The sequence below is a fragment of the Azovibrio restrictus DSM 23866 genome (assembly GCF_000429665.1).
GTDB classification, from domain to species: Bacteria; Pseudomonadota; Gammaproteobacteria; order Burkholderiales; family Rhodocyclaceae; genus Azovibrio; species Azovibrio restrictus.
Genome location: NZ_AUCH01000020.1, coordinates 1 through 56133 on the forward strand (window position 1 = coordinate 1; position 56133 = coordinate 56133).

Below are 56133 nucleotides of genomic sequence, written 5' to 3' on the forward strand. Positions count from 1 at the left end.
GACAGTTAATTTCTTAACTGTGTGTTTGCTCTAAAACAGGTCTTTCGACCCACCTCAAAGCACCCACACTTATCGATTGTCCAAGTTTTTAAAGATCATCGAAGCGCTTCGCTTCGTTTGTTTCGCTTACCGCACCGCGTTCAGCGAAGGTGCGCATTCTACAGCACCGTTTCTTGTTGTCAAGCATTTTTTGAAATTTCTTCAAAACCACTCAACAACCAGAAAATCACCTCCAAACACCCCAGAAAAAGCGCTAACCCATTGATTAATCACTTTTTTCCAGAACCGCTCAGCGGCAACGAGCTGCGCATTCTACAGCATCTAAATCCACTGTCAACTACTTCTCGCAACTTTCTGGTGCCCCCGGTCGGAATCGAACCAACGCCTGATGATTACAAGTCAACTGCACGACCTTCATGCTACGGGGGCCCCTGGAGAGGCGCGGATTATAGCCCTGACACTCCCCTAATTGATAGACATACGCCTACAATGGTCAGTCCCTACTTTTAGCCTGTGCTTCATGACAGCCCCGAGCAATCCCACCGAAATCGCCCGTGAAGCTTTTCGCCAGTTGGCCGCTCGCCGGGTCCCTCCGACACCGGACAACTACAGGGTTATATATAGTGAAGTAGCTGGACAGCCCTTTTCCTCCGAGGAGTTCCCGGAAAAGCAGCTGAAGCAGTTAGCCCATGAAGTGGCCCGCATCGCTCCGGAACAGGCTCGCCTGGGCAGGGAGCTGGATGAAGCCATCAAGTACAAGGACTGGGGGCGCTTCCGCAAGGTGCTGACGGATCATGTGGCAACACTGACCGAGGTTCAGCGGCTCGCCTGGGCGGAATTGATTGGGGATCTGTTCCGGCAGTGGGAGGCAAAATCCGGCAGTCTCACCCAGGGAAAGAAGCGCGAATCCCTGGAACATGTTTTGAACAGTTCCAGCGCCAACAGCCGCCTGCTGTTCGGGAGGCTGGAAAACCTGCAGCGGGCCTGGTCTCAAGGCAGCACCTCCGACGGGGACGAGATATCCCTGAGCGACGCAGTACCTGTACCGGACGACGCGCCTGGCGTGCCGACCAAGCCTTCCGACCTGCTGCCGGAGTTTCGTGAGCTATTTGCCTACGCACTGGAATCCTGCATTGCGCCCCTGCTGGCTGAGCAGCCCAAGCTGGCCCAGGAAACGGAGCAACTGGCCCAGAACATCCGCGCCGCCCTTTCACTCAAGCAGATGCAGGACATCCAGGGAGCGCTCAAACGTTTTGCCTTCAAACTGGAACTGCAGGTCGAGGACCAGGTGGAACTGCGGGCCAGCCTGCTCAAGCTCCTGCGCCTGGTGGTGGAGAACATCAGCGAGCTGGTGCTGGACGACCAGTGGATGCACGGGCAGATCGAAGTCATCCGGGGAATCGTGGAAAAACCGCTTTCCCAGCGCGCCATCGATGATGCCGAACAGCGTCTCAAGGAAGTCATCTTCAAGCAGGGGCAGCTAAAGCTCAGCCTGCAGGAAGCCCAGGACGCCCTGAAGAGCATGCTGGCCGGTTTCGTGGACCATCTGGCTGACTTTGCCGGCGCCACCTCCGACTATCACAACAAGATCGAGAAATGCGCAGCCAAGATAGGTGCTGCCGACAACATCAACGACCTGGAGTCGGTGCTGACAGAAGTCATGCAGGAAACCCGCAACATCCAGATCAACGCCCTGCGCTCCCATGACGAGTTGCAGCAAACCCGGCAGCGGGTCCAGGAAGCAGAAAACCAGATCAAGGCCCTGGAAAAGGAACTGGCGGAGACCAGCCACCTGATCCGCCATGATCAGCTGACAGGAGTGCTGAACCGCCGCGGCCTGGAAGAAATCTACGAAAAGGAAACGGCCCGGGCCCAGCGCCATGAGACCCCCATCTGCCTGGCGCTGCTGGATATCGACAACTTCAAGAAGCTCAACGACAGCCTGGGCCACAGTGCCGGAGACGATGCCCTGGTACACCTGGCCACCGTCATCCGGGAAACACTCCGCCCCCAGGACACGGTAGCCCGGTTTGGCGGCGAAGAGTTCATCATCATCTTCCCGGACACGACCCTGGCCCAGGCCAGTACGGCCATGGTCCGGGTACAGCGGGAGCTGACGCGGCGCATCTTCATGCATGAACACCACAAGGTGCTGATCACCTTCAGCGCCGGGGTAACGGCCCTGCAACCCGACGACAACCTGGGCACGGTCACCCGGCGAGCGGACGAAGCCATGTACCAGGCCAAGCAATCGGGCAAGAACAAGGTCATCACCACCTGAGGCCGCCCTCACCCCCTGACTGCTCCATGCCCAGACACCCCGCCCCACCCCGGAAAGAGGCCATCATCCTATTGAGCCCGCAGCGAAACCCTGACACCATCCGGACTTCCCTGCAGGCTGGCGGCTACGCCCCTGGCCATCCTCCCGAACTCACTGGAGCACATCCAAGCACATGAAAGCCGTCATACTTGCCGGTGGCCTCGGAACCCGCATCAGCGAGGAATCCCACCTGAAGCCCAAGCCCATGATCGAAATCGGCGGCAAGCCGATCATCTGGCACATCCTGAAGATCTATTCCGCCCACGGCATCAACGATTTCATCATCTGCCTGGGCTACAAAGGCTACGTGGTCAAGGAGTACTTTGCTAACTACTTCCTGCACACCTCAGACGTGACCTTCGACATGCAGAACAACCGCATGGAAGTCCATGAGCGGCATGCGGAGCCCTGGCGGGTGACCCTGGTGGATACGGGCGAACACACCCAGACCGGTGGCCGGCTCAAGCGGGTCAGCCCCTTTCTCAATCCGGATGAGCCCTTCTGCTTCACCTACGGGGACGGCCTCGCGGACATCGATATCGGTGCCAGCATCGCGTTTCACAAAGCCCACCAGGCCTCCGCCACCATTTCGGCCGTAACCCCCCCGGGGCGCTTTGGCGCCCTGCGGGTAAACAATGACCACGTCCAGGCTTTCGAGGAAAAGCCGGCAGGTGACGGAGGCATGATCAACGGGGGCTTCTTCGTCCTGAATCCGGAAGTGATCGACCTCATCGACGGAGACCACACGGTCTGGGAAAAATACCCGCTGGAAACCCTGGCCAGCCAGGGCCGGCTGGTTGCCTGGAGCCACCAGGGGTTCTGGCAGCCCATGGATACCCTGCGGGACAAGAACCATCTGGAAGAACTCTGGCGCACCGGCAGGGCGCCGTGGAAAATATGGGAATGAGCACGGAAAGCCACCGCATGGAAAACCCAATACTCGCCGACGATCTGGCACGCATCCATCACAACCTGGGACCGGCAGCGACCAAGCTGGCCGGCAGCACCATCCTCATCACCGGGGCAGCCGGTTTCCTGGGCTACTACTTCGTCAATTACCTGGTGCGCTATGGTGCAACCCTGGGTGTCGCCAAGGTCATCGCCCTGGACACCTTCGTCGTCGGCAGCCCCGCATGGCTGGAGGAGCTGGCCCGGGAACATCCCCAACGCCTGGAGGTCCGTCGCTTCGACATTTCCCGGGACCGGCTGGATGACATTCCCGCAGCTGCGGCCTGCAATTTCGTGATTCACGCCGCCTCCATTGCCTCACCCACCTTCTACCGCAAATATCCCCTGGAAACGGTGGACGGAAACATCTGGGGGCTGCGCCACATCCTCGACTACTACCGGGACAGTTCCCTCCAGGGACTGCTGTTCTTCTCGTCCAGCGAAATTTACGGCGACCCGGATCCCGCGGCCATCCCCACGCCGGAAACCTATCGGGGCAACGTATCCTGCCACGGCCCACGGGCCTGCTATGACGAATCCAAGCGTTTCGGGGAAACCCTGTGCTGGATCTACGGCACCCAGTTCGGAATGCCCGTGACGGTGGCGCGCCCCTTCAACAATTACGGCCCCGGCATGCGCCTGGATGACCGCCGCCTGCCGGCTGACCTGGCCCGCTGCGTCCTCGAAGGAGAGGACATCATCCTGCTTTCCGACGGCACGCCCACCCGCACCTTCTGCTACATCACCGACGCCATCACCGGCTACTTCCTGTGCCTGCTGCATGGCCGCTACGATTTCTTCAATATCGGCATGGACCGCCCCGAAGTCAGCGTCCGCCGGGTGGCGGAAATCTACGTGGAAACGGCCCGGGAACTGCTGGGCTACCAGGGCAGGATCGAGTTCCGCGCCAGCGAGGACCCGGCCTACCTGACCGACAACCCCAACCGGCGCAGCCCCGACATCACCAAGGCCCGCCAGGTTCTGGGCTACGCCCCCGCCATCGGCATCGAAGAAGGCATTTCCCGCTATCTGCGCTTCCTGGCAGCGGAAGGACAACGGGCATGAAGATCACCGTCATCGGGACCGGCTACGTGGGCCTCGTATCCGGCGTCTGCCTGGCGAGCCGCGGACACCGGGTCGTATGCATAGACCTGAAACCCGAGATCATCGCGTCCCTCAATGCCGGCAGACCGACCATCTTCGAGCGCGGACTCGAAAGCCTGCTCACGGAAGTCCGCGCCAAGGGCCTGTTCGCAGCGTCCGACGACCTGCACGCCCACCTGGCCGACAGTGATGTGGCCATGATCGCCGTCGGCACTCCGTCCGTAGACGGCGCCATCGACCTCTCGCAAGTGCTGGGCGCAGCGACCACCATCGGCAGCTTCCTCCGGCACTCAGCCCAGCCGCTCTCCGTCATCGTCAAGAGCACGGTGCTGCCCGGCACCACCGACGGCCCCGTGCGCAGCGCCATCGAACAGAGCTCCGGCAAGCCCCTGGGGCAGCAATGGGGCCTGGGCATGAACCCCGAATTCCTGCGCGAAGGGGAAGCCATCGATGACTTCATCCTCCCTGACCGCATCGTGCTGGGCGCGGAGGACGAAGCCACGCGGCAACGGCTGCGTGAGATGTACGCCTCCTGGGACACGGTAGAGAAAATCGAAACGAACACCCGCACGGCAGAACTCATCAAGTACGCCAACAATGCGCTGCTCGCCACGCAGATCTCGGCCATCAACGAAATCGCCAATCTCGCCTCGCGCCTGGGAGGCATAGATTTCGACGAAGTCGTCCATGGCGTCACCGCCGACAAGCGCTGGAGTCCCCTGACGCCGGCCGGGCGGGTACGCCCGGGCATTGTCGATTACCTGGTACCGGGCTGCGGCTTCGGAGGCTCCTGTTTTCCCAAGGATGTCCAGGCCCTGCGCACCCAGGGACGCACCCTGAACCAGCCGATGCAGATCCTCGAAGCCGTGCTCGAGGTAAATGCGCAACAGCCCGGCGAAATCATCCGGCTGCTGCGGCAGGCCCTTCCCGTTCTGGAAGGGCGCCCCGTGACCGTCCTCGGCCTGGCCTTCAAGCCCGGCACCGATGACGTGAGGGAATCCGCCTCTGCGGGCATGATCCACGATCTGCTGGCAGCCGGCGCCCGGGTTACGGCCCACGATCCGATCGCCGGAGAACACTTCCTCCGGGCCAACCCTGGTCTGGCAGAACAGATCCGGCTGGAGGACGACTGGCAACAGGCCATCAGCGGCGCCGAGGCCATCATCGTCGCCACGCGCTGGCCCCAATACGCTGACCTGCCCGCTCACACCCAGCCAGGGCAGATCATCGTAGACCCGAGGCACATGTTCGCAGCGGCGGACTTCAAACCTGCCCGCTATCTCACGGTCGGCAGCACCTGAGATACCGACACACTCAAGACTGCGGCGTTGCTGCCGTAGTCTTGGGCAACTTTTGTGGAAAACCCTTCTATGCAGCCCACCCCGGAAATCGGCGGTATCTACGCCATCCATGCCAGCGAACGGCCTTCCTCCACCGCCATTGCCCTGTCCAGCCTTGCCCATGGCGGCGCCCGTTTCGTATTCCTCAGCGAAAAAGGGGAGGCCACCGGAGGACTCCCTCTCTCGGCCGGGGATCTGGCCGCAGGCGGCCCGGCAAATGCCCTGGTGCTGACCGATACGGCCAGCCATCTGCCCGCCGCCGCCATCGGCGAAAAACTCGGCCAGCTCACCCCCGCCGCTCTGGACAGCATCGCCCGGGCCTGTATCCGGCGCAGCGTGCTCGACTACGCCGACCAGAAATTTGCCCCGCGGCCCTTCGTCCCGGGAGAAACCCCGGCCCCGGCCACAGGCAAGCTCATCGACGCCGCCGAAATCACGCACATGGTGGATGCTGCCCTGGACGGCTGGCTGACCACCGGCCGTTTCAATGAACAGTTCGAAACACAACTGGCCGCCCATCTGGGGGTCAGACACGTCCTGACGGTAAATTCCGGCTCCTCGGCCAACCTCATCGCCTTCATGACCCTGACCTCACCACGCCTCGGCGCACGGGCCATTCAACCCGGAGACGAGGTGATCGGCGTGGCGGCAGCCTTTCCCACCACGGTGAACCCCATCCTGCAGTTCGGTGCCGTCCCCGTGTTCGTGGACGTGAACCCGCACACTTACAACATCGACCCGGACCAGATCGAAGCCGCCATCACCGCAAAGACCAAAGCGGTCATGCTGGCCCACACTCTGGGCAACCCTTTCGATCTTGAAGCCGTCACCCGCCTGTGCAAAAAACACGGACTGTGGCTGATCGAGGATTGCTGTGATGCCCTGGGTTCCACCTATGGCGGCAAGCCCGTAGGCACCTTCGGGGATCTGGCCAGCATCTCCTTCTACCCGGCCCACCACATCACCATGGGCGAAGGCGGCGCGCTGTTCACCAATAACAGCGAGCTCAAGCAGATCGCCGAGAGTTTCCGGGACTGGGGCCGCGACTGCTTCTGCCAGCCCGGCCGGGACAACACCTGCGGCAAGCGCTTCTGCCAGCAGCTGGGCGACCTGCCTTACGGCTACGACCACAAATACATCTACAGCCACCTGGGCTACAACCTGAAGATCACCGACATGCAGGCCGCCTGCGGCCTGGCCCAGCTCGGCAAGCTGCCCCGGTTCGTGGAGCAACGCAAGGCAAACTTCCGCTTTCTCCGGGAGCGCCTGGAAAGCGTTGCCGATTTCCTGTTGCTGCCCGAAGCCACCCCCGGCAGCGACCCCGCCTGGTTCGGCTTCCCCCTCACCCTCAAGGAAGAGGCCAACACACCGCGGGTGGACCTGCTGCGCTACCTGGACCAGTACAAGATCGGTACCCGCCTGCTGTTCGCCGGCAACATCACCCGCCAGCCCTACATGCAGGATCGGACCTTCCGCTGCGCCGGGACCCTGCCCAACACCGACAAGGTCATGCGCGACACTTTCTGCATTGGCGTTCAGCCCGCCCTGGAACCGGCAGCCCTGGAATTCATCGCTGAAAAGCTGGAAACCTTCTTCAATTTCTGACACCGCTGCCCCCGACACCCACTCATGGTTCGCCCTCCCCTGCCCGCCGCCGACCTGGCTCACGTCCTCACCCACACCGCCAGCCTGTGGCCGGCCCTGGCCGGGGAACGCCTGTTCATCACCGGCGGCACGGGGTTTTTCGGGACCTGGCTGCTCGAATCCATCGTGCACGCCCGGCAGCAACTGCAACTGGACATCCGCGCCACGGTGCTCTCCCGGACTCCAGAGCGCTTCCTGGCACAGCACCCCCATCTGGCCGGACAAGAGGCCCTGGACTGGTGGCGCGGTGACATCAGGGATTTTGACTTTCCCGGGCAGACTCACCGCCACATCATCCACGCCGCCACGGAAACCTACGTCCGCGAGCAGCCGGAAGCCCCGCTGACCAGCTTCGACGCCATCGTCCAGGGCACCCGCCGGGTCCTGGACTTTGCGCTCCATACCGGCGCACGGCAGGTGTTGCTGACCAGTTCGGGCGCCATCTATGGCCCCCAACCCCTGGACCGCATCCACGTCCCGGAGCAGCATCCCGGCGCCCCCGACTGCGCCGACCCGACCGCCGTGTATGGTGAGGGCAAGCGTACCGCCGAACTGCTGTGCGCCCTTTACCATCAACAGCACGGCCTGGACGTGAAAATCGCCCGCTGCTTTGCCTTTGTCGGTCCGCAGCTGCCCCTGGACAAGCACTTTGCCATCGGCAACTTCATGAATGACGTGCTCCAGGGCCGCGACATCGCCATCCAGGGGGATGGCACCCCCCTGCGTTCCTATCTGCATGCCGCCGACCTGGTGATCTGGCTGCTGACCATCCTGCTCCGGGGCGCCCCCCTGCGCCCCTACAACGTGGGTTCGGACCAGGCCCTGAGCATTGCGGACCTGGCCCGGCAGGTGGCCACCAGCCTACCGGGCCGGAAACGCCAGGTTTCCATCGCCCGGACACCGGAACCTGGCAAGCCCCCGGCACGCTACGTCCCCGATGTCACCCGTGCCCGCAGCGAACTGGGGCTGGAAGTGCGCATCCCCCTGGCAGACGCCATCCAGCGCACCCTGGCCTGGCATCTACGGGAAGGCCCTGCTGTACCCCCCTGCGGGAAGGACCAATAGCGTGCCGCAGACCCGCAGCCACCTCCAACACAAGGCGCCACAGATCCCCAAGGGGGACAGCCGCCAGCCGATTCCATCCACCTGTCCCCCGCTGACAGGCTTTCCTGCCCGCCACCACCATGACTAAATGGCTCAAAAAGCTGCTGACCCGATTCAGCTTCAACTTTCTCAGGTCCCAGCCCAACCGGTACCACCGGCAGGCCCCCGAGATCGTCCATACCCACGTCCTGCCCTATTCCAGTTATTCCCCATGGATCAATGACCTGGAGTTCCAGGCGGCCTACGGGATGGTGAAAACCCATACCCTGGTCGATATCTATCGACTCTACGAGCTCTGGTCCCTGGCCCGGCAACTCGACGACCTGAGCGGTGACTTCCTCGAAGTGGGCGTCTGGCGGGGAGGCTCCGGGTGCCTGCTGGCACTGGCGGGGAAGAACCACTCCCGCCGCACCTTCCTTGCCGACACCTTTGCCGGCGTGGTCAAAACCGGGGCACGGGATACCGCCTATGTGGGAGGGGAACACGCCGACACGGGGGAAGAAGTGGTGCACGAGCTCCTGCGCCGCTGTGGCGTGGAGGCGCAGGTGGAAGTGCTCAAAGGCATCTTTCCCGAACAGAACGCCGAACGGCTCGGCCAAAGAAAACTGGCTCTGGTCCACATCGACGTGGATGCCTATGAATCCGCCAAGGATGTGTTGAACTGGTCCCTGCCCCGGCTGCAGCGGGGCGGTGTCGTCGTGTTCGACGACTACGGATTCTTCGGCTGCGAAGGGGTGACCCGGCTGGTCAACGAATTTGTCGCCGAGCAGCGGGGCTTCCGCTTCCTGCACAACCTGAACGGCCATGCCGTTCTGATCAAACTGGAGGAAAGCGATGCATGCTCCGCAACCTGACCCCCTGCTGATCTATGGCGCCGGGCTCGCCGGACGCCGCATACGCCGCGCCCTTGCCAAACGGGGCCATGCCGTGCAGGGGTTTCTCGACCGGGACGCAACCCTGCACGAGGCGGACGGCCTGCCCGTGAGCAGCGCCGGGGCATGGGCCCGGGACAACGATCCGGCCCGGGCCTGCGTGATCCTGGGGCTGTTCAATCCCCAGGTGGACACCGGGGCCGTCCTGCGGGAACTGCAGGCCCTGGGCTACGGCAAAGTCGTCAACATGGTCGAACTCATGCGCGACTATCTGGACGGCGAGATATTCCACTACTGGCTGGTGGACCCGCGCTTCCATGCCCGCCACGGCGACCGGATCACAGCCCTGCGCGCCGGCCTTGCCGATAGCGCCAGCCAGGCACTGCTGGACCGCATTGTCGAATTCCGTACCAACGGTGACGCCAGCGTGCTTCCCCCTCCGGACCCGCAGCAATATTTCCCCGAGGATCTGCCCCGATGGCCGGAAGCGCTGCGTTTCATCGACTGCGGCGGTTACACGGGAGACACGGTCCTGGCCCTGGAAGCAGCGGGCTACCGCTTCGAGGCGCTGGCCACTTTCGAGCCCAATCTGGCCCAGTACGCGATGCTGACCAGCAACCTGAGGCACATTGCCGGCGCCGCCCACTTTCCCTGCGGGGTCTCCGATTCAAACCGCCTGGCCGGCTTCGACCCCAGCCTGGGCGCTGGCGGGCACCTGCTCGAGGCGGAAGGCGAGCCGGTCGTCTGCCTGCGCCTGGATGACGCCCTGCCGGGCTTCGCGCCAAATCTCATCAAGATGGACATCGAAGGCGAGGAGCCAGCCGCCCTGCGTGGAGCCGGGACGCTGATCCAGCAGTTCCGCCCCCACCTGGCCATCAGCGTCTATCACCGTCCCGAGCATCTGTGGGAGCTCTACGAGCAGATTCAGGCCCTGGAACTGGGATACCGCTTTCATCTGCGTTGCCACGCCCGGAACACCTTCGATACGATCCTCTATGCCATTGCAGAATGACTGCCCCCATGGCGTCACGCCTCCGCCGGCCGGAGGAAGGAACAGCGCCCCCGCCATCCCGGAAGGAATCCCATGTTCGGACTGAACCTGTTCATCGCCGGCATCGAAAAATGCGGCACCACCTCGCTGGCAGACTGGTTTGTCAGCAACCGGCTCGCCCAGTACCGGGTACCCGGCATCAAGGAGCCCTACTCCTATGCCGTCGGCGACGTCTCGGTGAATCACGGTCTGGCCCCCCCGGGCGTGTTGCTCGACGCCTCGGTGGGCTATTCCTTCAACCCCAGAGCCATCGCACGGATGCCGGAACACAACACCAAGGTGATCCTGTGCCTGCGCAACCATTTCGAACGCTGTTTCAGCGCCTACAGCTTCTACAGGACCATCGCCCGACGGGACAAGGCATCTGCCACCCTGCTGGGGACCACCCCCGCCATTGCCGAGTTCAGCGGCCGGGATGAAGACGACCCGGAGTTGCTCTTCGAAATCCTCTTTCACATTTTCAAACTGCATTCCCCTGCCAAATCGGAAGGGGTCCTGCGCGGCTACTTCCTGGAGCAGGCTGACAACATTTCCCGCCAGTCCTTCCGGGAACGGATCGACTACGAAACCGGCTTCTTCCTCAGCCGCCGTTCGTTTCCCTTCTTCAGCATTCTCGGCAGCGGTTTCTTCACTTACCCCCTGAGAAATCTCCTGACCCGCTACAAGGCCAGCGATATCTGCCTGCTGACCCTGGACCGGCTGGATACGGAAGAGGCGCGCAGCGAGTTCGTCCGGGATCTGCTGGGCCCCGGCGCGCCGGGCGACAAGCTGCCGCCGGTACCCAGCCTGAACGCCACAGGGGAAATCGCGAACGGGGAAGAAAGACCCGACTTCCACAGCCGCGAATGGGATTTCCTGCGGGATTACTTCCGCCGGGATCTGGCCGATTTCCGCGCCATTGCCGGGAGTGCCGGTGTTTCCCTGAAATACGTAAACCCGGACAAACTCGACAAGTACCTGGCCGATGGCAACAGCCAGCCCAACTCGCAACGGCAAAATCCATGAAACCACTGATCCAGGCGGTATCCCACCGATTGAGCAGCGCCGACCGGCAGCGCCACTATGGCCACGCCGGCGCGGTGATCTGGCTGACGGGACTCTCGGCGGCAGGCAAGTCCACCCTGGCCATGGCCCTGGAGCAAAAGCTCATGGAACTGGGCTATTCCTGCTATGTGCTCGACGGTGACAATGTCCGACACGGCCTGAACTCGGACCTGGGCTTTTCGCCCGAAGCGCGCACCGAAAACATCCGGCGCGTGGGCGAGGTGGCAGCCCTCTTTGCCGATGCGGGACTCTTGTGCATCTGCGCCTTCATTTCCCCCTACAAGGCGGACCGCCAGAAAGCCAGACAGGCCTGCCGGCATGCCTTCCACGAAGTACACGTGGATGCCGACCTGGCCACCTGCACCGCCCGCGACCCCAAGGGGCTGTATCAAAAGGCCAATGCAGGGGTCCTGAACAACATGACCGGTCTTTCCGCCCCCTATGAACCACCGGAAACCTGCGAGCTGACGATAGACACCCGGCAGGACTCCGTCTCCCAGAGCCTGACCAAGCTGCTTGATTATGTTCTGCACAACATCCCGTTAATGCCGAGAGCCTGAGCCCCATGCAAGGAATCTCCCCGACGGAAGCCGCCATGCCCCTCACGCCAGAACCGCGCGACCTGATCGCCCGCCGCTGCATCTGCTGCAACAGCCAGAATCTGGCGAAAGCGCCAGCCGTGCTGATGCCCTTCGTGGCCTACCGGGTATTCGGCCACGAACCCCTTGAGATACTGCCCGAATGGGGGTTCCGGGACCTGCGCCCGGGGATGGCCTACACCCTGTGCAATTCCCTGCAGTGCCGGGAATGCGGCCTGCTTTTTCTCGACTACCGTTTCACCGATGCCCAGATGGCTGCCCTCTACACCGGCTACCGGGACGAACGCTACACCCGGGAACGGGACCGCTTCGAGCCTGGCTATGGGGCCACGGCTGCCCGCGGCTTCGAGAACCGGGCGGCCTACATCGCCAAGGTGGAACAATGGCTTGCACCACATCTGCCGGCACAACCCGCCGTGCTCGACTGGGGCGGGGGCAATGGCATCAACACCCCCTTCCTCGGACAAAGCCCCACCCTGCACATCCACGACATCTCCGCCGTGCCCTGCGTTCCCGGAGCGGAGCCGGCCAACCCGGCAGACTTCGGACACCGGCATTACGACCTGGTGGCATGCAGCCAGGTGCTGGAACATGTGCCCTACCCCCTCGAACTCATTGAGGCCATGCTCCCCAGCCTGGGCGCGGAAACCCTGCTGTATCTGGAAGTTCCCCATGAAGCCCTGATGCGCGAGTTCCCCCATAGCCGCGAACTGGCGGCACGCAAACATCACTGGCACGAGCACATCAACTTCTTCAGCTCCGACGCCCTGATCTGCCTGCTGGAACGGGCCGGCCTGCGCTGCATTGACCGCCATACCCTGAGCGTCGGCCCCAAGGAAATCATGGGCTTGCTGGCCCGGCGCCCTTGACGCCCCCGCCCCCGATCCGCTGCCGGCAGCGGATCGGGGGCGGGCGAGAAGACCTTCGCTGCTAAACCCTGGCGGTTTTCAGCCGAAATCCCTATTAACAGACCAACAAACCGATAACTACATGAGACTTTCCGAACGCATTGCCGACTGGCTGGCAGAACAAGGCATAGAGCAGGTTTTCACTGTCACCGGTGGTGGTGCCATGTATCTGAACCAGGCCCTCGGCAGCCATCCCCGGTTGCGCTGCACCTTCATGCACCATGAGCAGGCCTGCGCCATGGCGGCCGAAGGCTACGCCCGCATATCCGGCAAACCGGCAGTCGTCATGGTTACCACCGGACCGGGGGGTATCAACGCCCTGAACGGGGTATTCGGCGCCTTCACCGACTCGATTCCCATGCTCGTCCTGAGCGGCCAGGTGAAACGCGAAACCTGCCTTGACTACACGCCCGTGCCCGGCCTGCGCCAGTTGGGGGACCAGGAAGGTCCGATCATCGCGATGGCCAGACCCGTCACCAAATTCGCCGCCAGCGTAGACAGCCCGGCTGCCCTGGCCCGGCTCCTCCCCGAAGCCTTGCACCAGGCCACCAGCGGGCGCCCCGGCCCCGCCTGGCTGGATATTCCCATCGACGTCCAGGCTGCGGAGTGCCCTCCCCTGCCGGCCCCGGAGCCCCCCTCCCGCCCGGCCCCGGGAGCCCTGGCCGCAGACTGCGAGCGTATCCGCACCCTGCTTTGCCAGGCCCATCGACCGCTCATCCTCGCCGGTACCGGAGTACGGCTGGCCGGGGCCGGTGCAGCCCTGCTGGAGTTTGCCGAACAGCATGGGATTCCTGTGGCCACGGCCTGGACCCACGACCTGATCGCCAGCGACCACCCGCTCTTTGCCGGGCGCCCTGGCACCATCGGCACCCGGGCCGGCAATTTCTGCACCCAGAATGCCGACCTGGTGCTGGTGCTGGGCTCCCGCCTCAATATCCGCCAGGTCAGTTACAACTGGAGCAGTTTCGCCAGGAATGCCCAGATCATCCAGGTGGACATCGATCCCGCCGAGCTGGAGAAACCCCTGGTACAAGCCGGATTGCGCATCCGCGCCGACGCAGCGGATTTCCTCGGTGCCCTGAAGCAGGCCTGCGCCAGCTCCCCCCTGCCGGACTACACCCCCTGGGCCGACTGGTGCCGCTCCATCCGCGCCCGGTATCCGGTCTTCACCCCCCCGACCCCAGGTACGGAAATCCATCCCTACGCCCTGGTGGATCGTGTTTTCAGCCAGCTGCGGGACGACGACGTGATCGTCTGCGGCAACGCTTCGGCCTGCATCCTGCCTTTCCAGATCGGCAGTTTGCGGCCGGGGCAGAGGATGTTCAGCAACTCCGGCTCGGCTTCCATGGGCCATGACCTGCCTGCAGCCATTGGCGCTGCACTGGCGGCCGGGACACGCCGGGTGGTGTGCTTTGCAGGAGACGGCAGCCTGCAGATGAACATCCAGGAACTGCAGACCCTGAAGACCCTGGGGCTGAAACTGCTCATTGTGCTCATCGACAATGGCGGCTACCTTTCCATCCGCCAGACCCACGAGAACTTCTTTGGCCGCATCATCGGGGCCACCCCCGCATCCGGGGTCGAATTCCCGGATTTTGCCCGTGTAGCCACGGCCTATGGCCTGCCGGCGGTCACCCTGGCATCCCCCGCCGATCTGCCTGCCCTGGACCAGGCGCTGGCCCAGGACGGCCCCCTCCTGATTGCCGCCCACGTGGCCCCGGGCGTGGGTTTCGAGCCCCGCATCAAGTCCCGGGCCACTGCCGATGGTGGATTTGCCACCCCGGAGCTGGACGACATGTTCCCCTTCCTTCCACAATCCGAACTGGAGGCGGTGCGCCTGGAAGCAGCGCAGATCAAGGCCACGGTGAGCGCAGAGGGGGCTTCCGCATGAACGGGCCGGCCCATGCCTGCCCCGCTCCGGGCTCCCGACACCAGGCCAGGCGCGATGCTACGCGCCGCCATCATGGCCATAGCCATGTACCATTCCGGCCTTGCTCCATCAACAAGCTGCGGGATATGGAAACGATGCCGCCCTTCTGCCTAACCCGACCGGGTACCAGCATGGGTCGGAATAGCCAGGGGGCTTACGCCATTCCGGAAGTTCAACTTCGCCGCAAGCTGGCGTCTGTCTGAAGAAACCACATATGAATTCCTCACTGAAAAAACGCAACGAGATTTTCGAGAACCTGTTCGTGCTTGAACTGGCCAACAACCACTGGGGCAGCCTGGAGCGGGGGTTGAAGATCATTCACGACCACGGCACCGTGATCCGCTATAACAACGTCAAGGCGGCCATCAAGCTCCAGTTCCGTGATGTGAACGAGTTCGTCCACAAGGATTTCAAGGGCAACCAGGACATCCGCTACATCAAGAAGACCGAGGACACCCGCCTCTCCAAGGCCGACTTTGCCCGCATGGTGGAAGAAATCCGCCGCTTGTCCATCATCCCCATGGCCACCCCCTTCGATGAATACTCGGTCGATCTCTGCGTCGAGTTCGGCATGCCCATCATCAAGATCGCCAGCTCCGACGTGGCCGACTGGCCCTTGATCGAGAAAATTGCCTCGAAGAAGCTGCCGGTCATCGTTTCCTCCGGCGGCGCCTCGGAAAAGAACCTGGACGACATCGTGGCCTTCTTCGAGAAACGCAACATTCCCCTGGCCCTGAACCACTGTGTCTCACTCTACCCATCCGAAGACGATGATCTGGAAATGAACCAGATCGACTATCTCCGGCAACGCTACCCGGACCATGTGATCGGCTTCTCCACCCACGAATACCGCTCCTGGGATGCCTCCATGTACATCAGCTACGCCAAGGGAGCCCGCACCTGGGAACGGCACATCGACATCGACTACCAGGGGGTTCCGGTATCCCCCTACTGCTCCCTGCCGGAACAGGTCGACACCTGGTTCAAGGCCTACCACAAGGCCCGGGCCATGTGCGGCGGCAGCGATTCCGGCCGGCGCATCTGTTCTACCAAGGAAATCACCTATCTGGATGCCCTGGTCCGGGGGGTCTATGCCAAACGCGAACTGCCGGCTGGATACGTCCTCTCCAATGAAACATTCGAACGGGACTTCTATCTGGCCGTTCCCCTGCAGAAAGGGCAGCTGTCCTGCCGCGAAGTCATGAACGGGGAACGCCTGACCGTCAGCCTCCAGGCCGATCAGGCCCTGACCATTCACCACATCGATGGCCCTTACGCGGAAAACCCGGCCTTGCGCAAACTCATCGAAGACCGGGGCGCATGAATGTCCGACACGCCGATGGCCATGCACCGGGGGCAGGACGACTGCGCCCCGGGATAAACTGCATGGCGGCAGCGGCCCAGCCAACCCCTTGAACCCGCACCATAACCCCCTAGAGATTGCCCATGCGCAGACAAATCGATTACCTGTACCCCATGCTCAGTCATCCGCTGCAAAACACGGCCGGTGAACACGGGATCGAGATCAGGAGCACTGGGCATTACCTGGATTTCATCAAGAAGGATCCGGACAGGATAGTCCGGCTGGCCATCCAGCACTGGGCCTACATCAACGCCATCATCACCTCCTTCGATTATTACTTCAGCGCCGTGGAACCCCTGGACTGGCACGGCTATGCCCTGGTGGACTATTCCCTGCCCCGCCACCACCAGGTGGTGGGCTTCGACCTGATGCCGGTCAAGTTCACCTCCCTGGCCGAACCCATGGTCACCAGCCTGCAGTATCAGGATTTTGCCAACCTGCAGACCGGGGATACGGTGTTCGACCTGGGGGCATACTCCGGCCTCACCAGCATCCTGTTCAAGGAGAAGGTTGGCCGCCCAGGCCATGTGATTGCCATTGATGCAGACACCCGGAACATCGAGACGATAAGAGAGAATCTCGCCCTCTACAGGAAACTGACGGATCAGGAAATTTCCCTCGTGCACGGGGCCATGTGGAACCATTGTGAGGGACTGGATTTTTCCAGTGATGGGAACATGGGCGCCTCCGCCACCGAAATCATCGGCACTGAGCGCGGCTCCCGGGCGCTGGTCAGGTCTTACACCCTGAGCAAACTGGCCGATGACTTCGGTGTATCCCGGGTCGACTTCGTCAAATGCGACATTGAAGGCGCGGAAGCCCTGATCTTCGATGACGACAGCTTCTTCCGGAGATTCCGGCCCAGGATCATCATCGAAACCCATCTGGTAAACGGCGTGCTGACGAACCGCCAGTGCATTGACGCCCTCAGCCGCCATGGATACCGGTGCGAGCCCATCGAGCAACTGGGTGTCACCCTGCCCCTACTGGCCTGTGCGCCATGAAGCCCGCTGCTGCCCCTGGCTGCTCGGCCTGCCCTGTCAGCTGCGCCCTGCTTCCGGCCGGAACAGCCCTGCTCCGGTGGCAGCAGGAAAGTTGCGTTTGACCATGATCCGAAAGGCATGACGTGCTCATCCCCCTCACTGTCGCCCTGCTGACCTACAACCGCTCCCACTACCTGCGGGAGGCCATGGAGGGCATCCTGGCCCAGACCTACCGGGATTTCGAATTCCTCATCCTGGACAACGGCAGCACCGACGACACCCCCGCAGTAGTACTCGGCATCCACGACCGGCGTATCCGCTACGTACGCAACCCCCCGGGGCTGGAAGTGCTGTTCAACGGAATCTCCGCCCTCAAGATTGCCCGCGGGAAACGCATCATCATCACCCATGACGACGACGTGATGCAGCCGACCATGCTCGCCAAACAGATGGCCATCATGGACGCCCATCCGGGCATGACTGCCGTATGGACGAACACCAGCACCATCGATCAGGACGGCAACACCATCCAGGAATATTTCACTCCACCGGGCCACGACAGGATTTATGGCCGCGGTGAATTCATCGCCCGCTTCCCCTCGGAAAACCTGTGGCCCCTCCCCAGCACCATGATGTTCGCCAGGGAAAGGTATCCGCAGCGGCAGATGGACAGGCTGTATTACGACCAGGAACTGGGCAAACGGCTGCCCAAGACCCATGGCGGTGACGACGTGTTGATTCCCGCCCTGATGAACACCTTCGGCCCCGTGGCCTTCCTGAACGAACCACTGCTCAAGTATCGCAAGCACGGGGCCCAGGATTCGAACCGCACCCACCTCTCCCTCGGCATCGTCAACACCTACAAGACCCTGCGCCGCTTTGCCGGCAAGCTGCCTGAGCGGGAACAGGTGGCCCCCTTGCTGGATAGCCACATCGCCCGCTTCGCGGCCCAGCACGAAATCATCCACACCACCGCACCACAGCCGACCCCCGCAGCGCGTGCCAAACTCAAGAAGCTGTTCGACAAGGCCTGCGGTGCGCTGGAGCGGAACAGCGAAGCAGCGCCTCCATTACTGCCCCTACGGATTTTCCTTTCACAAACAAGGAAATACGGAGATGAAATCTTCCGGGCCCTCGCAGCACCGGGAGAGGAACATCCGACGGCAACCCATGCCCTGTTCCATTGGGCCCGCATGCTGCAGGCCGGGGGCAACCTGCTCGCTGCCCTCCCGGCACACTCGAACATCGTCATCCTGGGCAGCGCCCTGGTGTCGGCCCTGCTCATCAACGAAGCCAGGGCACACAACCTGAATGTCCTGTGCTGCATCGATTCCAACATCACCCGCCAGGACCAGACGATGCTCGGCACCCCCATCCGCCCCCCTGAATGGCTGGCATCCCAGGGCAAGGCCGTCGATTACGTCATCCTCAGCTCCGAGCGGGACCAGGATGCCTACCTGCATGAGTTCATTCACAGCCTGAACAAGGACGCCAAAACCCTGTCTTGGAAAGACCTGGCTCTGGATCAGGAGTGTTGCCCGCACCAGCCCCCCATGCCCGTCAGCAACTAATGCTGGTTCAGACCGGACACCCACACAGGCCCGACACCATGTCTTCCCGACCCAAAAGCTTCTTTGAACGCACCCGCCACCCCTACTACATCGCCTCGCCTGCCTTCCGGCAGAATTCCGGGGGGGTGCGTGCCCTGCATTACTTCTGCCACGCCCTGAACGAATCCGGCCATGAGGCCTACATCGCCACCGAGCCTGGTGGCACCAGCCCGCATCTCAGGACGCCGGAGCTGACCCAGGAGGTCATCAAACGGCACAAGGCCGCCGGCTGCGTCCCCATTGGGGTCTACCCGGAAGTGGCCCATGGCAACATGCTCGGCCTTCCCGTGGTGGCCCGCTGGATCCTGAACAAGCCCGGCCACCTGGGGGGCGGAACATCCTACGGCAAGGACGAGATCCTTTTCTATTGGGATGAGTGGATGATTGACCCCAGCATCGTTGCGGACAAACTCAACATCCCCATCATCGACCGGAGGATTTTCAACGACAGGGACGCGCCATCCGAACGCCAGGGGATCTGTTACTACGCCAACAAGTATTTCCGGCTGGGGCGGGAAATCAGCCCCACGCTCATGCAGAACGGAACCAGCCTGTGCCTGCACATCCCCCGCTCGCCCCAGGAAATCGCTGGAATCCTGCGGGCTTCTGAAGCCTTCTACTGTTACGAGCCCTCCAGCCTGGTGCTCGAAGCGCTGGCTTGCGGCTGCCCGGTGGCCCTGATCGACACGCCCTACCTGGACGAATTCCAATGGGAGAAGAATCCCATCTTCCGCATCAAGGAATCGGAGATCGGCAAGATCAAGCCGCCGGAGGTGGATCCCGTCCGGGCAGCTGAGTATTTCCAGAGGATAGACACCCAGGCCTGGCTGCAGATCGAGAACTTCATCGAGAAAACCCAGGCCGCCGCCCGGATTCAGGCCGAGCGCCAGCAGACACCGGAATACCAGCTCCAGGAGGCCGTCAACGCCTTCCACAACAACGAGATCGAACCCGCCATGAACGCTCTGGCGCCGCTCCTGGACGCCCTGCCGGAAAGCCCCCTGCCGCCCGCCTACCTGGCCTTCATCTGTGCCGCCCAGGGGCTGGCCCAGGAAGCCCGGGAGTTCATGGACAGGGCTATGGAAATCGCCCCAGACCGGGCCGACCTCAAGGCGGCCCTGGGGGAGAGCTTCCTGAAGGCAGGCCAGCCTGGACTGGCCGCCGAATACCTGGAGGAAGCCGTGCACCTCCAGCCGGACATGCTCTCGGCCTACCCGGCCCTGGCCCGGAGCCTGCACCTGACCCAACAGAGCGATACGGCCCTGGCCCTCCTGAAAGGCGCCGCCCAGATGTCCTCCTCTGCCCAGGCCCACATCCAGACCACCTTGCTGGAAATACTGGCGGAACAAGGCAATATTGCCGAGTTTTCCCAGGCCTGCCTGCGCTACTCCAACGGGATCGCCGATGACCTCCTGGCCGTGCGCTGCCTGTCCCGCTTCGATGCTAGTGGCGAACGCCTGGTGGAAGCCCTCGGGGCAGCCCAGGCACGCTTGGCCAGCCAGCTTCCCGAGTTGGGCGAGGCATCCGCGCTGCCCATCAAGACGGCCCAACCCTGGAAGATCGCGTTCCTGACGAGCGACCTGGCCCGGGAAGAACAGCAGGGGCGCCTCAAGGCCCTGCTCAACCACCTGCCACCCGAGCAGTTCGTCACCACCTTGATCATCAACGATCCCAAGGCCGGACTCAGCCATTTCGCCCAGGCCTGCTCCCTGGTGGCCGATCACACCCTGGTCATCCACGACCAGGACGACAGCACCGCCCTGGAACGCCTCAACGCCAATCCTGCCGACATCCTCATCGACCTGGACAGCTACGGCCCCGCCGACCGCCTGTCCCTGTTCGTGCAGGCCCAAGCCGGGGTGAAACTGCTCTGGGGCGAGGCGCCGATGCCGGCCCTGGCGCCGGACTGCCTGCCCCTGCAGGGGGAACTACTGGCCGACCAGGCCATGCTTCCCGGCATCATCCTGCCGGGACTGGGCGAGTGCTACGAGCTGCCTGAACTGCCCATCACCCCGGCCCCCGGCACACCTACCCTGGGCTGCCTGACCCCGGCCGTCAGGATCGGGCCGGAAGGCTGGCGCCTGTTCGCAGAAGTCCTGCAGGCCAGCCCGGACAGCCAGTTACTCCTGAATCTGAGGGACCTGGGCGACAGTGCCCGGGCCTACATTACCCGGCAATTTACCCAGGCCGGCGTTGCCGCCTCGCGCCTGCGCTTCGTCCACGCCCATACCCGGGAAGCGCTCTGCCAGTACTGGCAGGAGGTCCAGCTGGGTCTGGCGCCGCCCGTGGATGCCGGGGACCAGGCCTTGAGCACCTGCCTCTGGATGGGCCGCCCCTTCGTGGCCCTGGCGGCCAGCCTGCCTTGGTCCCATCGTCCGGCCGCCCTGCTCCATTGCGCCGACGCCTCAGCCTGGATCGCCGACTCGGCGGCCCGCTACGTAGAGCTGGCAAGCCGCCTGCCCCAGGCCCCCGATCCCAGCCTCCGGGCACACCTGCGCGCCGCAGGCCTGGATGATCCTGCCGCCTTCGCCCGGGGGTTTGCCGCCACCATGGCAGACCTGATGCAGGCCGTTCCGGCCCCCAGCCCCGCTCCATGAGGCCCACCATGAACGCCAGTCCCCGCTTCTCCGTCATCGTCTGCAGCATCGAGGCCCTCAAGTTCGCCCGTATCTGCGAGTGCTACACCCATCTGCTGTCCGGCTATCCCCATGAAATCATCGGCATACACGATGCAGCCTCCCTCGCCGAGGCCTATAACCGGGGTATCGCCCAAGCCACCGGCGACATCCTGATCTTTTCCCACGATGACATCCTGATCCTTGATCCCGGCTTCGCCGACAAGCTGGCCCAGCGTCTGGAACACCTGGACCTGCTGGGTTTCGTCGGCACCGACAAGCTCATCACCGCCACCTGGTTCGGCGCCGGCCAGCCCCACTTGCACGGCGTGGTCGCCCACGGCAAACCGGGGAACCCCCATCTTTCCCTGAATGTGTATGGCGTACATGACTGGCCGGTAGCCCGCAACATCCAGGCCATCGACGGCTTCTGCATGGCAGCCACCCGGACCGCCGCCCTGGCGATCGGATTCGATGCCGCCAGTTTTGACGGCTTTCACCTTTATGACCTGGATTTCAGCTACTGCGCCTATCTCGCCGGCTATCGGCTGGGCGTCTGTTGCGACATTCCCATCATCCATGAATCGGCCGGAAATTTCGGGTACCAGCACCTCCAGTACGCCGAGCGTTTCGTCCTGAAACATGTGCAGCAGCTGGGTCACACCGCCCCGGAAGCCATCAAGGGCGAGTCTCCCGGACGGGGCGCCCTGTTCCGGGAACATCAGGCCCTGCTGCAGGCCTGGCAGCCCGACTTGCTACGCCGGGCCACCCTTGCCATGAACCGGCCTGCAGGGCTGTAGAGCGGCGCCTGGACCTGTTGCCGCCGACCTCGTCCCGTAGCTTGCCGGGGATGCGCGCCGCGCTGCCCCCGGCATCTTTTTTCAGGCCGGTCCGACGGGGTGCTGGCACCAGCGTTGCCACATGCTCCTGAAGGCCTGTTCCAGCCCCCCGGCCATGCGCGGTGCATCCATCAAGGGGCTGGCCAGCATGCGCTGCCGCAGCCCGGCCCGCAGGGATTTCAGCCGCTCCCGGTCCCCGGCCAGCGCCACGGCCAGGTCTTCGTAGGCGGCTTCACTGTCCACCACCAGTTCCCCCAGGCCCACGTTCTCGAGGATGGGTTTGCCCATGCGCGATACCAGCATGTCCCCCGGCCAGGTGATGAAGGGCACCCCCATCCAGATGGAGTCATACCCTGTCGTCCCTCCGTTGAAGGGGAAGGGGTCCAGGCACAGGTCTGCCTCGTTGTAGCTGTCGAAGTAAACCTGGGTGCTCATGATGCCGCGGATGTCGAGCCGCTCCGGGGCGATCCCGTACTGCTCGAACTGGCTCTCGATATAGCGGATCAGGGTACCGTCACGCCCCCCCCGGGCCACCAGGATCAGGCGCGATTCCGGCACCCGCTGCAGAATCCGGCTCCAGAGCCGGATGGCGCCCTGGCTCACCTTGCGGAAATTGTTCAGACAGGCAAAGGTGAAGGGCCGCTGCAAACGCTCGCAGGGCAGGCCGGGCTGGATCGCCACATCGGGAATCATGGTGCGCACCCCGTAGCAATCCGGCAGGGGCCAGGGGGTTTCGGTACACCAGGCCCCCTGTTCCAGTACCGGGTCCGGAGGGATGAAGATGTAATCCATGACCGACATGCCACTGGTCCCTGGAAAACCCAGCCAGGTCACCTGGATGGGGGCCGGTTTGCGCGCCATGGCCAGCAGCCGGTTACCTTCGGTGTTGCCGTTCAGATCCACCAGGATATCCACTTCATCAGCCCGGATCAGGTCGGCCAGGGAGTCATCGCCCAGGGCAATCACGTCGCGCCAGCGCTCCACCCGGGCCCGTGCCATGTCGGTGACCGAATCCGTCGCCATGGCGTTGTAATAGATGGTGGACTCCACCTGCTGCCGATCCAGGTATTCAAGGAAAGGGACCACGAAGGCGGCCACCGGGTGGTTACGCATGTCGGAGGTCAGCCAGCCGATGCGCAGACGGCGCCCGGGATTCCGGTCCCGGTCTGCAAAATCATCCTGGCGCCGGTGCCGCTGGCAGAGGTTACGGTCGAAAGCCTTGGCCACCTCAACGATGTCGGCTGAGCTCGACTCCGTGGAGTGCACCATGGCCCAGAGGGAATTGGTATAGGCGATCAGCCGCTCCGGATCGATTTCGAGCACCCGGCGGAATTCACGCAAGGCCTCTTCCGAACGGGCCTGGTCCGAATACCAGCTGCCCAGGTTGAGCCGGGCATTGATATGCAAAGGGTTTTTGGCCAGGATGGTCTCTGCCACCTGCCGGGCCTTGTCGCTTTCCCCCTGCTTGGTATAGACGACGATCAGGGTGTTCCAGGCATTCAGGTTGTCCGGCTGGCGCGCCACCGCCATTTCCAGGTTCTCCTGGGCCACGTCCAGCTGCCCCTTGGTGGTGAACATCAAGCCCAGGTGTTCGAGAATCCAGTCCTCGGCCACCCCCATGGCATGGGCCCGTTCCATGGCCTCCACCGCCTCCAGGGCGTCGCCGCTCTGGACCAGGGCCAGGCCCAGCTTGGCCTGCAGCTCTGCAGAATCTGCCGTTTTGCTCAGCCCGGCACGGAAAAAATTTGCCGCTTCCTTGAAATTGCAGCGCCTCAGGGCCAGGTCACCAGCCAGATTCAGGGTGGTAGCCAGCTGCGGAACCAGATCGAAAAGCTTCTTCAGGCACTTCTCCACCTCATCGAGCATGCCTTTCTGCAGATAGAGGTGCCCCAGGGAAAGCCAGGCATCCGGATAGCGGGGATCCAGCACGGTAGCCTTCCTGAAGGCCTGCATGGCCTCCTCCAGCTCTCCCAGTTGCTGGGCAGCAAGACCTAGCAGGCAGTAGTGGGCAGACCTGGGCCCGGGCTGGGCCACCACTTCCTGCAAGACCGCCTTGGCCTGGTGCCATTCACCCGCCGCCACATAGGCGCCACTCAGGCTGCACATGATCCCCACGTCCTTAGGGGCCCGGCGACGGGCCTGGAGCAGCACGGCCACGCCCTCCTTGTGCAGGCCGATACGGCCGTAGAGTTCGCCCAGACGCTGCTGATACCTGGCGACATCGGGCTGGAGCTGAACCGCGTGCTCGAGGAACTGGACCGCGGTATCCATCTGGCCGATGGCCATGGCGACTTCACCCAGGCCAAACCAGCCCTCGTGGGCATCGGCCCGGGCGGTGACCACCTCCTCGAACAGACGGCCGGCGGCCTCGTAGTTCCTCTGATTGAAGGCCTTGCGCCCTTTTTCGAGCGTGCGTTTGAGCTTGTCGGACATGTTTTTTCCGTTCCTGGACCGGGTTTGGAGTTTATACGGATTTCCGGGGCCCGGCACACCCGGCAAGTCGCGATCTGGCATGGGAAATGCTTTAACCCACTCAGATTTTCGATCCCTTTCCCATGGAATCTGGATCGCTGCTGATTAATTTTCTCTCCGAAGGAGAACGAGATGCCTCAAGTCATCAATACCAACGTTGCCTCACTCAACGCGCAACGTAACCTGAATACCTCCCAGGGCGCTTTGAGCAATGCCTTGCAGCGTCTCTCTTCGGGTCTGCGCATCAACAGCGCCAAGGACGACGCAGCCGGCCTCGCCATCGCCGAGAAAATGAACGCCCAGTCCCGGGGCATGACCGTGGCCATGCGTAACGCCAACGACGGCATTTCCGCCGCCCAGACCGCTGAAGCCGGCCTTTCCGCCATCAGCAGCCATCTGCAGCGGATGCGTGAGCTGGCCGTCCAGGCGGCGTCCGGTCAGTACGATAGTGAAAACCGGATGGCCCTGGATGCTGAATACCAGCAGCTGTCCAGCGAAATCACCCGGGCCATGGATGCCACCAACTTCAACGGCAAAAAACTCCTGGACGGCAGTTTCACCGGCATCAATTTCCAGATCGGCGCCAGCACCACCACCGAATCCCAGATCGCTGTAAATATTGCATCGGTACAAACGGCATCCCTGGGAAACATCACCACGGCCTCGGCAGCCCTCTCGGCCATGACGGCCATCGACGTTGCCCTGAACACGGTCAACGAGAACCGGGCCGACCTGGGTGCCATCCAGGCCCGCTTCGAAGGGGTGCTGACCCAGCTGGCCACGGCGGTGGAAAACACCGAAGCCTCCCGCAGCCGCATCATGGACACCGACTACGCCGCCGAAACCGCCAAACTGGCCCGGGCGCAAATCCTGCAGCAGGCGGGTACCGCCATGCTGGCCCAGGCCAACGCCCTGCCCCAGAACGTGCTTTCCCTGCTCCAGGGCTAAATCCCCAGGCAACAGCGCAAGAGCGGGCCGCAGCAGCGGCCCGCTCTCGTTTCTGGGGGGCAAAAAAACTTCGCAATCCTTGAGGCAAAGCCCTAAAGTAATCTCCGTCATCGCCGTAAGAACACACAAGCAGACATGGCACACGCAATAAGCCAAGGAAATCCAGGTCTGACTTTCTAAACAACTTGTTCTGTGAAGGAGTAAAAAATGGCCTCCGTAATCAACACCAACGTTGCATCTCTCAACGCTCAGCGGAATCTGACCACCTCCCAGGGTTCCCTGAACCAGGCTCTGCAGCGCCTGTCCTCCGGTCTGCGCATCAACAGCGCCAAGGATGACGCCGCTGGTCTGGCCATTGCCGAAAAGATGCTCTCCCAGTCCCGCGGCATGACCGTGGCCATGCGTAACGCCAACGACGGTATCTCCGCCGCCCAGACTGCTGAAGCCGGCCTGTCCGCCGTCAGCGGCCACCTGCAGCGGATGCGCGAACTGGCTGTGCAGGCTGCTTCCGGTCAGTACGACAGCACCAACCGCGCTGCTCTGGACAAGGAATTCCAGCAGCTGGCCAGTGAAATCACCCGCGCTGCGGACGCCACCAACTTCAACGGCAAGAAGCTGCTGGACGGCACCTTCTCCGGTATCAGCTTCCAGGTCGGTGCCACGACCACTTCCGAGTCCAGCATCTCCGTGACCATCAGCTCGGTTGGCTCTACCGGTCTGGGCAACATCTCTTCCGCCGCCAGTGCCACGACCGCCATGTCCGCCCTGGATGCCGCGATCGAGAGTGTGAACACCGCCCGTGCTGACCTGGGTGCCGTGCAGGCCCGTTTCGAAGGGGTGCTGGGACAACTGTCTGCCGCCCAGGAAAACACCGAAGCTGCCCGCAGCCGGATCATGGACACCGACTACGCTGCTGAAACCGCCAAGCTGGCCCGGGCACAGATCCTGCAACAGGCTGGTACCGCCATGCTGGCCCAGGCCAACGCCTTGCCGCAGAACGTGCTCTCGCTCCTGCAGTAACGATCTCAGGTAGCAGCGCATGAAGCGGGTGCGGCGGCCAACAAGCTGCCGCACCCCTTTGGCGTATAGGCTAGGAGTAAATCATGGACATCAATAGCATCGGCAGCCAGCTGCCCTTCCCCAGCCCAGCCCAGGGACCCAAGCCGCTCCCGGCCGCGCCTCAAGCAGCTCCTGATGCGGCCCCCGTTGCCAGCAGCAACATCACTGGAACCAGCCCCCGTCCAGCAGCGGAAACCGACGCAGCAGGCAAGAACAAGTCCGACGACCAGCAAAGCCAGGAGGCCTTCCGGCAAAAATTGCAGGAAAGCGTGGACGAGTTAAACGATTTCATCCAGCCCCATAACACTTCCCTGCGTTTTTCCATTGATGACGAGAGTGGCACCGTGGTTGTCAAGGTAACCGACAAGGAAACCCAGGAAGTCATCAAGCAGATTCCATCTGAAGAAGCACTGGAACTGGCCAAGGCCCTGGACAAACTGAAAGGCCTGCTGATTCAGCAACAGGCCTGAACCTGATTCACTGATTTTGAAATAGGAGGCAATCATGGCCACCGTCACATCCCTTGGCGCCGGCTCCGGCCTGGAACTGGAAGCCCTGGTCACCAATCTGATGGCCGTCGAACGCCAGCCGCTCAGCTCGCTGCAAAAGCAGGTTTCCTCCTACAACTCCAAGATTTCAGCGCTGGGAACCCTGAGCAGCAAGCTCAACAGCCTGCAGACTGCGGCCAAGGCCCTGGTTCCCAATGTCCTGCAAAGCGCTCTGCAGAAGTTCGCCAGTTACAGCGCCAGCCTGGGTGACACCAACATCGGCACCGTCACGGCCACTACCGGTGCCGTGGCCGGATCCTACAACCTCAACGTCACCCATCTGGCCCAGGCCCAGAAGGTCACCTCTGGCGTTCTACCCAGCACCCTGAATACCGGTACGCTCACCATCGATTTCGGCAGCGTCAGTGGCGGAGCATTCACCGCCGACCCCGACCGCCAGGCCACCATCAATATCACGACGGAGACAAATACTCCGGAAGGACTGCGTAACGCCATCAACCAGGCCAATATCGGCGTCAGTGCCACCATCGTAAACGGCACCAACGGCCCGCAACTGGTTCTAACCGGCAGTGAGGGGGGGGACAAGGCTTTCAAGCTGAGCGGCATTTCCGGCCTGACCTATGACCCTGGCCCCAAGACTGGCGACTTCAGCAACAACCAGGAAGCCCAGAACGCCGCCTTCACTGTGGATGGCATTGCTGCCACCAGCAACTCCAACACGGTTACCGGCGTCATTGATGGCGTAACCCTGAATCTGGCCAAAACCGGTTCCACCACCCTCACGGTCAAACAGGACAACACCACCAATTTGAAGTCCGCCCTGGAAGGGTTTGTCAGCGCCTACAACAGCGCCGTGACCAGCATGACTTCCCTGGGGGCCTATAACAGTGAAACCAAGGTAGCCGGGGCCCTGCAGGGTAACCGCATCCTGCGCGAAGCCCAGAACACCTTGAGCAATCTGGTGTTCAACACCTCCTCCACTACCGACGGAGTAACCCAGAAGCTGTCTGATATCGGCATCTCCATCAAGGGCACGGATGGAACCCTGTCGCTGGATTCCGCCAAGCTCGAAGCTGCCCTGACCAAGAACCCCAACGCTGTCGCCAATCTGGTGGCCAAGGTGGGCGACTCCTTTAGTGATAGTATTGACCGCATTACCGGTCTGGGTGGCAGCGTAGACATCAGCAAGACCAGCATGAAAAGCAGCATCAAGTTCCTGGAAGATCGCCAGGAGGCTTTGGAGCTGCGGCTGGTCTCCATTGAGGCCCGTTACAGAAAGCAGTTCAGCTCCCTGGATACCCTGGTGTCCACCATGAACACCACCAGCACCTACCTGACGAATCAACTCGCCTCCTTGAACTCATCTAAGAGCAAATGATGTTTGGCAGCGCCTACAATCCCGCCAATACCTACGCCGAACTCAGCCGGGAGTCGGATGTACGCTCCGCTGACCCCCATCGGCTGATCATCCTGCTGTTTGAAGGCGCGGAAAGCGCCATCGGCGTTGCCCGCCTGCATGCCGAGAACGGCAACGTGGCAGAGCGGGGCAGCAACATCTCCAAAGCCATCGACATCATCGCCAACGGCCTGAAAGCCAGCCTGGACATCGAGCAGGGTGGGGAGCTGGCGGAACGCTTGGCTGCACTTTACGACTACATGGTGTCACGCCTGCTATGGGCAAACATGAAGAACGACATTCCCACCATGCTGGAAGTCCAGTCCCTGCTGGCCGAAATTCATGACGCCTGGAGCCAGATCGAACCCGGCAAACAGCAGAAGAATCCCTGAGACATGGCAAACGCCCCCTACCAGACCCTGGAGCTCATCACCGCCGAACTGAAGAAGCGTGCGGAAGCCGGGGACTGGGAAACCGCCGCCCAGATCGCCGTGCAACTGGGCGCCCAGCTTCAGCCAGGACGCTTTCCTGCCGCCACCCCCTCGGACCGGGCTGCCATTGAAGCCAGCCTCGCCCATATTGCCGCCATCACCGAACGAGCCGGCCCCTTGCATACAGACATTGCCTGTCTGCTCAAGGCCTTCGGTCCCGCCCAGCCAGAAAAGTAAAGCCCGGGCATGATCCCCGCAGACGTTGCCTCCCGCCTCCGGCTGGTCAACGACCTGGTCACCCAGCCCACGGCACCGACCCAGAAGCTCACCGACGCCCTGAGTGACTTCGTTCCCGGGCAACGGGTCATGGCCACGATTCAGGCTTTGCTTCCCAATGGCACCTACCGGGCCATGATCGCCCAACGGGACATCACCCTGGCCCTGCCCTTTGCCGCCAAAGCCGGGGACGCCCTGGAACTGGAAGTGGTGGACTCCAACGGCAAGCTGGCCCTGGCCGTCGTGGCAGGCAACAAGCAGGCCGCCGGAGACCCGGGCGACGACGCCTCTGTCGCCACCCGGCTGACGACCACCGGCCGCCTGATCGGCGACTTGCTGGCCGGCATGGATAAAGAGGGAGGCAAGCGCCCGCAGCCCGCTCCCCTCAACAACGCCCAACCGGTAGTCACCCGCTTTCCTGAAAATGCCGCCGACCTGGCCCCCGCCCTGAAATCTGCCCTGAGCACCAGCGGCATGTTCTATGAAGCCCACCAGGCCCGCTGGGTTCAAGGCAAGGTGCCGACGGAAACCCTGCTCCAGGAACCCCAGGGCCGCCTCTCCCCGGCGGCCCACGCCCTGGTGCAGCAGAGTACGGAAAACGGCTCCCGCACCAACACCACTGCCCCCCATCAGGCGAACACCAGCCCAGCAGCAACGCATACCGCCTCCAGCAGCAACGCCCCTGCCCCCACCCTGACGGACAGCGGCGCCCTCAGGGTCGGCATGGGCCAGGTAATCGCCAGCGAACTCACGCCCCTGGTCCAACAGCAACTGGAAGCCCTGGCCACCAACACCTACGTCTGGCAGGGGCAGATCTGGCCCGGTCAGACCATGCACTGGGAAATCGTCGAAGAAGATGGCGGGCAGCAGGAAAGAGCGGGCGAAAACACGGCAGCCAACTGGACAACCCATCTACGCCTGGAGCTCCCCAGCCTGGGAGGCCTGGACGCCACCCTCAGACTGCAGGGCGGCAAGGAGATTGAAATCACCGTGCGCACCCAGGATGATGCGGCACGCCAACGGCTGAACGCCGCCAATGCTCCGCTGCAGGAACAATTCGAGACTGCCGGCCTGAAGCTCAGATCCCTCGCCATTACCCGCCATGTCAGACAGGAAGAGTGAACAGCAGCGGGAAGCCGTTGCCCTGGCCTACCGTCAGACCGACGCCGCTCCCCGGGTCGTGGCCAAGGGACGGGGGCTGATTGCCGAAGAAATCATTTCCAAGGCCAAGGAACACGGCGTGTATGTCCACGAATCACCGGAACTGCTGTCCCTGCTGGTCCAGGTGGACCTGGACGAACACATCCCCAGCCAGCTCTACCTGGCAGTAGCCGAACTTCTCGCCTGGCTGTACCGGGTCGAACATGGGGAAAACGGGCTTCCTCCCCCCCAGTTGCCCCTACCCCCCCGGCCGGCTCCCCAGGAACAAACCTCCTGAGCCGAACCGCCAGATGACGCGGCAGCGCCCTTCTCATGCCTTTTTGATTTAAACTCAACGAGCCCTGGATTCATAGAACATCACATGTCAGAAACAGAAACGGCTCGTTCCCCCCTGGAACTGGAAGAAGCCGACGCCTACAGCCAGTATCTGCTGCACTCGCCAACCGAAGTAGCCTTCGTGTTGCGCAACGCCATGCAGAAGGGCTGCATGATGACGGTATATTTCGACATGGGACAGTCCTTTTTCCTGACTTCCTTGCTGCAGGTCACTCCCAAGGGCATTGTGCTCGACTACGGCAGCGACGAAGACACCAACCGTCGCGCCCTGAAAGCTGGCCGCCTGATCTGTACCACCAGTGTGGACAAGGTGAAGGTCCAGTTCGCCCTGGACTCCCTGTCCCTCGTGAACCACGAGGGCAGCCCGGCCTTTTTCAGCCCATTGCCGGCCAACCTGCTGCGCCTGCAGCGCCGGGAATACTTCCGTGTCAGCACCCCCATCGCCAACCCCCTCAAGTGTGAAATCCAGGTCAGCACGGAAACCGGAGGGATTACGGCACAACAGATTCCCCTGCTCGACATCAGTGCCGGGGGCATGGGCCTCATGGCGGCCGTTGACCAGGCCCAGTATTTTGGTCGGGGCTCGGTATTCCGGAACTGTGTGCTGACCCTGCCGGATGACGGCCCGATCAAAGTGGACCTGGAGGTGCGCAACCTGTTCGAGGTCACCACCCGCAACGGCAGCCGATATTTCCGGGTTGGTTGCGAGTTCCTGGACCTGCCTGGCCTGTTGCTCACCATGATCCAACGCTACATCACCCGCCTGGAACGGGAACGCAAGGCCCGGATCAGCGGCCTGGAATGAAAATGGGCGCCTTGCAGGCGCCCATTCTGTTGCTGCCAGCCTTGCTGCCGGCTCAAACCTGCATATTCATCACATCCTGATAGGCACTCACCAGCCGGTTACGGACCTGAACCATTTCCTGGAAGGAAATACTGGCCGTCTGCAAAGCGGCCATCACCTCGTGCAGGTTCTGCTCACTGTCCCCGGCGGCAAGATTTTCCGCCATCTGGGTGGCCTGCTTCTGGGCGTTGTTCACCTGGTCGATGGAGCTCTTGAGCACCTGGGCAAAATCCACGCCCCCCGCTGCCGCGCCGCTCTCCGCAGGCTTGCTGCCGCCAGCCTGGGTTGCCGTACTGCGCAAAACGCTCAGCATCTGTTCAATGCCTTGAGTGTCCATGATGAACTCCAATAAATCCGTCTAGTTGCCTGGAACAGTTACAGCAAATTTCAAGCCAGGAAACCATCACTCCTGAAAATAGCCTTCTTCCTTGTACTGCTTGAGCTTGTAGCGCAGGGTCCGCTCGGAGATGCCGAGACGCTCCACTGCCACCTTGCGGGACCCATTGACTTCGGCAAGGGTTTTCAGGATATGTTCCCGCTCCAGGTCCTTCATATTATCGACCCTTTTTTCCGCTTCCAGCGGTTTTTCTTCACGCTTGTCCGAGGCCGCCGCCACTGGAGCCAGCCCGGTCTCCTGGGCCCCAGCCAGTGTCACAGGCATGGCCGAGAGAGGGCGGGCCTGCAGCCCCAGATGCTCGGGTCCGATGAGGTTGCCCGGGGCCAGGATCATGGCTCGTTGCACCACGTTTTCCAGCTCCCGGACGTTGCCGGGCCAGAGGTGGGCACGCAAGGCTAGCTCGGCCAGGGGAGAAAACACCAGTCCCTGACGCCCGATCTGGACCCCGTGCTCCACCAGGAAATGCCGGGCCAGGGGCACGATGTCTTCGGGCCGCTGGCGCAGGGCCGGAATCAGGATGGGGAAGACATTGAGCCGGTAATACAGATCCTCCCGAAACACGCCCTTGCTCACGGCCTCGGCCATGTCCCGGTTCGAAGTGGCCACGATGCGGATGTTCAGGCTCACCGGCTTCTTGCCCCCGACCCGCTCCACCTCCCGCTCCTGCAATACCCGCAACAACTTGGCCTGCAGGGCCAGGGGCATTTCCGTCACTTCGTCGAGCAGCAGGGTGCCGTCCTGGGCCTGCTCGAATTTCCCGGCCTGGGCACTCTGGGCACCGGTAAAAGCTCCCTTCTCGTAACCGAACAGGGTGGCTTCGAGGAGGCTCTCGGGAATCGCCGCGCAGTTGATCGCCACGAAAGGTCCCTGAGCCCGGGAGGAGTTGCGGTGAATGAAGCGGGCCACCACTTCCTTGCCGACGCCAGACTCTCCTGTGAGCAGCACCGTGGCGTCGGTCTGGGCCACCCTTGCGGCAATCCCGAACAGGTTGGCGCTGGCCGGGTCGTAGGCCACCACATCGGTGATGGCGCCCGGTTCCGGCAGGGCGTACTTGTCCACCTGAGCCAGCAGGGCGCCAGGTTCAAAGGGTTTGAGCAGGAAATCGCAGGCCCCGGAGCGCATGGCCTCCACGGCCCGGTCCACGTCCGCATACGCGGTCATCAGAAGCACCGGCAGCCGGGGATGACGCAGACGGATCTCCTTGAGCAGCGTAATGCCGTCCATAGGCATCATGCGCACGTCGCTGACCACGATGGAAACCTTTTCCCGGGCCAGGATATCCAGGGCTTCCTCACCCCCCGGGGCGCTCAGCACCGGCCGGCCAGCCAGTTCCAGCGTGTCGCTGATGGCTTCGCGCAGATTCGGGTCATCCTCCACGACCAGAATGGTCTGGCTCTTGTCACTCATGAATGCATGTCCTCCCTGGACTGGGATTGTACCGGCAGACGCAATACGAATTCTGCGCCACTGCCGGGTTCGGAACTGACCTGCAGGCTGCCGCCATGGGCCCGGGCGACACCCAGGGCGATCGGCAGCCCCAGGCCCGTTCCCTGGCTCCGGGTGGTGAAGAAAGGCTCGAAAATCCTCGCCTGCATCTCCGCCGGAATACCTGGCCCTTCGTCCGCCACCGCCACCTGGATTTCGTCCTCGCCATACCAGGCGGAAAGGCGGATGCTGCCCCCGGGATCGCTCACCTGCAAGGCATTTTCCAGCAGGCTCACCAAGGCGCCGAACAGGGCTTTACGCCCCCCGACTATGACCGCCCCGGGGCAACGATCATCCATCTCCAGCCGGACCCCGTGCTCCTTCAGCAGGGGCTCCAGGGTCTGAGCCACTTCCGCCAGCAGATCGGACACCCCGATCACGTCCCGGCCTATGCTCTCGCCCCGGGCAAACAGCAGCACGTCCTGGATCAAGCGCTCCAGGCGGCGCAACTGGGCCACGGTCTTGTCGGCAAAACGGCGCCTGGCCTCTTCGCCCAGCTCCGCCTGCCCCAGGTTGCCCGCGTAAAGGAGGGCCGTGGCCAACGGCGTGCGCAGCTGATGGGCCAGGGAAGCCGCCATTTCCCCCATGGCCGCCAGACGCTGATTGCGTTCCAGCTCGCTTTTCATCTGATGGGCGGCAGAAATGTCGTGCAGCAGCAGCAACTTGCCGCCGGAAGAATCCAGGGGACTCTCCGCCAGGCTCAGGCGCCGCCCGTCCAGCTGCCACTCCCCCAGGGTCAGGGTGGGCTCCAGATGGGCCCTCGCCACATCGCCCCAGTGCCGCCCCTCCAGCTCGTCACCGAGCAGTTGCCGGGCCACGGGATTAGCCTCGGTGATGCTGGCCTGACCGTCCAGCACCACCACCCCCGCTGGCAAGGCATTGAGCAACAGGCTGAGACGCTCCGAGAGGGCTTCCTTTTCCCGATACTGACGCCGCAGCTCCCCGTTCGCCACCGCCAGCTCCTCCGTCAGGGAGGCCACTTTCTGCTGCAGGGTGGCATAAGCCTGGGTCAGCTCGGCGGAAACCTGGTTAAACAGATCAAAGGCCCGCTGCAACTCCAGGGCCTTGGCATCGGCCACCGCCGGCTGGGTTGGAGCATGAGGAGGAGCAAGGGACATGGGTTCGGCGCGGGAAGAATAATCGGGAAGAGGCGGCAAGAAGTGCCGGGTAATAGTAGAATAATTCTCGGGAAAATTCCCTTCCTAGTTGATTATTCGCATACTTCCCGCTTAACCCACGGACTCAGCGCAAGCAGAAACACCACTCAATGGCGGCAACACCGGACCTCACAGCCGAATCGGCACCCCAGGGTACAGACCCGGCGACGCGCATGCGCGAAGCTTTCGGCCGCCTGAGCAATCAGCAGAAACTGCTGCTGGCAGTGGCCCTGGCGGCCATCGTGGCCTTGCTGGTGGGAACCTACCTGTGGAGCAAGCAACCCGATTTCAAGGTGCTGTTTGCCAACATTTCCGAGAAGGATGGCGGCGCCATCATCGCGGCCCTGGAACAGGCGAATGTCCCCTACAAGTACTCGGAGGGGGGCACCGCCATTCTCGTCCCTGGTGACAAGGTTCATGACGTGCGTCTGCGTCTGGCCAGCCAGGGACTGCCCCGGGGGGGCTCCGTCGGCTTCGAGCTGATGGAGAGCCAGAAATTCGGCACCAGCCAGTTCGTCGAACAGGTCAATTTCCAGCGCGCCCTGGAGGGCGAGCTGTCCCGCACCATCCAGTCCATTTCTGCGGTCCAGTCGGCCCGGGTGCACCTGGCGATTCCCAAACCCAGCGTTTTCGTCCGCGAAGAGCAAAAGCCCACGGCCTCCGTACTGGTGCATCTGTTCCCCGGACGCACCCTGGAACCGGCCCAGGTGGCGGGGATCAGCCACTTGATCGCTTCCAGCGTGCCCCAGCTCCCCCTCGGCAACGTCAACATCGTCGATCAGAATGGCAACCTCCTGTCCCAGCTCAAGGACAAGCTGACCGAGGCGGGCCTGGACCCCACCCAGATCAAGTACGTGCGCGAGGTGGAAAACAGCATCATCCAGCGCATCGAGGACATCCTCACCCCGGTGGTGGGGGCCGGCAATTACCGGGTCCAGGTGGCCGCTGACCTGGACTTCTCCCACACGGAACAGACGGCGGAAACCTTCCGCCCCAACGGCAATCCTCCGGATGCCACCATCCGCAGCCAGCAGACCTCCGAATCCGCCAACATCAACCAGCAGCCGGGCGGCGGCGTCCCCGGCGCCCTGACCAACCAACCCCCGGTACCTGCCACCGCCCCCCTGACCCAGCCCCCGGTAGGCCAGCAGCCCGCTGGCACGCCCGGGGCCCAGGGCGCCCGGGCACAACCCCAGGAGCGGGGCCAGCTCGACGCCGCGGGCGTGGTGGCTCCCCTGAACCCGGTGTCGCCGCCCCTATCCACCCGCAAGGACACCACCACCAACTACGAGCTGGACAAGACCATCCGCTATACCAAGCAGTCGATCGGCAGCGTCCGCCGCCTGTCCGCCGCCGTCGTGGTCAATTACCGCCTGGAAAAAGACAAGGCCGGCAAGGAGATACCCAAGGCCCTGGGGGAAAACGAGATCAAGCAGATCAACGATCTGGTGCGGGAAGCCATGGGTTACAACCAGGCCCGGGGCGACTCCCTGTCCGTCGCCAACGCCCCGTTCACCCCGGCCGCCAAGGAAGCCGTGGAGGCCATCCCCCTGTGGAAGGACCCCGACAACATCGCCTACGGCAAGGAGATCCTCAAGTACCTGCTCATCGCCGGGCTGATCGCCTACCTGCTGCTGGGCGTGGTCCGCCCCATCATCAAGACCATGTTCCCGCCGCCGCCCCCGGAAGAAACGCCGGAAGAGGCCGCCCTGCGTGCCGCAGCCGAGGTGCGGATCGGCGTGGATGGCGAAGAAGAGGCCACCCAGGTGGAGATCGACCATTTCGCCGCCAAGATCCAGAAGGCCAAGGACATCGCCCAGGGCGATCCCAAGGTGGTCGCCAACATCATCAAGGACTGGTTAGGCGCAAATGGCAGCTAACGACGACGGCGTTGAGAAGAGCGCCATCCTGCTCATCTCCCTCGGTGAAGACCATGCCGCCGAGGTGCTCAAGCTGCTGGGCCCCCGGGAAGTCCAGAAGCTCGGCCATGCCATGGCCACCCTCAAGTCCGTGCCCCGGGCCAAGGTGGAGGCCGTCCTGGACGAGTTCCACACCACGGCTGCGGAACAGGCCGCCATGCATGTGGATACGGACAGCTACATCCGCTCCGTGCTGACCAAGGCCCTGGGAGACGACAAGGCCTCCAACCTGATCTCCCGCATCCTCCAGGGGGGCGAGACCAATGGCATCGAAGGGCTGAAGTGGATGGATGCCCCCACCGTGGCCGACCTGATCAAGAACGAACACCCCCAGATTATCGCCACCATCCTGGTGCACCTGGAACACGACCATGCCAGCGAAATCCTCAGCCACTTCACGGAGCGCCTGCGCAACGACGTGGTGCTGCGCATCGCCACCCTGGAAGGCATCCAGCCCCAGGCCCTGAAGGAACTGAACGACGTGATGCTGCGGCTGCTCTCCGGTTCCACCAATCTCAAGAAAACCGCCATGGGCGGGGTGCGCACGGTGGCCGAGATCCTCAACTTCATCGGCACGGCCAACGAAACGGCGGTCATCGACGCCATCCGCGAATACGATCCTGATCTGGCCCAGAAGATCCTGGACGAGATGTTCGTCTTCGAGAACCTGCTGGACCTGGACGATCGCTCGGTGCAAATGCTGCTGCGGGAAGTCCAGTCCGACTCCCTGGTTCTGGCCCTCAAGGGCGCCTCCGAACCCCTGCGGGAGAAGGTGTTCAAGAACATGTCCCAGCGGGCCGCGGAAATGTTGCGGGAAGACCTGGAATCCAAGGGTCCCGTGCGCCTTTCGGAAGTGGAGGCCGAGCAGAAGGAAATCCTCAAGATCGTGCGCCGCCTGGCCGACGAGGGCCAGATCGTCCTCGGCGGTGCCGGTGGCGAACAGATGATCTGAAGCCATGGCGGGCTACATCCCCAAGGAGCAGCTGCAGGCCTACACCCGCTGGGAGGCGGACAGTTTCGATGCGCCGCCCCCCCGCCCCCCGGCGCCAGAACATCAGGACACCCCACCTCCGGAGCCGGAGAGCATTCCCCTGGCCCAAATCCCCCTGCCCACCGCCGAGGACATCGAGCGGATTCACAACGAAGCCCACACCAGCGGCTACGAGGCGGGCTATCAGGCAGGGCATGAAGCAGGCTATCAGGCGGGACTGGCCGCCGCCCAGGACTATGCTGAACAGTTGGGCAATCTTGCCCTGGGCCTGCAGGAAGCCATGGGCAACCTGGACCAGGAAGTGGCCGAATCCCTGCTGGCCTGCAGCCTGGAAGTGGCCCGGCAGATCACCCGGACGGTGATCCAGGTCCGGCCTGAGGTCCTGCTGGCCATCATCCGCGAAGCCCTGACCGCCCTGCCCCTGCACCACGGCCCCGTCACCCTGCTGATCCACCCGGATCACCTGTCCCTGGTGCAGGAACACCTGGGCGACCAGTTCAGCCATGCCGGCTGGCACATCCAGGAAGATCAGGAAATCCCCCCGGGAGGCTGCCGCCTCCAAGCGGGTAACAGCGAAGTGGACGCCACCCTGCCCACCCGCTGGCGCCGCACCCTGGAAGCCATCGGCGTCACTCCGGAATGGCTGGAAGCCCGGCCATGAGCGCCGGGGAGCGCCTGGCCCAGTGGACGTCCCTGCTGGAACAGGCCCGGGACGCGGCCGAACACGCCGACCCGCTCTTGAGCAGCGGCCGCCTGACCCGTATCAACGGACTGGTGATGGAAGCCTCCGGCCTCAAGCTGCCCCTGGGGAGCACCTGCAAGGTCCTGCCCACCGGAGGCGCCCCAGTGGAAGCAGAAGTAGTGGGCTTTGCCGGTGAAAAACTGTTCCTGATGCCCTCCGACGACGTCTATGGCCTTTCTCCTGGCGCCCAGGTCCTGGCCGTGGAACCGCCCATCGCCCCGCCCCGGGTCGGGCGCAAGGCCCCCCAGCGCCGCCGGGCCATAGACCGGGCCAAGCAGGTCCCGGTGGGAGAATCCCTGCTGGGCCGGGTGGTGGACGGGGTCGGCCGCCCCCTGGACAACCGGGGTCCCCTGCATCCGGAAGCCCAGCGCTCCCTGCAGAGCCGCCCCTACAACCCCATGAGCCGGGCCCCCATTGAGCACGTGCTCGATGTGGGCGTACGCGCCATCAACGGCATGCTCACCGTGGGCCGCGGCCAGCGCATGGGCCTGTTTGCCGGCTCCGGGGTGGGCAAATCCATGCTGCTGGGGATGATGGCCCGTTACACCGACGCCGAGGTGATCGTGGTCGGGCTGATCGGCGAGCGGGGCCGGGAAGTCAAAGAGTTCATCGAGCAGATCCTGGGCGAACCCGGCATGGCCCGGGCCGTGGTCGTGGCCGCGCCGGCCGACACCGGCCCGCTGATGCGGCTCCAGGGCGCCGCCTACGCCACCACCCTGGCCGAATACTTCCGCGACCAGGGCAAGCAGGTCCTGCTGATCATGGACTCCCTCACCCGCTACGCCATGGCCCAGCGGGAGATTGCCCTGGCCATCGGCGAGCCGCCCGCCACCCGGGGTTACCCCCCCTCGGTCTTCGCGCGTCTGCCGCAGCTGGTGGAACGTGCCGGCAACGGCCCCGAAGGAGGCGGCTCCATCACTGCTTTCTACACGGTACTGGCGGAAGGCGACGACCAGCAGGACCCCATCGCCGATGCAGCCCGGGCCATCCTGGACGGCCACATCGTGCTGACCCGGGCCCTGGGGGATGCCGGCCACTACCCGGCCATCGACATCGAGCAGTCCATCAGCCGGGCCATGGTGAACCTCATCGACCCGGGCCATTTCGACCTGATCCGCCGCTTCAAGGTGCTGTTCTCCCGTTACCAGCGGGCCCGGGACCTGATCGCGGTGGGCGCCTACGTCTCCGGTTCCGACCCGGTACTGGATCAGGCCGTCAGCCTCTACCCCCGGATGGAAAGCTTCCTGCAACAGAACTTCGGGGAATGCGCCCGATTCGACGAGAGCGTCGCAGGATTGAGGAACCTGTTCCAGTGACAGGGACTAGAATCCATCCATGAGCACGAATTTTTCCCTGCAGCCCCTGCTCGAGCTGATGCGCGACAGGACCGATGAAGCCACCCGCCGCCTGGGGCAGCTGGTGGCGGCAGAGCAGAATGCCCGGAGCCGGCTGGACCTGCTGACCCAGTACCGGGAGGAATATGTGCAGCGTTTCCGCGACGCCCAGACCCAGGGACTAACCCTGCAAGCTTGGCAGAACTACCAGGACTTCATCGCCAAGATCGACGCGGCCATCATCCAGCAGACCGAAATGGTCCAGGCCTCGGCCCAGAATACGGCCGCCGGACAGGAGCACTGGAAAACCCAGAACACCAAGCTGAAAGCCATCGACACCCTGGCCATACGACATCAGCATGCCCAGCAGCGCAAGGAACTACGCCAGGAACAAAAACAGCAGGACGAGTACGTGACACGCCGCTACCAGCAGGACCACAACGGCCAGAGTTGAGAAACCAGGCATTGGTACGCCCCTTGCTTTGAACTTCGCAAATCAAGTACAGGCAAGGTGAAAACCATGACAATCAGCGCTGTTTCCCCATCCTCCGGGGGCAACCTGCTCGGCGCCCTGAGCGGCAACACCGGTACGGCCGAAGGTGAAGCAGGAAACGGCAGCTTCTCGGGCCTGTTTGCCCAGCTGCTTGGCGGGCGCCAGATCGGAGAACAAGGACAAATCCAGATTCTGGGTGACCTTCCCATCGCCGCTACAGACCCGGGCATGACTGCAGCAGCCACGGGGCTGCAGGACTTCCTGAGTCAGCTTCCCGAAGAAATCCAGGCCCTGCTGCGCGACAAGAAGCAGGGCAAGCAGGACGAGCTCCAAGAGGACAGCAACGGACAGGGACTGCTGGGCGCCCTGCAGGCGCCGATAACCCCTACCTCAATCCCAGCCACCCCGGATGCCCGCCTTATAGAGCAACACGAAGTTGCCACGATTGCACCCACTTCGGCGCAAGCAGTCCCCACCCAGAGTCAAGCAACACCAAACCAACCCCTCGCCCTCCCCGGCCTGCTCCAGGAAGAACTGACGCTTGCCCAGAGCACCGGCTCGGCAAATCTTGCCGCCGGACCGGAAGATTTCAGCCAGCTGCTGCACAGCAGCGCAGTCCACGGCAACACCACTCCTCAGACCGCTCCTGCCCAGGCAGCAGCCCCCCAGGGCAGCTTGGATACCCCGGTGCAGGATCCCCGCTGGTCCCAGGAATTCGGCGAGAAAATTGTCTGGATGGCCCGCAATGATCAACAGCAGGCACAACTGAGCCTCAATCCGGCCCACCTGGGCCCCCTGCAGATCACCCTGAGCCTGGATTCCGACCAGGCTTCCGCCAACTTCACCGCCGCCACTCCCGAAGTGCGCCAGGCCATCGAAGACGCCATGCCCCGACTACGGGAAATGCTGGCCAGTGCCGGCATTTCCCTGGGCCAGACCCAGGTGGGAACCCAGGCCCAGCAGGAACAGGCTCAGGCCCGCCAGGAGCGGAGCGGAACCCGGAGCCAGGGGGATGAGGCTATACTTGAGGCCGACTCCGGCAGTGTCACCAGCGTTTCGCCCCAACGGGGCAACGGACTGGTGGATTTGTTCGCCTGACCGGAAAGCATGCCTGAAGAACTGAAAGGACAAGTCATACATGGCCAAAGACGCTAAGCCGGCCCCCGCCGAGGGAGAAGCCCCCAAGAAAAGCAAGAAACTCCTGATCATCATTCTTGCCGTGGTTCTGCTGTTGCTGGTGGCCGGCGCCGGGGCTGCGTTCCTGCTCCTTTCCGGGGGCGGAGACCACGAGGACGAAGAAGAGGTGGCCCAGGAGGTCAAGAAACCCAAGAAGAAGAAAGCCGAGGCCGGAGTTCCCCCCGTGTTTGTGAACCTGGATGCCTTCACTGTGAATCTGGTACCCGAGCAGGGTGGAGATCAGTACATGCAGGTGGTCATGGCCCTGGAACTGGAAGACATGACTGCCGATCCCATCCTCAAGGGCCAGATGCCCCGGATCCGCAACAATCTGACCATGATCCTGTCCAGCAAGAAGGCCTCGGAGCTCCTGACCAAGGAGGGGAAGGAACAGCTGGCCAAGGAAATCAAGGACGAAATCAACAGCATCCTGGACCCCTCGGCCAAGGGCAAGGCGCCGGAAGGGCCTGTGCTATCCGTGTTGTTTACCTCCTTCATCATCCAGTAAGGACCGGGGCGCCCCATGGCCGGTGATTTTCTCTCCCAGGAAGAAGTGGATGCCCTGCTCAAGGGCGTCACGGGGGAGACTGACGAGCCGGAGGAAAGTGCCGCCGAGACATCCGGGGTCCGCTCCTACAACCTGGGCACCCAGGAGCGCATCGTCCGTGGGCGCATGCCCACGCTGGAACTGATCAACGAGCGTTTCGCCCGCTACCTGCGCATCGGCATGTTCAACTACATGCACCGCAACACCGAAATCTCGGTGGGGCCGATCCGGGTCCAGAAGTACAGCGAGTTCATCCGCAATCTGGTGGTCCCCACCAACCTCAACCTGGTATCGGCCAAACCCCTGCGGGGCACCTCCCTGTTCGTGTTCGACCCCAATCTGGTGTTCCTGGTGGTAGACAACATGTTCGGCGGCGACGGGCGTTTTCACTCCCGGGTCGAAGGGCGGGACTTCACCCCCACGGAACAGCGCATCATCCAGGGGCTGCTGGGAGTGGTATTTGCCGAATACGGCCGCTCCTGGAAACCGGTGTTCGACATCAGCTTCGAGTACATCCGCTCGGAGATGAACTCCCAGTTCGCGAACATCGCCACCCCCTCGGAAATCGTCATTTCCACCACTTTCACGCTGGAATTCGGGGGGGCCACCGCAGACATGCACATCTGCTTCCCCTACTCCATGATCGAGCCCATCCGGGACCTGCTTTACAGCACCATGCAAAGCGACCAGCTGTCTTCGGACAAGCGCTGGATCGGCATGCTGCGCAAGCAGCTCCAGGGAGCCGAGGTGGAGCTGGTGGCCCAACTGGGCTCCAGCAGCATCACCCTGGGGCAGATCCTCAAACTCAAGGCGGGTGACGTGATCCCCATCCACATCCCGGAGAAGATCACCGTCGAGGTGGACGGCGTCGCCGTGATGGAATGCCGCTACGGCCAGCAAAATGGCCAGTACGCCCTGAAGGTAGACCGTTTCGTTCCCTCGGAATCCGCCACCGATACCGTTTCTGGAGAATCAAAGAATGGCTGACGACGAACTCTCTGACGCACTGGCGAGCATGGGCATGGACAGTACCGAAACCCCTGCTGCCGAAGCCGCCATTTCCGAGGACGACTGGGCGGCCGCCATGGCCGAACAGGCCGTGACCGAGACACCCGCCGCGGCCCAGCCCGCCGCCCAGCCGGCCGACATCTTCCCGTCCTTTGGCGCCCCCGGTGGGGCCCCGGGCAGCATCATGAACGAGCTGGACATGATCCTGGACATCCCCGTGCAGCTGACGGTGGAGCTGGGACGGACCAAGATCACCATCAAGAATCTGCTGCAGCTGGCCCACGGCTCCGTGGTTGAGCTGGAAGCCATGGCCGGGGAACCCATGAATGTCCTGGTGAACGGCACCCTGATTGCCCAGGGCGAGGTGGTGGTGGTCAACGACAAGTTCGGGATCCGCCTGACCGACATCATCACGCCCTCGGAGCGCATGCGCAAACTGGGCCGCTGAGACCGCGGAGGCCGTTGGTCACAATCGTTCTGCCCCTGAAGCACGGATTGATCTAAGATACGCGGGTTTTTCCACCCGCGTTTTTCATGCGCCCCATTTCCTTACCTCCCCTGGCTGCACTGCTTGCCGGCCTGCCTTCCCTGGCACTGGCTGCCGACCCGGCCCCCGGCGTTCCTTCGGGGGCCTTCCTGCAGGCCGTGCTGGGCTTGATCCTGATCATCGGCCTGCTGCTCCTGTTCGCCTTCCTGGCCCGGCACTTCCTGGGCGGCAAGGGCTTCGGCCAGGGCAATCTGAAACTCCTGGGCGGCCTCGCCCTGGGCCCCAGGGAACGCATCGTGCTGGTGGAAGCGGGAGACCAGTGGCTGGTGGTGGGCATCGTGCCGGGCCAGATCCGCACCCTGCACTGCATGCCCAAGGGGGAACTGCCACCTGCCGCAGCCCTGTCCCCTCTCCCGTTTTCCCACTGGATGCAGAAATTCTCGGAGCGCCGCGGGCATGAACAGTAAGCGCAAGCCCCTGTGGCACCATCTTTCCCTGCTGGCCCTGCTGTTCCTGCCCGGTCTGGCCATGGCCCAGGCTGCCGGCGGGATTCCCGCCTTCTCCGCCACCCCGGGACCGGGCAACAGCACCACCTACACGCTCACCATCCAGACGCTGCTGACCCTGACAGCGCTCTCCTTCATCCCCGCCACCCTGCTGATGATGACCAGCTTCACCCGCATCATCATCGTGTTCTCCCTGCTGCGGCATGCCCTGGGCACCCAGACTGCGCCACCGACCCAGATCCTGGTGGGACTGGCCCTGTTCCTCACCTTCTTCATCATGGCGCCAGTGGCCGAACGGGTATACAACGAAGCCTACCTGCCCCTCTCGGAAAACCGCATCAACATCATGGAGGCGGCCGACCGGGCCTCGGTACCGGTCAAGGCCTTCATGCTCAAGCAGACCCGGGAATCGGACCTGGCCCTGTTCGCCCGTCTCGCCAACATCGACAAGATCGAAAAGCCGGAAGACACCCCCATGCGGGTCATGGTGCCGGCCTATGTGACCAGCGAACTGAAAACGGCCTTCCAGATCGGTTTCGTGGTGTTCATTCCCTTCCTGGTCATCGACATGGTGGTGGCCAGCCTGCTGATGTCCATGGGGATGATGATGATGTCCCCGGTCATCGTCTCCCTACCCTTCAAGATCATGCTGTTCGTGCTGGTGGACGGCTGGCAGTTGCTGATCGGTTCCCTGGTCAAGAGTTTCGGCACATGAATTCCGGAACCGTCATGGAAATCGGCCGCCAGGCCATCGAAACTGCACTGCTCCTGGCCGGCCCCCTGTTGCTGGTGGCCCTGGCCGTGGGCTTGCTGGTGAGCATTTTCCAGGCCGCCACCCAGATCAACGAAGCCACCCTTTCCTTCATCCCGAAGCTGGTGGCCGTATTCCTGGTCCTGATCCTGGCCGGCCCCTGGATGCTGCAACTGATCCTGGACTTCATGCGCCGGATGCTGGAGAGCATCCCCAACGTCATCGGCTGATGTGATCACCTTCACCTCCGCCCAGCTGGATCTCTGGATCGCCAGCTTCATCTATCCCCTGGTGCGCATCCTTTCCCTGGCCGCCACCGCCCCCTTTCTCAGCAGCGCGGGCATACCCCGGCGGGTACGGCTGGTGTTCGGCATTGCCCTGACCGTCGCCATCATCCCCATCCTGCCCCCCATGCCCGCCGTTCCCCCGGCCTCGGGCGTCGGGCTCTGGATCCTGGCCCAGCAGATTCTCATCGGCGTCGGCATGGGCCTGTCCATGCGCATCATCTTCACGGCCATCGACATGGCCTCCGCCATCATCGCCTTCCAGATGGGTCTGGGCTTTGCCACCTTCTACGACCCCCAGAGCACGGCCCAGACTTCAGTGGTCTCCAACTTCCTGACCCTGCTGGCCACCGTGCTGTTCCTCTCCATGAACGGGCACCTGATCTACATCTCGGTCCTGGCTCAGAGCTTTACCGCCATTCCCATCTCCAGCACCTCGCTGCATCCTTCCAGCTGGCACTTCCTGGCGGCGCTGGGCAGCAAGATCTTTTCAGCGGGCCTGCTGCTCTCCCTGCCGGTGATCGTCATGCTGCTGATCACCAACCTGGCCCTGGGCATCCTCAACCGGGTGGCCCCCCAGCTCAACCTGTTCGCCATCGGCTTTCCCATCACCCTGGCCCTGGGTTTCATCAGCCTGATCCTGATGATGAACTATCTGGCAGTGCCCCTGGAGCGGCTGTTCAACGAAGGCTTGAACGCCATGCTCTACTTTGCCCTGCCGCCCCCCTGACCCCCGGAAGAACCGCTCAGTGGCGCACCAGCTTGATGCTGCCCTCGCCAAATCGCCGGGCCGCCATGGTATGGGACTCGATGCCCTCGGCGTAGTCCAGGATGCGGTAGCCGCCATAGCCCAGTTCCCGCTGCAACAGCCCTGCCCGGCGCTTGAGGATGAGCATGGCTTCCCCTTCCCCACCGGTGAAATAGCGCTTCATGCGCAGCTGCAGGTAAAAGACATCCTCGCTGACCCGGGTTTCCTCAATCTCCCAGTTGGGCGCCAGGGGATCATAGATCAGGTAGGCTAGGCCGAAATTGGCAAGCTGAGAGGCGGTCGGGGCCAGCAACTTGTTGGCCAGCCCCAGCACCGCCACGTTCTGCACCGTGTCCCGCTCCACCACGCTGCTATTCATGCCGTCGCTAGCGCAGCCGGCCAGGGCAGACACCAGCAACAGGGCAGGTATCCGCCACCTCATATGAAATTGAACAGGCTCAGGCCGGTCACCTTGAGAAAGGACTGCTGGGCGGCCTGCAGCTGCAACTGGTTCTTGGACAGGTCGGTGATGGCCTTGGCGTAATCCAGATCCACCAGATCGGAAATCTGGGACTGGTACTGGACATCCAGGTCCTCACCCAGGGAGGTCAGGGACTCCAGCTCTGCCATGCGTGCTCCCACCACGGCCCGGCTGTCCACCACGTGCTGGACGGCCTGATCGAGGCTGGCGCCGACCCGCAGCATGGTGTTCTTGAATTCGGCGGATGCGGTGTCACCGCTTTCCAGCGCGGCAATGAAATTGTCCAGGGTGGTGAAAATGCTTTCATCGGTGCTGGGCGCCACAGTGAAGGAGTCCCCCACTGCCGGCGCACCACTGACCGTCACCTGGGCGCCTCCCAGGTTGATGGTGCCACCAGAGGTATAGGCGGCCGTGGAGTCCAGGGCCCCGTCTATCCAGAGCTCGTAGTTGGTGGCTGAGGTAAAGCGCAGCTCGTAGCTGCGGCCATCAAAGGTCCCCACGGTACTGCCGTTGCTGATCACCCCGCTACCGGTATTGCCGCTGTCTGCGTTGGCCACGAATACCCCGTTCCCCTGGGGAATGCCCTCGAAGAACTCACGCCCCGAGTAGCTGACATCCATGTAGCGACTGGCTTCCACCTGCAGTTGCCGGGCACCGCTATCCCCTTGATAGACAATGCTGCCCCCCGACTCGGCGAAGGGCTGGGTTCCTGCCTGATAGCCGGCAAAACGATAAAGACCATTGGCATCGGCGCTGTTGGCCACCCCGAGCACCTCCTGGTACTTGCCACGCAGATCCACGGCAATGGCCTTCAGCTCACTGGCCGAGTAGGTCCCGTTCCCCGCCTCCACCCAACGGCTCTTGGCGTTGATGAGCACGTTGCCCACGGAAGCCATCAGGCTCTCCAGCTCGGCCAACTGGGTCTTGGCATTGGACTGGTTGTCGAGGAACTGCTGGTTCACGCTCTGCTTCTGCTCCGTGACCAGGGCCTGGGCCGCCGCCACGGGATCATCAGCAGGCGTCACCACCCGGCGCCCGGTGGACATCTGATTCTGCAGTTTGTAGAGGTCATACTGATTGCGCAGCAGACCGTTGGTGCCGGAATCGTAGATTTGAGCAGTACTAATACGCATGATTCATCTCCTAGGCCCCGATGCTGAGCAGGGTGTCAAAAAGCTTGGACACCGTATCCATCATTCTGGCCGCCGCCTGGTAAGCCTGCTGGTATTTGATGAGGTTGGCCGCCTCCTCATCCAGATTCACCCCGGAAACTGCATCCCGGGCCGCTACTGCCTGTTCCAGGACCGTGGCCTGGGCAGTGCCATTGACCAGGGCCGTCTTGGTCTTGGTGCCGATGTCGCTGACCAGCTGGGCATAGGAAACCTGGAAGGTGGACACCCCCTTGGTACCATCGCCGTTCATGGTCTGAGCCGTCTGCAGCGCCCCTATCTTGACGATGTTGCGGGCGTCGGCGGTGCCTCCCGTATTGGCCTCCACCAGGAACCGGTCCCCCCCGGCCGGAGTGCCGGAGATGCTGAAGGCAAAGTTGTCGATGGTGATGGTGGCGCCGCTGGTATAGGGAATCTCATCCGTGGCAGCAGCAATGGCGTAGTTGGTGCCATCTACATTCACCGTCGTTCCCGGGGCAAAACCCCGCAGGGAGTTGGTCCCGGCCACGTATTCCAGGCTCAGGGCGGGAATCTGGTAGGGAGAACCCACCACGCTCCCCGCCGTGATCGTGGCAGTCCCCACGTTGCCAGTGGCGGCAGCAGTGCGGATAGGGGCTGCCGCGGCAATCTTGCGCACATCCCCGGAAATTTCCTGGTTCACCGTAATGTTGCGGGCGATTTCCCGGGTCGGCTGGAGCAGGTAGGTATCACCGGCCGCATGACCGGCGCTGAAATCCAGGGTCAGCCCGTCAAAATTGACTGCCGTACCCTCGGTACCGGTAGCCACCACCGCCCCGTCATTGACCCGGGTAATCTCGAAACTGCCCCCGGCGGCGAAGCGTACTTCGTAATCGCTGGTGGTGATCTGGGTGTAATAGTTGCCGCTGCTGGAAACCTGGGGATCCTGGAACTCGAAGGAAGCAACTCCCCCGGTACCGGTATTCATGCTGTTTTCCACGGACTTGGGAGAGCCGATCTTGAAGAACTCGGAAACGAAGGCCGCATCACCGCTCACGTTACCGAGCAGATCCTGGCCCAGGGCCTGCTGGGCATTGACGGTCAGGGCCAGGCTGGCTGCCATCTGGCCCAGGGCATTGGCAGCCTGGTCGAGGGCCTCGGTCCGGAAGGAGAGGAACCCCCCCAGGGAGCCACCATCCAGATAGCTATCCGGCAGTTCGGCCGCACTGCCCTGCTGAGCCACCACATAACGTTCGGGATCCGATGCGGAAGGCCGTACCTCCAGGGGCACCACCTGATTGCCAACCACCAGTTGCTGGCCGTTGCCGGCAAACACGTTGTAGGCCCCCTGGGAGTCCTGGACGGTACTGACCCGCACCAGCTTGTTGAGCTCCAGCACCATCTGGTCCCGCTGGTCCAGCAGGTCATTGGGGGTATTGCCCGTGGTGCTGAGCGCCACGATCTTCTCGTTGAGATTGGCAATCTGCGAGCTGTAGGTATTGATCAGGCCGACGGTATCCTTGACCTGGGTGTTGGTTTCCTCATACAGCTGGGAAAGACGGTTTTCCAGGGTCTGGAAACGGGTCACCAGGGCCTGGGCGGAACTGACCATGGACTGGCGGGCCGACACCAGGCTGGGGTTGGTGGCCACATCCTGGACCCCCTGGAAGAAGCCGGCCAGGACAGGGGACATGCCGGAGGAAGAATCGGCCAGGAGATTGTCGATCCGGGAAATCATCCCGTAATAGGTATCCAGCTCACTGGATTTGCTCTGGGCGGAATTGACCTGGCTCTGCAGCACGGCGCTGTAGCTGCGCACGATGGTGGAGACGTGCACCCCCTGGCCGATGGAGCCGGCGCCAGTCACCATGGCAATATTGGTGGCCTGCATGATGGACTGCCGGCTGTAACCCGCGGTATTGGCGTTGGCAATATTGTGCTGGGTCGTGGCCAGACCCAGCTGGGCGGTGGCAATCGCCGTTACACCAGTATTCAAGAGGCTCATGATTCATCTCCGGTTCTGCCGTTCTATTACGGCTCAGACGGGAATTCTTTGAGCCTGCTCAACCGATTAGTGCCTGCCGCAATGTGGGTCCGTTGATGATCCCAGCCAGCTTTTCAGCATATTTCGGGTCGGTGGCATAGCCCGCCTGTTGCAACCTTCTTGCAAACTCCGTGCCATCCTGGGATCCGATGACGCTACCGTAACGGGGACTGTTGCGCAGCAGGTTGGCGTAATCCCGGAAGGCATCGGCGTAGGAGTCATAGGCCCTGAAGCTATCCTGCTGCTTCACGGCCACCCCGTTCTCGTATTCGGTGGTGGTGATTTCCGTGCTCTTGCCCTGCCAGCTCTTGCCCGCCTTGACGCCAAACAGGTTGTAGGACGGGGAACCGTCCTGGTTGCGGATGTCCCGCTTGCCCCAGCCGCTTTCCAGGGCCGCATGGGCCACCAGGAACTGGGGCGGAATGCCGGTGCTGCGGCTGGCCTCCACCGCGTGGGGCCAGACCTGTTCCACAAACTCCCTGGGGGAGCCCGGCGTAGAGACTGTTTCGCCAGAGGCAACAGCCGGGCTGTCCATTTTGGTCTGGTTTGCCCGAGCCCCCTGCAATCCGGCCCCGGCTCCCTGCCCCTGAGGACGGGCCAGCGGCAAATCGGCAACAGCCTGGGCGGAAATACTTGCCGCCTCCTGGCCTGCCGTACCGTTCAGGCGCCGGCTCAGCTGCGTTTCCAGCAACTGGGCCAGCCCCAGGGTACCGGTCTGGGAAATATCCTTGGCCACCTGCTGATCCAGCATGCCGGTGAAGAAGCGACTCGATTCACTGTCCAGCAAGCCATCCTGGCTCGTGGTGGCGCGCATGGACTTCATCACCATCTGCAGGAACAGGGCTTCGAACTCCTGAGCCGCAGCCTTGACCCCGGCCTGAGGATCGTTCTTGAACTGGGCACGCAGATCCTGGACGCTCTGGAGGTCAGCGGCCAGACTGTTGCCCGTCGTGGTGACCTTGGTGGACATCAGATGATCTCGAGATCAGCCCGCAGGGCACCGGCGGCCTTCATGGCCTGCAGGATGGCCAGCAGGTCCTGGGGATTCGCCCCCAGGGAGTTGAGCGCCTTGACCACATCCGCCAGATTGGTCCCGGCCTTCAGATTGAGCAGATTGGTCCCGTCCTGGGCCAGGCGCACATTGGTCTGGTTGCCTTCCGGCAATTGATCGTTGGTGATCACTACGGAAAGGTTGCCATGGGAAATGGCACAGGCCTCAATGGTCACCAGCTGATTCATCACCACGGACCCGGTACGGGGATTCATGACCACCTTGGCCTGGGCCTGAACGGGCTCCACTTCGATATTTTCCAGACGCCCCATGAAGGCCACCCGGGCATCGGGATATTCCGGCGCCGCAACCCGGATCTGGCGTCCATCCATGGCCTGGGCCACTCCGGCCCCCATCCTGGCATTGATGGCATTGACCACCCGGCGGGCCATCTCGAAATCGGAGCCTTCCAGCTCATAGACCACGTAGGGCCCCTGCCCCAGGGAAGTGGGCACCGCCCGCTCCACCGTCGCCCCACCGGGAATGCGGCCCGCGGACAGGTGATTGACCTGCACCTTGGCCCCGGGCGCAGCCGCCCCCGCCCCGCCCACCAGCACGCTGCCCTGGGCCATGGCATAGACCTGCCCGTCCGCCCCCTTCAGTGGCGTCATGAGCAAGGTTCCGCCCCGCAGGCTCTTGGCATTGCCGATGGACGACACGGTCACGTCTATGGGCTGCCCGGGACGGGCGAAGGGAGGGTGGTTGGCGGTCACCATGACGGCCGCCACGTTCTTGAGCTGGATGCTCTTGGCCTGATCCAGGGGAATGTTCACCCCCATCTGGGCCAGCATGTTGATCACCGACTGGGAAGTGAAGGGGGTCTGGGTAGTCTGGTCACCGCTATTGTCCAGGCCCACCACCAGGCCATAACCAACCAGCTGGTTGTTGCGCACCCCCTGGACGGCCACCAGATCCTTGAGCCGCTCAGCACTGGCCGGCAGACTCCAGCAGGACAAGGCGCAAGCGGCGAGAATTGCCGCCCGCCCCAGGATGATTCGGCCCAGACTTGCCATGATGAACTCCCATATCAGAATGGAAGAACAGAGAGAAAGAATCGTGCCAGCCAGCCCATGACCTGGGCTTCACTGATGTAACCGGAGGCTTTGTACTCGATCCGGGCGTCAGCGACCCGGGAGGAATCCACGCTGTGGGTCTCACTACGGATGTCACGGGGATTCACCACCCCGGAGAGGCGGATGAACTCCTGCTGATGCCCGATGGAGACCTGCTTTTCTCCCGACACCAGCAGATTACCGTTGGGATAGACCTCGATCACCGTCACCGTGATGGTGCCGGTGAAGGCGTTGGTGTTCTCCACATCCCCCTTGCCGGCAAAGGTATTGCTGCTGCCGGCATCCACGTTCAGGCCGCCGAGCCCGGTCAGGGGCTTGACGTTGAAGGGGTAGACGTTGAGGGCATTGACATTGGCGGTGGTATTCGCGGTCCGGGAAGCATTGCTGGCCGACTCGGCGGAGGCCTTGTTGCTTTCCGTGATGTTGATGGTCAGGGTATCGCCCACGTAGCGGGCGCGCCGGTCCTCGAACAGGGGACGGGCCGAAGCCACCTGGTAGATGCTGCCATTGCCGGCCTGAGGCACATCCTGATGGACCGGCCTGGCCGTCATGGGCTGATGCACGCTGGTGGGCGGCGTGGACGCACAGCCTCCCAGCAAGGACAAAAGCAGCAGGATGAAGCCGAACCTGTTCATAACTGCCTCACTTACATCTGGGTGAGACGGGCCAGCATCTGGTCGGACGTACTGACCACCTTGGAATTGAGCTCATAGGCCCGCTGGGCTTCGATCATGCTCACCAGTTCCTCGGCCACATCCACATTGGCGGTTTCCACGTATTTCTGCTCCACGGTCCCGGCCCCGTTCTGTCCTGGGGTATTGGGGGTCGGCGTACCGCTGGAGCCCGTTTCCATGTAGAGGTTGCTGCCGACGCTGAGCAGGCCGCCCGGATTGACGAAAGTAGCCACCTGAATGGTGCCGATCTGCACCGGCTGGGTATTGCCCTGCTCGGTGATGCTTACCGTGCCATCCGTCCCGACAGTGATGGACTGGGCCGTCTGGGGAATGTTGATGTTGGGCTGCAGGGGATAACCATCCGGGGTGACGATATTCCCCTGGTTGTCCTTCTGGAAGGAGCCATTGCGGGTATAGGCGATGGTGCCATCCGGCATCAGGACCTGGAAGAAGCCGCTGCCGCTGATGGCCATGTCCAGGGGGTTCTGGGTGTTCTGCAGGTTGCCCTGGGTAAAGATGCGCGCCGTGGACACAGGCTGCACCCCGGTACCCAGCTGCAGGCCGTTGGAAATCTGGGTCTGCTGGGAGGACTGGGCCCCGGGCTGGCGCACCACCTGGTACAGGAGATCCTCGAACACGGCCCGGGATTTCTTGAAACCGTTGGTACTGACGTTGGCCAGGTTGTTGGCGATCACGTCAATGTTGGTCTGCTGGGCGCCCAGACCGGTCTTGGCAATCCACAGGGAGCGAATCATGATGTTTTCCTCTATTAGCTCAGGGACAAGAGCTGGTCTGCCTGACGGGCGTTCTGATCGGCGGTCTGCAAGAGCTTGATCTGCATTTCGAACTGGCGGGACAGGCTGATCAGCTGCACCATGGACTCGGCCGCATTCACGTTGCTACCTTCCAGATTGCCCGGAGACAGGCGCACCCGCTCATCGGCCGGCACGATCCCACCGCCGCCACGCAGGCGGAACAACCCGTCGGCACTGCGTTCCAGATCCGCCTCGGGGGGATCCACCAGCTTGATGCGGCCCACCACATTGACCACGTTGGGGGTCCCGAAGGTGGGAATCACCGAAACCGTGCCATCCGGACCGATGCTCACATTGTTATCAGGGGGAATACTGATGGGGCCGCCATCACCGGCGACGATGTAGCCACTCTTGGTCTGCAGCACCCCGTTTACGTTGATTTCCAGGGCCCCCGCCCGGGTATAGGCCTCACCACCGTCCGGCGTCTGCACGGCAATCCAGCCGCGCCCATCCACGGCCACGTCGAACGGGTTGTCGGTACGCAGGATGGGCCCTTCGTCGAAGATGTCCTGGATCGAGGCATCCACCACGAAAGCCCGGCTGGGCATGGCCTCGGACAGCACCGGCACCGCTTCGAAACGGTGCATCTGGGACTTGAAGCCGATGGTGCTGGCATTGGCCAGATTGTTGGCCACGCCCGCCTGCTGCAGGAAAGCGTGCTTGGCACCGGTCATGGCGGTATAGATCAGGCGGTCCATGGTCTGGGTCTAGGAAATATGGAAATTAGCGCAGGCTTACCAGGGTCTGCAGGATTTGGTCCTGGGTCTTGATGGACTGGGCATTGGCCTGATAGTTGCGCTGCATGACGATCATGTTGACCAGTTCCTGGGTCAGGTCGGTGTTGGACTCCTCCACCGAACCGGACTGCAGCGAACCCCGGGTCCCGGCACCAGGCGTGCCTATGGTGGGCTGACCGGAGGCAAAGGTTTCCACCCAGAGGTTGTCCCCCATGCTCTGCAAGCCGTTGGGGTTGTTGAACTCGGCCAGAACCACCTGGCCCATGAGCTTGGTCTGACCGTTGCTGTAGTTCCCCACCACAAAGCCCTTCTCATCCACGCTGAGCTTGGTCAGGGTGCCGGCGGTGTACCCGTCCTGGATGATGTCGTCGGTGTTGTAGGCCATGCCGTAATGGGTGGACTTGCCCATGTCCATATAGAAGGCAAAATCCCCCGACACCCCTGGACTTTGGGCAAACCAGTTCAGCCCCGTATCCGAAGTCAGATCCATGGCTGTACCGTCCTGCATCACCGTGGCAGAGAGATCCAGCTCAAAGCGATAGTCGCCGGCATTACCGACCAGAGTTCCATTGGGCTCGAACTCGAGCTGGGTCGGCGTAGCAGACACCAGGTATTTGTTGTCGATGACCGTGTAGACATCCCAGGTCCGCGCATCCACCCCGCTATCCCCACTCCGGACATAGTAGTTCGTCAGGGTATGGGAAGCCCCGGCCTGGTCATAGATCGTGGCCGAGGTGGAGTAGTTGTACATGCTGGTGTTGAAGGTGGAGTCCCAGGCAAAGGGGGTCAGCTCAGTCCAATCCGAACCTGCTGCAATAGTGGCTGCCTTCTTGTCCCGGTTGTCCAGATTCACCCCGATGATGAGCCCCCCCTGGGAAGCATCCAGGGATGAAGACCAGCCCGTTTGCTGCGGCTGAATCCCTTCGGTACCCACCGTCAGGGGCACGATGGAGGCCGTGTCGACGTTTACCCCATCGGCAGAGTCATAGCCGGTAAGGTAACCGCCATTGGAATTGACGATGTAGCCGCTCTTGTCCAGATGGAACTGGCCATTGCGGGTGTAGTAGCCGGTCTGATCCAGGGTGCTCTGCTGCAGGCGGAAAAAACCGTTACCGTTGATCGCGATATCCAGGGCGTTGTTGGTCACCGAAATATTGCCCTGGGTGAATTGCTGCTGCACGGCAGCCAAGCCCACCCCGATCCCCACCTGGGAAGCGCCAGACCCGTTCAGGGCCCCCGCATAGACGTCGGCAAAATGTGCCTGAGCCGCCTTGAAACCCACGGTGCTGGCGTTGGCGATGTTGTTGCTCACCACATCCAGGGCCTTGGAATAGACATTGAGACCGCTTAACCCTTGCTGGAATGCCATGATCTTCTCCTCAGCTATTCCTTAAAACACCTGCTTCACATCATCCAGGGTCACGTTTCCGAGCCCGGCAACCTCGAGCAGGAAACCATTCGTCCCCCGAACCAATGCAGAGACCGTGCCAGCCTGCAGAGCCTTCACTTCGACGGGCTCCCCATCCAGAGAAGCGGAAACGGAGAAACTGTAGCTGCCAGCACTCGCCTTTTCCCCATCACTCTTGGTGCCATCCCAGTAGAAAGCCATGGAGCCGGCATCCTGCTCACCCAGACTCTGGCGGGCCACTTCCTTGCCCGTACTGTCCATGATGATCACCTCCACCTTGTCGGCAGGCCCGCTGAGCTCCAGGCCGAACAGACTGCCATCCTCACTCAGGGTCAGGTCATCACCCGGCACCAGGACATTCTTGCCGACCAAATTTGCCGCCTGCAGGGACAAGGCTTCGTTGTAGCTGCCCAACAGGGTCTGCATGCTTTCGTTCAGGGTTTCCAGACCGGAGACCATGTTCATCTGGGCCAGCTGGGAGGTCATCTCCGCATTTTCCATGGGATTCAGGGGATCCTGATTCTGCAGCTGGGCCAGGAACAGGGTCATGAACCGGTCGCTCATTTCCGCCGCAGAAGAGGTCTTGCTGGAAGAAGAGCCTGCCGAGTTGGCGGCATTTACTGCATCAATGATGGAAGACATCGTGTTCTCCTAGGCTTTACTGGCCGATCTGCAAGGTGCGAACCAGCATCTGCTTGGCCGTGTTCATCACTTCCACGTTGGTCTGGTAGGAGCGGGAAGCGGAAATCATGTTCACCATCTCCTCGACCGCATCCACGTTGGACATGGTCACGTAACCGTTTTCGTCGGCCAGGGGGTTGTGGGGGTCGTAGTTGAGGCGGGGGGGAGCGGCGCTTTCCACCACCTGGGTCACCCTCACCCCCTGGGAAGCCTCGCCGGCATTGCCCAGGGGCGTGGCCTGAAACACCACCTGCTTGGCCCGGTAGGCTTGCCCGTTGGCCGAAACCACGCTGTCGGCGTTGGCCAGATTG

General features: G+C 62.7%; 54 protein-coding genes and 1 tRNA gene (1 of these 55 only partly in view). 39 read left to right on the forward strand and 16 right to left on the reverse strand.

Annotated features, from left to right (window positions below; genetic code table 11):
* Positions 1 to 355: 355 nt before the first annotated feature.
* Positions 356 to 429 (reverse strand) — tRNA-Thr (locus G474_RS0115720).
* Positions 430 to 520: 91 nt separating this feature from the next.
* On the opposite strand from G474_RS0115720, the gene G474_RS0115725 reads away from it, so the two are divergent.
* From G474_RS0115725 to G474_RS0115805, 17 genes are all read left to right on the forward strand, one after another.
* Entirely contained in the window at positions 521 to 2281 is a 1761-nt protein-coding gene (locus tag G474_RS0115725; protein WP_026687799.1) for a GGDEF domain-containing protein, read from the forward strand.
* 172 nt (positions 2282 to 2453) lie between these two features.
* On the forward strand, positions 2454 to 3227 hold the full coding sequence (rfbF, locus tag G474_RS0115730; RefSeq protein ID WP_026687800.1) for a glucose-1-phosphate cytidylyltransferase: 774 nt from the start codon (positions 2454 to 2456) through the stop codon (positions 3225 to 3227).
* Complete coding sequence (locus G474_RS0115735; protein WP_211228132.1) at positions 3224 to 4333, forward strand: NAD-dependent epimerase/dehydratase family protein; 1110 nt, start codon at positions 3224 to 3226, stop codon at positions 4331 to 4333. Before rfbF ends, G474_RS0115735 begins: the two co-directional genes overlap by 4 nt.
* A complete protein-coding gene (locus G474_RS0115740) occupies positions 4330 to 5673 on the forward strand; it encodes a UDP-glucose dehydrogenase family protein (RefSeq protein WP_026687802.1) in 1344 nt (447 codons plus the stop codon). The genes G474_RS0115735 and G474_RS0115740 overlap by 4 nt, the downstream gene beginning before the upstream one ends.
* A gap of 69 nt (positions 5674 to 5742) precedes the next feature.
* Entirely contained in the window at positions 5743 to 7317 is a 1575-nt protein-coding gene (gene rfbH, locus G474_RS0115745) for a lipopolysaccharide biosynthesis protein RfbH (RefSeq protein WP_084513807.1), read from the forward strand.
* Positions 7318 to 7341: 24 nt separating this feature from the next.
* Complete coding sequence (locus G474_RS21200; RefSeq protein ID WP_043464847.1) at positions 7342 to 8421, forward strand: NAD-dependent epimerase/dehydratase family protein; 1080 nt, start codon at positions 7342 to 7344, stop codon at positions 8419 to 8421.
* A 119-nt stretch (positions 8422 to 8540) separates the two neighbouring features.
* Positions 8541 to 9314 (forward strand): TylF/MycF/NovP-related O-methyltransferase, encoded by a 774-nt coding sequence (locus G474_RS0115755; RefSeq protein WP_026687804.1) that lies wholly within the window; start codon positions 8541 to 8543, stop codon positions 9312 to 9314.
* Complete coding sequence (locus tag G474_RS0115760; protein WP_026687805.1) at positions 9295 to 10344, forward strand: FkbM family methyltransferase; 1050 nt, start codon at positions 9295 to 9297, stop codon at positions 10342 to 10344. Before G474_RS0115755 ends, G474_RS0115760 begins: the two co-directional genes overlap by 20 nt.
* A 72-nt stretch (positions 10345 to 10416) precedes the next feature.
* Positions 10417 to 11388, forward strand: coding sequence for a hypothetical protein (locus G474_RS23955; protein WP_211228133.1), 972 nt, complete (start codon positions 10417 to 10419; stop codon positions 11386 to 11388).
* Positions 11385 to 11987 carry an adenylyl-sulfate kinase gene (gene cysC, locus G474_RS0115770; RefSeq protein ID WP_026687806.1) on the forward strand — a complete coding sequence of 201 codons (603 nt, stop codon included), beginning with the start codon at positions 11385 to 11387 and terminating at the stop codon, positions 11985 to 11987. The genes G474_RS23955 and cysC overlap by 4 nt, the downstream gene beginning before the upstream one ends.
* Positions 11988 to 12022: 35 nt before the next feature.
* A complete protein-coding gene (locus tag G474_RS0115775) occupies positions 12023 to 12895 on the forward strand; it encodes a class I SAM-dependent methyltransferase (RefSeq protein WP_026687807.1) in 873 nt (290 codons plus the stop codon).
* Positions 12896 to 13016: 121 nt separating this feature from the next.
* Positions 13017 to 14825: a thiamine pyrophosphate-binding protein gene (locus G474_RS0115780; RefSeq protein WP_026687808.1), complete on the forward strand. Its 1809-nt coding sequence runs from the start codon at positions 13017 to 13019 to the stop codon at positions 14823 to 14825.
* Positions 14826 to 15078: 253 nt separating this feature from the next.
* Entirely contained in the window at positions 15079 to 16188 is a 1110-nt protein-coding gene (locus G474_RS0115785) for an N-acetylneuraminate synthase family protein (RefSeq protein ID WP_026687809.1), read from the forward strand.
* A 122-nt stretch (positions 16189 to 16310) separates the two neighbouring features.
* Positions 16311 to 17231, forward strand: coding sequence for an FkbM family methyltransferase (locus G474_RS0115790; protein ID WP_026687810.1), 921 nt, complete (start codon positions 16311 to 16313; stop codon positions 17229 to 17231).
* A 122-nt stretch (positions 17232 to 17353) separates the two neighbouring features.
* Entirely contained in the window at positions 17354 to 18781 is a 1428-nt protein-coding gene (locus G474_RS21210; RefSeq protein ID WP_051282361.1) for a glycosyltransferase, read from the forward strand.
* 38 nt (positions 18782 to 18819) lie between these two features.
* Positions 18820 to 21417, forward strand: a complete 2598-nt coding sequence (locus G474_RS0115800; RefSeq protein ID WP_026687811.1) for a hypothetical protein — start codon at positions 18820 to 18822, stop codon at positions 21415 to 21417.
* A gap of 8 nt (positions 21418 to 21425) precedes the next feature.
* Positions 21426 to 22235 carry a glycosyltransferase gene (locus G474_RS0115805; RefSeq protein WP_026687812.1) on the forward strand — a complete coding sequence of 270 codons (810 nt, stop codon included), beginning with the start codon at positions 21426 to 21428 and terminating at the stop codon, positions 22233 to 22235.
* 81 nt (positions 22236 to 22316) lie between these two features.
* Here the strand turns inward: G474_RS0115805 and G474_RS0115810 are convergent, their stop codons facing one another.
* Complete coding sequence (locus tag G474_RS0115810; RefSeq protein WP_026687813.1) at positions 22317 to 24707, reverse strand: tetratricopeptide repeat protein; 2391 nt, start codon at positions 24705 to 24707, stop codon at positions 22317 to 22319.
* Positions 24708 to 24878: 171 nt separating this feature from the next.
* Here G474_RS0115810 and G474_RS0115815 point away from each other — a divergent pair, with 171 nt between their 5' ends.
* From G474_RS0115815 to G474_RS0115855, 9 genes are all read left to right on the forward strand, one after another.
* The gene (locus tag G474_RS0115815) at positions 24879 to 25694 is read left to right on the forward strand and encodes a flagellin N-terminal helical domain-containing protein (RefSeq protein WP_026687814.1); all 816 of its coding nucleotides are present in this window, start codon (positions 24879 to 24881) and stop codon (positions 25692 to 25694) included.
* Between the two features lie 207 nt (positions 25695 to 25901).
* Positions 25902 to 26714, forward strand: a complete 813-nt coding sequence (locus G474_RS0115820; protein WP_026687815.1) for a flagellin N-terminal helical domain-containing protein — start codon at positions 25902 to 25904, stop codon at positions 26712 to 26714.
* 83 nt (positions 26715 to 26797) lie between these two features.
* Complete coding sequence (locus G474_RS22245) at positions 26798 to 27223, forward strand: flagellar protein FlaG (protein ID WP_051282362.1); 426 nt, start codon at positions 26798 to 26800, stop codon at positions 27221 to 27223.
* Positions 27224 to 27257: 34 nt separating this feature from the next.
* Positions 27258 to 28640, forward strand: a complete 1383-nt coding sequence (gene fliD / locus G474_RS0115830; RefSeq protein WP_043464850.1) for a flagellar filament capping protein FliD — start codon at positions 27258 to 27260, stop codon at positions 28638 to 28640.
* On the forward strand, positions 28637 to 29050 hold the full coding sequence (gene fliS / locus G474_RS0115835; RefSeq protein WP_084513810.1) for a flagellar export chaperone FliS: 414 nt from the start codon (positions 28637 to 28639) through the stop codon (positions 29048 to 29050). Before fliD ends, fliS begins: the two co-directional genes overlap by 4 nt.
* Positions 29051 to 29053: 3 nt before the next feature.
* The gene (locus tag G474_RS0115840; protein WP_026687818.1) at positions 29054 to 29326 is read left to right on the forward strand and encodes a hypothetical protein; all 273 of its coding nucleotides are present in this window, start codon (positions 29054 to 29056) and stop codon (positions 29324 to 29326) included.
* A gap of 9 nt (positions 29327 to 29335) precedes the next feature.
* Positions 29336 to 30487: a flagellar hook-length control protein FliK gene (gene fliK, locus G474_RS21220; protein ID WP_051282363.1), complete on the forward strand. Its 1152-nt coding sequence runs from the start codon at positions 29336 to 29338 to the stop codon at positions 30485 to 30487.
* Positions 30468 to 30803, forward strand: coding sequence for an EscU/YscU/HrcU family type III secretion system export apparatus switch protein (locus G474_RS0115850; protein WP_026687819.1), 336 nt, complete (start codon positions 30468 to 30470; stop codon positions 30801 to 30803). The genes fliK and G474_RS0115850 overlap by 20 nt, the downstream gene beginning before the upstream one ends.
* Positions 30804 to 30887: 84 nt before the next feature.
* Positions 30888 to 31667: a flagellar brake protein gene (locus G474_RS0115855; RefSeq protein ID WP_026687820.1), complete on the forward strand. Its 780-nt coding sequence runs from the start codon at positions 30888 to 30890 to the stop codon at positions 31665 to 31667.
* A 52-nt stretch (positions 31668 to 31719) separates the two neighbouring features.
* Here the strand turns inward: G474_RS0115855 and fliE are convergent, their stop codons facing one another.
* The 3 genes from fliE to G474_RS0115870 all read right to left on the reverse strand — a co-directional run bounded on the left by fliE (position 31720) and on the right by G474_RS0115870 (position 34706).
* On the reverse strand, positions 31720 to 32043 hold the full coding sequence (gene fliE / locus G474_RS0115860; protein ID WP_026687821.1) for a flagellar hook-basal body complex protein FliE: 324 nt from the start codon (positions 32041 to 32043) through the stop codon (positions 31720 to 31722).
* A gap of 66 nt (positions 32044 to 32109) precedes the next feature.
* On the reverse strand, positions 32110 to 33510 hold the full coding sequence (locus G474_RS0115865) for a sigma-54-dependent transcriptional regulator (RefSeq protein ID WP_026687822.1): 1401 nt from the start codon (positions 33508 to 33510) through the stop codon (positions 32110 to 32112).
* Positions 33507 to 34706 carry a sensor histidine kinase gene (locus G474_RS0115870; RefSeq protein ID WP_026687823.1) on the reverse strand — a complete coding sequence of 400 codons (1200 nt, stop codon included), beginning with the start codon at positions 34704 to 34706 and terminating at the stop codon, positions 33507 to 33509. Before G474_RS0115870 ends, G474_RS0115865 begins: the two co-directional genes overlap by 4 nt.
* Before the next feature lie 212 nt (positions 34707 to 34918).
* On the opposite strand from G474_RS0115870, the gene fliF reads away from it, so the two are divergent.
* The 13 genes from fliF (at position 34919) to fliR (ending at position 45713) form a co-directional block, all read left to right on the forward strand.
* Positions 34919 to 36625, forward strand: a complete 1707-nt coding sequence (gene fliF / locus G474_RS0115875; RefSeq protein WP_342663590.1) for a flagellar basal-body MS-ring/collar protein FliF — start codon at positions 34919 to 34921, stop codon at positions 36623 to 36625.
* Positions 36615 to 37616: a flagellar motor switch protein FliG gene (gene fliG / locus G474_RS0115880; RefSeq protein WP_026687825.1), complete on the forward strand. Its 1002-nt coding sequence runs from the start codon at positions 36615 to 36617 to the stop codon at positions 37614 to 37616. Before fliF ends, fliG begins: the two co-directional genes overlap by 11 nt.
* 4 nt (positions 37617 to 37620) lie before the next feature.
* Positions 37621 to 38316, forward strand: coding sequence for a flagellar assembly protein FliH (locus tag G474_RS0115885; protein WP_026687826.1), 696 nt, complete (start codon positions 37621 to 37623; stop codon positions 38314 to 38316).
* Complete coding sequence (fliI, locus tag G474_RS0115890) at positions 38313 to 39713, forward strand: flagellar protein export ATPase FliI (protein WP_043464852.1); 1401 nt, start codon at positions 38313 to 38315, stop codon at positions 39711 to 39713. Before G474_RS0115885 ends, fliI begins: the two co-directional genes overlap by 4 nt.
* Before the next feature lie 19 nt (positions 39714 to 39732).
* Positions 39733 to 40185 (forward strand): flagellar export protein FliJ, encoded by a 453-nt coding sequence (gene fliJ, locus G474_RS0115895; protein WP_026687828.1) that lies wholly within the window; start codon positions 39733 to 39735, stop codon positions 40183 to 40185.
* A 66-nt stretch (positions 40186 to 40251) separates the two neighbouring features.
* Positions 40252 to 41322 (forward strand): flagellar hook-length control protein FliK, encoded by a 1071-nt coding sequence (locus G474_RS22250; protein ID WP_051282364.1) that lies wholly within the window; start codon positions 40252 to 40254, stop codon positions 41320 to 41322.
* 40 nt (positions 41323 to 41362) lie between these two features.
* Positions 41363 to 41908: a flagellar basal body-associated protein FliL gene (fliL, locus tag G474_RS0115905; protein WP_026687829.1), complete on the forward strand. Its 546-nt coding sequence runs from the start codon at positions 41363 to 41365 to the stop codon at positions 41906 to 41908.
* 15 nt (positions 41909 to 41923) lie between these two features.
* Positions 41924 to 42934, forward strand: a complete 1011-nt coding sequence (gene fliM / locus G474_RS0115910) for a flagellar motor switch protein FliM (protein WP_026687830.1) — start codon at positions 41924 to 41926, stop codon at positions 42932 to 42934.
* Positions 42935 to 42962: 28 nt separating this feature from the next.
* Positions 42963 to 43403, forward strand: coding sequence for a flagellar motor switch protein FliN (gene fliN / locus G474_RS0115915; protein WP_245589385.1), 441 nt, complete (start codon positions 42963 to 42965; stop codon positions 43401 to 43403).
* A gap of 86 nt (positions 43404 to 43489) precedes the next feature.
* Complete coding sequence (gene fliO / locus G474_RS0115920) at positions 43490 to 43909, forward strand: flagellar biosynthetic protein FliO (RefSeq protein WP_043464853.1); 420 nt, start codon at positions 43490 to 43492, stop codon at positions 43907 to 43909.
* Positions 43899 to 44663 carry a flagellar type III secretion system pore protein FliP gene (gene fliP, locus G474_RS0115925; RefSeq protein ID WP_026687833.1) on the forward strand — a complete coding sequence of 255 codons (765 nt, stop codon included), beginning with the start codon at positions 43899 to 43901 and terminating at the stop codon, positions 44661 to 44663. Before fliO ends, fliP begins: the two co-directional genes overlap by 11 nt.
* On the forward strand, positions 44660 to 44929 hold the full coding sequence (gene fliQ, locus G474_RS0115930; RefSeq protein WP_026687834.1) for a flagellar biosynthesis protein FliQ: 270 nt from the start codon (positions 44660 to 44662) through the stop codon (positions 44927 to 44929). Before fliP ends, fliQ begins: the two co-directional genes overlap by 4 nt.
* Before the next feature lies 1 nt (position 44930).
* Complete coding sequence (gene fliR / locus G474_RS0115935) at positions 44931 to 45713, forward strand: flagellar biosynthetic protein FliR (protein WP_026687835.1); 783 nt, start codon at positions 44931 to 44933, stop codon at positions 45711 to 45713.
* A gap of 16 nt (positions 45714 to 45729) precedes the next feature.
* Here the strand turns inward: fliR and G474_RS21230 are convergent, their stop codons facing one another.
* The 11 genes in view from G474_RS21230 to flgC are tightly spaced (at most 59 nt apart) and all read right to left on the reverse strand, a layout consistent with a single transcriptional unit that may run on beyond the window.
* Positions 45730 to 46110 (reverse strand): hypothetical protein, encoded by a 381-nt coding sequence (locus G474_RS21230; protein ID WP_156919309.1) that lies wholly within the window; start codon positions 46108 to 46110, stop codon positions 45730 to 45732.
* 59 nt (positions 46111 to 46169) lie between these two features.
* Positions 46170 to 47345 carry a flagellar hook-associated protein FlgL gene (gene flgL / locus G474_RS0115945; protein ID WP_026687836.1) on the reverse strand — a complete coding sequence of 392 codons (1176 nt, stop codon included), beginning with the start codon at positions 47343 to 47345 and terminating at the stop codon, positions 46170 to 46172.
* Positions 47346 to 47355: 10 nt separating this feature from the next.
* Positions 47356 to 49344, reverse strand: a complete 1989-nt coding sequence (flgK, locus tag G474_RS0115950) for a flagellar hook-associated protein FlgK (protein WP_026687837.1) — start codon at positions 49342 to 49344, stop codon at positions 47356 to 47358.
* Between the two features lie 58 nt (positions 49345 to 49402).
* Positions 49403 to 50353, reverse strand: a complete 951-nt coding sequence (flgJ, locus tag G474_RS0115955) for a flagellar assembly peptidoglycan hydrolase FlgJ (protein WP_026687838.1) — start codon at positions 50351 to 50353, stop codon at positions 49403 to 49405.
* Entirely contained in the window at positions 50353 to 51447 is a 1095-nt protein-coding gene (locus G474_RS0115960) for a flagellar basal body P-ring protein FlgI (protein WP_026687839.1), read from the reverse strand. The genes flgJ and G474_RS0115960 overlap by 1 nt, the downstream gene beginning before the upstream one ends.
* A gap of 14 nt (positions 51448 to 51461) precedes the next feature.
* A complete protein-coding gene (locus tag G474_RS0115965) occupies positions 51462 to 52142 on the reverse strand; it encodes a flagellar basal body L-ring protein FlgH (protein ID WP_026687840.1) in 681 nt (226 codons plus the stop codon).
* A gap of 11 nt (positions 52143 to 52153) precedes the next feature.
* Positions 52154 to 52936 (reverse strand): flagellar basal-body rod protein FlgG, encoded by a 783-nt coding sequence (flgG, locus tag G474_RS0115970; RefSeq protein WP_026687841.1) that lies wholly within the window; start codon positions 52934 to 52936, stop codon positions 52154 to 52156.
* A gap of 14 nt (positions 52937 to 52950) precedes the next feature.
* Positions 52951 to 53694 (reverse strand): flagellar basal body rod protein FlgF, encoded by a 744-nt coding sequence (locus G474_RS0115975; RefSeq protein WP_026687842.1) that lies wholly within the window; start codon positions 53692 to 53694, stop codon positions 52951 to 52953.
* Between the two features lie 25 nt (positions 53695 to 53719).
* Positions 53720 to 55102 (reverse strand): flagellar hook protein FlgE, encoded by a 1383-nt coding sequence (flgE, locus tag G474_RS0115980; protein ID WP_026687843.1) that lies wholly within the window; start codon positions 55100 to 55102, stop codon positions 53720 to 53722.
* Positions 55103 to 55123: 21 nt separating this feature from the next.
* A complete protein-coding gene (locus G474_RS0115985; protein ID WP_026687844.1) occupies positions 55124 to 55783 on the reverse strand; it encodes a flagellar hook assembly protein FlgD in 660 nt (219 codons plus the stop codon).
* Between the two features lie 16 nt (positions 55784 to 55799).
* A protein-coding gene (gene flgC / locus G474_RS0115990) for a flagellar basal body rod protein FlgC (RefSeq protein WP_026687845.1) crosses the window boundary here: on the reverse strand, positions 55800 to 56133 show its 3' portion. It continues 77 nt past the right edge of the window; only the last 334 of its 411 coding nucleotides appear in the window; its start codon lies off the right edge, out of view; it ends in the stop codon at positions 55800 to 55802.

What these genes read in the sequence shown, in the direction of transcription:
- G474_RS0115725 (WP_026687799.1), top strand. Translation starts at nt 521, where the DNA reads ATGACAGCCCCGAGCAATCCCACCGAAATCGCCCGTGAAGCTTTTCGC.
- rfbF (WP_026687800.1), top strand. Translation starts at nt 2,454, where the DNA reads ATGAAAGCCGTCATACTTGCCGGTGGCCTCGGAACCCGCATCAGCGAG.
- G474_RS0115735 (WP_211228132.1), top strand. Translation starts at nt 3,224, where the DNA reads ATGAGCACGGAAAGCCACCGCATGGAAAACCCAATACTCGCCGACGAT.
- G474_RS0115740 (WP_026687802.1), top strand. Translation starts at nt 4,330, where the DNA reads ATGAAGATCACCGTCATCGGGACCGGCTACGTGGGCCTCGTATCCGGC.
- rfbH (WP_084513807.1), top strand. Translation starts at nt 5,743, where the DNA reads ATGCAGCCCACCCCGGAAATCGGCGGTATCTACGCCATCCATGCCAGC.
- G474_RS21200 (WP_043464847.1), top strand. Translation starts at nt 7,342, where the DNA reads ATGGTTCGCCCTCCCCTGCCCGCCGCCGACCTGGCTCACGTCCTCACC.
- G474_RS0115755 (WP_026687804.1), top strand. Translation starts at nt 8,541, where the DNA reads ATGACTAAATGGCTCAAAAAGCTGCTGACCCGATTCAGCTTCAACTTT.
- G474_RS0115760 (WP_026687805.1), top strand. Translation starts at nt 9,295, where the DNA reads ATGCATGCTCCGCAACCTGACCCCCTGCTGATCTATGGCGCCGGGCTC.
- G474_RS23955 (WP_211228133.1), top strand. Translation starts at nt 10,417, where the DNA reads ATGTTCGGACTGAACCTGTTCATCGCCGGCATCGAAAAATGCGGCACC.
- cysC (WP_026687806.1), top strand. Translation starts at nt 11,385, where the DNA reads ATGAAACCACTGATCCAGGCGGTATCCCACCGATTGAGCAGCGCCGAC.
- G474_RS0115775 (WP_026687807.1), top strand. Translation starts at nt 12,023, where the DNA reads ATGCCCCTCACGCCAGAACCGCGCGACCTGATCGCCCGCCGCTGCATC.
- G474_RS0115780 (WP_026687808.1), top strand. Translation starts at nt 13,017, where the DNA reads ATGAGACTTTCCGAACGCATTGCCGACTGGCTGGCAGAACAAGGCATA.
- G474_RS0115785 (WP_026687809.1), top strand. Translation starts at nt 15,079, where the DNA reads ATGAATTCCTCACTGAAAAAACGCAACGAGATTTTCGAGAACCTGTTC.
- G474_RS0115790 (WP_026687810.1), top strand. Translation starts at nt 16,311, where the DNA reads ATGCGCAGACAAATCGATTACCTGTACCCCATGCTCAGTCATCCGCTG.
- G474_RS0115800 (WP_026687811.1), top strand. Translation starts at nt 18,820, where the DNA reads ATGTCTTCCCGACCCAAAAGCTTCTTTGAACGCACCCGCCACCCCTAC.
- G474_RS0115805 (WP_026687812.1), top strand. Translation starts at nt 21,426, where the DNA reads ATGAACGCCAGTCCCCGCTTCTCCGTCATCGTCTGCAGCATCGAGGCC.
- G474_RS0115810 (WP_026687813.1), bottom strand. Translation starts at nt 24,707, where the DNA reads ATGTCCGACAAGCTCAAACGCACGCTCGAAAAAGGGCGCAAGGCCTTC.
- G474_RS0115815 (WP_026687814.1), top strand. Translation starts at nt 24,879, where the DNA reads ATGCCTCAAGTCATCAATACCAACGTTGCCTCACTCAACGCGCAACGT.
- G474_RS0115820 (WP_026687815.1), top strand. Translation starts at nt 25,902, where the DNA reads ATGGCCTCCGTAATCAACACCAACGTTGCATCTCTCAACGCTCAGCGG.
- G474_RS22245 (WP_051282362.1), top strand. Translation starts at nt 26,798, where the DNA reads ATGGACATCAATAGCATCGGCAGCCAGCTGCCCTTCCCCAGCCCAGCC.
- fliD (WP_043464850.1), top strand. Translation starts at nt 27,258, where the DNA reads ATGGCCACCGTCACATCCCTTGGCGCCGGCTCCGGCCTGGAACTGGAA.
- fliS (WP_084513810.1), top strand. Translation starts at nt 28,637, where the DNA reads ATGATGTTTGGCAGCGCCTACAATCCCGCCAATACCTACGCCGAACTC.
- G474_RS0115840 (WP_026687818.1), top strand. Translation starts at nt 29,054, where the DNA reads ATGGCAAACGCCCCCTACCAGACCCTGGAGCTCATCACCGCCGAACTG.
- fliK (WP_051282363.1), top strand. Translation starts at nt 29,336, where the DNA reads ATGATCCCCGCAGACGTTGCCTCCCGCCTCCGGCTGGTCAACGACCTG.
- G474_RS0115850 (WP_026687819.1), top strand. Translation starts at nt 30,468, where the DNA reads ATGTCAGACAGGAAGAGTGAACAGCAGCGGGAAGCCGTTGCCCTGGCC.
- G474_RS0115855 (WP_026687820.1), top strand. Translation starts at nt 30,888, where the DNA reads ATGTCAGAAACAGAAACGGCTCGTTCCCCCCTGGAACTGGAAGAAGCC.
- fliE (WP_026687821.1), bottom strand. Translation starts at nt 32,043, where the DNA reads ATGGACACTCAAGGCATTGAACAGATGCTGAGCGTTTTGCGCAGTACG.
- G474_RS0115865 (WP_026687822.1), bottom strand. Translation starts at nt 33,510, where the DNA reads ATGAGTGACAAGAGCCAGACCATTCTGGTCGTGGAGGATGACCCGAAT.
- G474_RS0115870 (WP_026687823.1), bottom strand. Translation starts at nt 34,706, where the DNA reads ATGTCCCTTGCTCCTCCTCATGCTCCAACCCAGCCGGCGGTGGCCGAT.
- fliF (WP_342663590.1), top strand. Translation starts at nt 34,919, where the DNA reads ATGCGCGAAGCTTTCGGCCGCCTGAGCAATCAGCAGAAACTGCTGCTG.
- fliG (WP_026687825.1), top strand. Translation starts at nt 36,615, where the DNA reads ATGGCAGCTAACGACGACGGCGTTGAGAAGAGCGCCATCCTGCTCATC.
- G474_RS0115885 (WP_026687826.1), top strand. Translation starts at nt 37,621, where the DNA reads ATGGCGGGCTACATCCCCAAGGAGCAGCTGCAGGCCTACACCCGCTGG.
- fliI (WP_043464852.1), top strand. Translation starts at nt 38,313, where the DNA reads ATGAGCGCCGGGGAGCGCCTGGCCCAGTGGACGTCCCTGCTGGAACAG.
- fliJ (WP_026687828.1), top strand. Translation starts at nt 39,733, where the DNA reads ATGAGCACGAATTTTTCCCTGCAGCCCCTGCTCGAGCTGATGCGCGAC.
- G474_RS22250 (WP_051282364.1), top strand. Translation starts at nt 40,252, where the DNA reads ATGACAATCAGCGCTGTTTCCCCATCCTCCGGGGGCAACCTGCTCGGC.
- fliL (WP_026687829.1), top strand. Translation starts at nt 41,363, where the DNA reads ATGGCCAAAGACGCTAAGCCGGCCCCCGCCGAGGGAGAAGCCCCCAAG.
- fliM (WP_026687830.1), top strand. Translation starts at nt 41,924, where the DNA reads ATGGCCGGTGATTTTCTCTCCCAGGAAGAAGTGGATGCCCTGCTCAAG.
- fliN (WP_245589385.1), top strand. Translation starts at nt 42,963, where the DNA reads ATGGGCATGGACAGTACCGAAACCCCTGCTGCCGAAGCCGCCATTTCC.
- fliO (WP_043464853.1), top strand. Translation starts at nt 43,490, where the DNA reads ATGCGCCCCATTTCCTTACCTCCCCTGGCTGCACTGCTTGCCGGCCTG.
- fliP (WP_026687833.1), top strand. Translation starts at nt 43,899, where the DNA reads ATGAACAGTAAGCGCAAGCCCCTGTGGCACCATCTTTCCCTGCTGGCC.
- fliQ (WP_026687834.1), top strand. Translation starts at nt 44,660, where the DNA reads ATGAATTCCGGAACCGTCATGGAAATCGGCCGCCAGGCCATCGAAACT.
- G474_RS21230 (WP_156919309.1), bottom strand. Translation starts at nt 46,110, where the DNA reads ATGAATAGCAGCGTGGTGGAGCGGGACACGGTGCAGAACGTGGCGGTG.
- flgL (WP_026687836.1), bottom strand. Translation starts at nt 47,345, where the DNA reads ATGCGTATTAGTACTGCTCAAATCTACGATTCCGGCACCAACGGTCTG.
- flgK (WP_026687837.1), bottom strand. Translation starts at nt 49,344, where the DNA reads ATGAGCCTCTTGAATACTGGTGTAACGGCGATTGCCACCGCCCAGCTG.
- flgJ (WP_026687838.1), bottom strand. Translation starts at nt 50,353, where the DNA reads ATGTCCACCAAGGTCACCACGACGGGCAACAGTCTGGCCGCTGACCTC.
- G474_RS0115960 (WP_026687839.1), bottom strand. Translation starts at nt 51,447, where the DNA reads ATGGCAAGTCTGGGCCGAATCATCCTGGGGCGGGCGGCAATTCTCGCC.
- G474_RS0115965 (WP_026687840.1), bottom strand. Translation starts at nt 52,142, where the DNA reads ATGAACAGGTTCGGCTTCATCCTGCTGCTTTTGTCCTTGCTGGGAGGC.
- flgG (WP_026687841.1), bottom strand. Translation starts at nt 52,936, where the DNA reads ATGATTCGCTCCCTGTGGATTGCCAAGACCGGTCTGGGCGCCCAGCAG.
- G474_RS0115975 (WP_026687842.1), bottom strand. Translation starts at nt 53,694, where the DNA reads ATGGACCGCCTGATCTATACCGCCATGACCGGTGCCAAGCACGCTTTC.
- flgE (WP_026687843.1), bottom strand. Translation starts at nt 55,102, where the DNA reads ATGGCATTCCAGCAAGGGTTAAGCGGTCTCAATGTCTATTCCAAGGCC.
- G474_RS0115985 (WP_026687844.1), bottom strand. Translation starts at nt 55,783, where the DNA reads ATGTCTTCCATCATTGATGCAGTAAATGCCGCCAACTCGGCAGGCTCT.